A 50,959-nucleotide genomic window follows, 5' to 3' on the forward strand; every position below is an offset into this window, starting at 1 on the left:
ATAGCTTCATATACCCAACAGGATAAAGACTATTTACTTAGAAGAATCACAGCCTTTAAGGAATACCTTTCAGAAATTCCCGCCATTAAGGTGATAGATTTTTTAAACGGGCAAGAGGGCGATCCGTTAAAGGTTATTATTCAGTCTAAAAGTCAATTAAACGGGTTTGAACTGCAAAGGGAATTAGAATTATATTCTATTTTTACAGAGATGGCAGATCCTCATAATGTGCTGCTTATTTTTCCACTATTAAAAAATGGACAAGATTACTCGTTGGAGAGGGCAGCAGAAGTGATGAAAGGGGTTACCGCCGGCCTTCCAACCATGGTTAGAAAAGAAGAGTATGTAAATGACGGCGAGCGGATTACCCGCCTTGCGCTTGATTATCAGCAGCTGTCAGAGCTTAAGATAGAGGAAATCACAATGGAACAATCGGCGGGAAGAATATGTGCGGAGCAAATTATCCCTTACCCGCCAGGAATTCCATTGCTTTTGCAGGGTGAAGAGATTACCGAGAGGAAGCTTATTCAACTTCGCCGCTTGCTGGAAACGGGGGCAAGATTTCAAGGCGGGGCTTTATTGAAAGAGGGGCATATAAAGGTTTTCACAGCTTAAGAATGACTAGTTTGGAGGTTTAGAAAATATGAGGCGTGGTATATTTATTACATTTGAAGGCCCTGATGGTGCTGGAAAGTCTACAATTATCAGCATGGTAGCTCGTCAGCTTAAAAACGCATTATTGACCAGAGAACCCGGAGGCATTGAAATAGCAGAGCAAATTCGTCGTGTAATTTTAGACAGGGAGAATACGGCGATGGACCCTCGGACAGAGGCATTGCTTTATGCGGCAGCAAGAAGACAGCACCTGGTGGAGCGGGTAAAGCCAGCGCTTGAGGAAGGAAAAATTGTTTTATGTGACCGCTTTGTTGACAGCTCGCTTGCCTATCAAGGCTATGCCCGCGGCTTGGGGATTGAGGAGGTTTGGACGATTAATCAATTTGCTATCGAGCAGATGATGCCGGATATAACCATTTATTTTGATATTGAGCCAGAAATAGGATTAAAAAGGATTAATCAAAATAAGGGCAGGGAGATTAATCGGTTGGACTTAGAGGATCTTGAATTTCATCAGAAGGTAAGGGAGGGATACCATATTCTGCTGGAGCGCTTTTCAAATAGGATGGTGAAAATCAATGCATCCGAATCGATTGAAGAAGTATTCCAGAAAACTCTTCAAATGATTGAAAAAAGATTAGCTGAAAAATAGCCTTTCTCATAAGGCTTTTTTTTTCATTCAAAGCAGTTGGTGAAACTGATATAATATAAGGAAAGGGAAAAACTAGAATCGGGAAATTAAAGGAGAGGGTGTTACGATGAAATTAATTATTGCTGTTGTTCAGGATCAGGATAGTAATCGTTTATCTAAGGCGCTGGTGGAAAACAATTTCCGTGCAACAAAGCTTGCCTCAACAGGCGGGTTCCTGAAATCTGGAAATACAACATTCATGATTGGTACAGAAGATATCCGGGTAGATCGTGCCTTGCAAATCATTAAAGAAAATTGCCGGGCAAGAGAACAGCTTGTTTCACCTGTTTCACCAATGGGAGGAAATGCCGACTCCTATGTTCCATATCCAGTAGAGGTTGAAGTAGGCGGAGCCACAGTATTCGTCCTCCCAATCGAGCAATTTTTACATTTCTAAAGTTAAGTGAGTGATTAGTTTGGGAAAAACATGGGAGCAATTAGAGGAGCTGCAGCCCACTGGTTTAAGAATGCTAAAAAACAGCCTTAAAAAACAACGGGTTGCCCATGCATACCTTTTTGAGGGACTTAGAGGAACAGGAAAAAAGGAAGTAGGGCTCTTGCTTACTAAGGCCCTTTTTTGTGAGGGATTAATCGAAGGCTACAAACCTTGTGAAGCCTGCCATAATTGCCGGCGCATCAACAGCGGGAACCATCCAGATGTTCATTTAGTAGAACCGGATGGGGCATCTATTAAGGTAGATCAAATTCGAAACCTGCAGGCGGAATTTGCCAAAAAGGGCGTTGAATCCTTAAGAAAAGTCTACTTGATTGCCCACGCCGATAAAATGAGCAACAGCGCATCCAACAGTCTGCTAAAGTTTTTAGAGGAACCTAATGCGCAAACTGTCGCCTTATTATTAACAGAACAGCCCCAGCGAATACTGCCAACGATTCTTTCAAGATGTCAAATTCTAACCTTCCAGCCGCTTTCACCCAATGTTATGGTTAAACAACTAATGGAGAAAGGCGTTACATCACAGAATGCCTGCATTTTAGCCCAGCTTACGAATAACTTGGAAGAAGCGCTAGAATTAAATGTCGATGAATGGTTTGCACAAGCCCAAAAAATAGTGGTAAAATTATATGAGGTCTTGAAAAAAAGTCCTCTTGAAGCGATGGTCACGCTTCAAGGTGATTGGTTTCAACACTTCAAAGAAAAAGAACAGATTCACCGTGGTCTAGATTTATTACTTCTTATTTTTAAGGATTTACTATATATACAATTAGATAAAGAAGAGCAGATTGTGTTTAAAGAAGAAAGTGAGCGGTTAAAGCAATTTGCTTTAAATACATCAGGGCGGCGTCTTGCGGATCAAATGTCGGCTATTCTTGAAGCGAAAAGAAAGCTCGATGCGAATATGAATCCTCAGTTGATGATGGAGCAGCTTGTGTTAAAAATTCAGGAGGGATCTACCTTTGTATGATGTTGTAGGAGTACGCTTTAAAAAGGCAGGGAAAATCTATTATTTTGATCCTGGAGACCTCCCAATTCAAAAAGATGATTTTGTCATCGTTGAAACTGTCCGCGGGGTTGAATATGGCAAGGCGGTCATTCCTCGTAAACAAGTAGAGGAGCACGATGTTGTTCTTCCATTGAAAAAGGTAGTCAGAATTGCGGATCAAAAGGATCGAATGATTGTTGATGAAAATAAGCAGGCTGCCGAAGAAGCTTATCAATTATGTAATGAGAAAGTGCAGGAGCATCAGCTGGATATGAAGCTAGTTGATGTAGAATATACATTTGATCGAAATAAAATAATTTTTTACTTTACTGCCGATGGAAGAGTGGATTTCCGCGAGCTTGTAAAAGATTTAGCCGCTATTTTTCGGACGAGAATTGAACTCAGACAAATAGGGGTTCGAGATGAGGCAAAGATGCTTGGCGGAATTGGCCCGTGCGGAAGAATGTTATGCTGCTCTACCTTTTTAGGTGACTTTGACCCCGTGTCGATTAAAATGGCCAAGGATCAAAATTTATCGTTAAATCCTACGAAAATCTCCGGTTTATGCGGCAGGCTGATGTGCTGTTTAAAATATGAAAATGATGAATACGAATCCGCTAAAGAAGCATTACCGGATATTGGAGAGCTTATCGAAACACCGAATGGTGCAGGGAAAGTAGTAGGTTTAAATATTTTAGAACGGGTGCTTCAAGTTGAATTAGTAGAACAAGAGCGGGTTCTTGAGTATACGTTAGATGAAATTATTAAAGAAGGTGCCTTTTCTATACAATCCACAGATTAATGAGGTGGAAGACGTGGATAAGAAGGAAATATTCGAATCGGTTAGTAATATGGAAATACAAATTGGCCATCTATATCAGCAGCTGGGGGAACTAAAACAGCATTTAGCTGAAATTCTAGAAGAGAATCATTATTTAAAGCTGGAAAATGAACATTTAAGACGCCGTTTAGATGTGATCACGGAAGAAGAAGGGGAACCAGCAGAAACGCTAAAAAATGGTGAGGAGTCTCCTCGTGAAGGCGGACCGCAAGCTGTATCCGCCGCCCCTAAACCGTATGATGTAGGGGAGGGCTATGATAATTTGGCCAGGCTTTATCATGAGGGGTTTCATATTTGCAACCTTCACTTTGGAAGCCTTCGCAAGGACGGAGACTGCCTATTTTGTCTTTCCTTTCTCAATAAGAAATAAAGTGAAAAGAGGCTGGGGTGAAACAGCCTCTATTTTTATATTAAAAAAGGATGGTTGAAGTGGTCGAATTAAAGGAAGATGAGCGCTTAGACTATTTGTTAGCAGAAAACTTACGAATCATCCAAAGCCCGTCTGTGTTTGCCTTTTCATTGGACGCTGTCCTGCTGGCAAGGTTTGTTTATGTCCCAATTCAGAAGGGGAATTTACTCGATCTCTGCAGCGGGAATGGGGTCATTCCATTATTTTTAAGCGCAAGGACGAAGGGGAATATCACAGGTGTAGAAATACAAGAACGGCTTTATGATATGGCTGTTCGCAGTATTCAATACAATGGACTCGAGGACAGACTGCACATGGTCCATGGTGATTTAAAGGAGATGCCGAAGCAGTTAGGATATGGCAAATATGATGTAGTGACATGTAATCCGCCTTATTTCACAACCCCGCCTAAGAGTGAAATCAATTTTAATGAGCACCTGGCAATCGCCCGTCATGAAATCCTCTGTACACTGGAGGATGCTATTAAGTCCGCAAGTGATTTAGTAAGACAGGGCGGGAAAGTGGCATTTGTTCACCGCCCTGGCCGCCTAATCGATATCATAACTTTAATGCGCCAATACAGACTTGAGCCAAAGCGAATCCGCTTTGTTTATCCAAAGGCCGGTAAGGATGCCAACACATTATTAATTGAAGCGATTAAAGATGGCAGTCCAGATTTGAAAATTGAACAGCCTCTGATTGTCTATAATGAAAAGGATGAATACACCAAGGAAGTTAGAGAGATTTTATATGGAGAATCATGAGCATTATTTTTATGTCCTAACCTGTGCGGATGGCAGTTTATATGGCGGTTATACAAATAATCTGGAACGCAGAATCAAGCTTCATAACGAAGGAAGAGGAGCAAAGTATACACGCGGCAGAGGTCCTGTAACACTAACCTTTTCAAAAAGCTTCGAAAGTAAAAGTGAAGCAATGAGGGCGGAATATCAATTTAAGCAATTGTCACGAAAGCAAAAGCTGGATTTTATTGTAAGAGAGACAGGTGAAGATGATGTGGCAGCAAAAGAGCTTTGAAAATGAGGAGCAAAAAGGGATCCTTTACCTTGTTCCCACTCCGATTGGAAATTTAGAAGATATGAGCTACCGGGCGATTAGAATTTTAAAAGAGGCGGATTTGATCGCGGCAGAGGATACAAGAAATACGAAGAAGCTGCTGCATTACTTTGAAATAGAGACGCAGGTTGTCAGTTATCACGAGCACAATAAAGAAACAAGCGGCGATAAATTAATTCATAAGCTTAAGGAAGGGTTAAAGGTAGCCCTGGTCAGTGATGCTGGAATGCCAGCTATATCAGACCCTGGATATGAACTAGTCAGCGGGGCAATTAAAGAAAAAATTGCTGTCGTACCGCTTCCAGGCGCCAATGCAGCACTCACATCATTAATTGCCTCAGGACTATCATGCCAGCCGTTTTATTTCTATGGCTTTCTTCATCGTCATAAACGTGAGAAGCTGGAACAATTAGAGGGATTAAAGCAGCAGCAGGCAACGCTTATTTTTTATGAATCACCACATCGGCTGAAGGAGACCCTTACCCTTATGGAACAGGTTTTTGGCAATAGAGAAATAGCTTTATGCCGAGAGCTAACGAAAAGGTTTGAGGAATTTATTAGAGGAAGTCTTCAGGAAATCATCCAATGGGCAAATGAGGATGAGATCCGCGGAGAATTTTGTATCATCGTTGAAGGATCTAAAGAGCAGGCGCCGAGTACAGAGAGCTGGTGGGATGAGCTGTCAATTGAAGAACATGTGAACCATTATATATCTTTCAAACAGCAAACGTCCAAGGAAGCCATTAAGCTGACTGCCAAGGACAGGGGATTGCCCAAACGGGAAGTCTATCAGGCATACCATATTAATGAATGAAAAAGGCTCCAGAACCATACTTGGTCTGGAGCTTTTCCTTAAGAACTTATTTTGCTAATTCGAATTGGTTTTGGATTTCCTTGATTAATAGTTCTGCACCTTCACGGCTTAGGATTAATTTTCCACCGGCAAGTGTTAAATTATCATCAGAAACTTCACCAGTGACTTGGCAAGTCATGTTTGGCTTGTATTTTTTCAAGATAATGCGATCGTCATCAACGTAGATTTCAAGAGCATCTTTTTCTGCAATGCCAAGAGTACGTCTTAATTCGATTGGAATAACCACGCGACCTAATTCATCAACTTTACGAACAATACCTGTAGATTTCATTTAAGTAATCTCCCCTCAATTTTCGCTTTTTTTTATCTTTATTAATTCGCCATTATTCGACAAATTTCTTATGAATTCATAATACCAGCGTTTCCCATATTCGTCAATAATTTTATTTTGAAAAATAAGGGAAAAAATTTTCCAATTATAATCGTTGATTTATCAAGGATTCTCTGAATGAAAATTCATTTCAAGGATATTTATATTATTTTGATAATTCATTTTGGATATGATATTCACGATAATAATTCGACAAAATTCAACAAAAACAGCATTATGTTCAACTATACTCTTCGGTTATGGTAAAATTTTTATGGGTGTTAAAGGAAAAATCTTTTAATATTAGGAAAAGGGGCGGAGTGCCCTTAAAAGAAGCGGTTTCTTGCACAAAAGTCTTTTTTTCGGTATATTTTGATGATAAGAAAGAGAAAAATCAGGCAATACTTGTTAGATGGGCTTAAAATTTTAGGGAGGCATTTAATGATGGAGGAAAAGTTAAAAACCTTTTATTTAACCACACCGATTTATTATCCGAGCGGAAATTTACATATAGGACATGCATACACGACAGTTGCCGGTGATGCCATGGCCCGTTATAAGCGGATGCGGGGCTATGATGTCATGTATTTAACAGGTACAGATGAGCACGGACAGAAAATTCAGCGCAAGGCTGAAGAGGCGGGAATTACACCGCAGCAATATGTGGATGGGATTGTCAGCGGAATTAAAGAGCTTTGGCAAAAGCTTGATATTTCCTACGATGATTTTATCAGAACAACAGAGAACCGGCATAAGCAGGTTGTCGAAAAGATTTTTGCGAGACTCTTAGAGCAGGGAGATATTTATCTTGATCAATATGAAGGCTGGTATTGTACGCCTTGTGAGTCATTTTATACCGACCGCCAGCTTGTAGACGGCAATTGTCCTGACTGCGGCCGTCCAGTTGAAAAGGTAAGAGAAGAGTCATATTTTTTCAAAATGAGTAAATACGTCGACAAACTGTTGGCATATTACGAGGAAAATCCAGAATTCATTCAGCCGGAATCCCGAAAGAATGAAATGATTAATAATTTTATCAAACCAGGGCTTGAAGATCTTGCCGTTTCCAGAACGACATTTGATTGGGGAATAAAGGTGCCTGGTGATCCAAAACATGTTATTTATGTATGGATTGACGCACTTTCCAATTATATTACTGCACTTGGTTATGGAACAGAGGATGATTCCAAATATTTACGATATTGGCCAGCCGATGTTCATTTGGTTGGAAAGGAAATTGTCCGGTTCCACACGATTTACTGGCCGATCATGCTCATGGCGCTGGATCTTCCGCTGCCTAAGAAGGTTTTTGCCCATGGCTGGCTTTTAATGAAGGATGGTAAAATGTCAAAGTCCAAAGGAAATGTCGTCGATCCTGTGACATTAATTGACCGATATGGACTTGATGCTCTTCGTTATTATTTGTTAAGGGAAGTTCCATTTGGGGCAGACGGCGTGTTTACCCCTGAAGGCTTTGTCGAAAGAATTAATTTTGATTTGGCAAACGACCTTGGCAACCTGCTCAATCGAACAGTGGCGATGATTGATAAATATTTTGCCGGGGTGATTCCGGATTACGCCGGCTCTGTCGGCAAATTTGATGAGTCATTATTAAAGATGAATCAAGAAACTCTGGCAAAATATGAGGAAGCAATGGAGAAAATGGAGTTTTCTGTAGCCTTAACATCCATTTGGCAATTGGTCAGCAGAACCAATAAATATATTGATGAAACACAGCCGTGGACCTTGGCAAAGGATGAGGTCAACAAAGGTGAGCTGGCTAGTGTAATGGTTCATTTAGCAGAATCTTTACGAAGAACTGCTGTTCTTTTAAAACCATTCCTGACACAGACGCCTGGCAGAATCTTCAAGCAGCTGGGGATCAGTGATGAATCACTTCAGACATGGGAAAGCCTTGAAACGTTTGGAATGATTCCGAGTGGTACAAAGGTGGCTAAAGATGCTCCATTATTTCCTAGACTGGAAATTGCGGAAGAAGTCGAATTTATTAAGACGAAAATGCAAGGTGGAACAGCGGCAGCCCCGGCTGTTGAAGAAAAGAAAGAAGAAAAGCCGGAAGATCTTGATGAAATCTCAATTGATGATTTTATGAAGATTGATTTGAGAGTGGCAGAGGTAATCGAAGCTGAGCCTGTTAAAAAGGCTGATAAGCTGTTAAAGCTGCAGCTTGATCTGGGCTATGAGAAGCGTCAGGTAGTATCAGGAATTGCCCAATATTATAAACCTGAAGAGTTAGTAGGACGCAAAGTAATTTGCATTACTAACTTAAAACCAGTTAAGCTTCGCGGTGAACTTTCACAGGGAATGATTTTAGCCGGATCTAAAGACGGCCAGTTGTCACTGGCAACTGTTGATCAATCGTTACCGAATGGAGCAAAAGTGAAGTAATAAAGCAACGAAAAGCTGCAGCGCTCGGTAAGGTGCTGCAGCTTTTACATTGTCATGTTTCACGTGGAACATAATTCTTGTTATTTCTGTTTTATTATTCACGATTTGACAGGTTATACAACCAAAAACAGATAAAAAAGGAGCTTTCGTATGTTATTTGATACACATGCTCACTTAAATGATGAGCAGTATAAAGATGATTTACAAGAGGTAATCGAGAGGGCGCAAAAAGAGGGTGTTTCTAACATGGTCGTTGTCGGTTTTGACCGCCCAACAATTGAAAAGGCTATGGAGCTTGCAAAAAACTATGAGTTTATTTATGCCTGTATCGGCTGGCACCCGGTTGATGCCATTGATATGACCCCGGAGGATTTATTGTGGATTGAGGAGCTGTCTGCCCATCCTAAGGTGGTAGCCCTTGGTGAAATGGGGCTGGATTATCATTGGGACAAATCTCCAAAGGATATCCAAAAAGAAGTGTTCCGCAAGCAAATCCGCCTGGCAAAAAAAGTGAAGCTGCCCATTGTCATACATAATCGTGAAGCAACAGGGGATATTGTTGAAATTCTAAAAGAGGAGGGGGCTGAAGAAGTAGGGGGAATTATGCATTGCTTTAGCGGCAGTCCAGAAATCGCGAAGGAATGTATGAATATGAATTTTTACATTTCACTTGGAGGACCGGTTACATTTAAAAATGCCAAAAAGCCAAAGGAAGTAGCCGCTGAGGTTCCATTGGATAAGCTGCTTATTGAAACAGACTGCCCGTATTTAGCCCCTCATCCGTTCAGAGGGAAACGGAATGAACCAGCGTATGTAAAGCTGGTTGCTGAGCAAATTGCCGAAATAAAAGGAGTGTCTGTCGAAGAAATAGCTGAAGCGACAACACGAAATGCAAAAAAATTATTCGCCATAAAATGATAAAGGAATTTGTCGAAAGGGTAAGAAGCTTGTCCTAATTTTTTCTAAAAACAAAAAGTTCTACACGCCTTCTTTTCCACATAGGATAACCATGTCGATAAGTTTAACTTTGCAATATTTCCAATATTGTGCATAATTAGAAATACGTTCACAGGGCATGCAAAGGTAAACAGTCGACCGTCTGATTCTAAATATTTCTCCAGGGAAAAGGAGGCGTTTTTCATCGTATTCAGTAGCATGAAAAGCCTGTTTTCCAAGTCTTTGAGCGGAAAGAATGCGGCCATTGCGTTTACTAGTTTCGTAGTATTATTGACTGCACTAGGGGTTTTCTTTTTTGAGGGATCAAAGAAAACAGTTGCCATCACCTTGAATGGTGAAGAAAAGGTTGTAAAAACACATGCGGGGACAGTAAAAGAATTGCTGGATGAACTGGATGTAGCCGCACACTCAAAAGACTACTTGCACCCAAAGGCTCATAATAAGGTGACAAATAACCTTAAAGTCGTATGGAAGCAAGCAAAGCAGGTAACCATTGTCAAGGACAACGAGGGTAAAACGATTTGGACTACAGCCGGGTCTGTGGCTGAACTCCTAAATGAACAGAAGATTGAATTGAATGAACATGACAAAATCACACCTGGACCACAAGCAGCCATCGAAAGTAAGATGAATATCGGCATACATACAGCCTTTCGTCTTAGCCTTGTTGACGGCGGTAAAAAGCAAAAAGTATGGTCCACTTCGACTACGGTCGCTGACTTTTTAACACAACAGGGAGTTGAGCTATCTGAACTAGACCGAGTTGAACCGTCGTTAACTGATTCTATTAAAGAAAATGGCACGGTTAACGTCATCCGCGTCGAAAAAGTCACCGATGTAGTGGAAGAGCCTGTTGACTTTGCTGTGATTACGAAAAAAGACGACCGCATGCCAAAGGGGAAAGAAAAGGTCATCACCCCTGGTAAGCAGGGACTTGTTTCAAAGCAATACCAAGTTGTTTTAGAAAACGGCAAAGAGGTATCAAGAAAATTAATCAGTGAGCAGACACTGGCAATGAAAAAGGATCAGGTAGTAGCTGTAGGAACAAAAGAAACGGCCCTCCAAGTCTCCCGCGGCAGTGAAACGGGTACGGAGTATTATGTAACGGCCACAGCCTATACGGCGTATTGTAACGGCTGTTCGGGGCGTACTGCCACCGGTTTTAATCTTCGTGCCAATCCAAATGCCAAAATTATTGCGGTCGACCCTAGAGTGATTCCGCTTGGAACAAAGGTGTATGTTGAAGGGTATGGTTATGCAGTCGCAGCCGATACCGGAGGGGCAATAAAAGGAAACAAGATTGATTTATTCATGTCTTCTAAGTCTGATGCATACCGTTGGGGACGCAAGCAAGTAAAAATAAAAATTTTAAAGTAGATAATTATATTCGTGCAGAGGGCCTCTAGTCCTCTGCATTTTGCTTTTTTGCTAATCTTAATTATACTTTATTGTATGTACCGTTTCACTAATATAGACGATGGACATTACAAAAATGTTTCAGTATTTTTTCATTTTTTAAATTTATTTGTTTTTTTGGAGGAATAATGCGGATTCAAGAAATAATTGTTGTGGAAGGCAAGGATGACACAACGGCAATCAAACGAGCGGTTGATGCCGATACCATTGAAACAAATGGTTCAGCTGTGAATCAAATGACAATTGAAAAGGTAAAACGCGCCCAGGAAACAAGAGGGGTGATCATTTTTACCGACCCTGATTTTCCAGGTGAGAAAATCAGAAAAACGATTGCTGGGAAGGTCCCCGGCTGTAAGCATGCTTTTTTACCGAAAGAGGCGGCCATTGCCAAAGGGGGACGGGGTGTTGGGGTAGAACACGCCAGTCCGGAAGCAATAAGAGCAGCTTTAAAAGATGCCCAGCCTATGCGAGAGGAAATTGTCGAGGAAATTACCCAGGATGATTTAATTACGGCCGGCTTGATTGGCGGTCCAGGGGCGAAGGAGCGGCGAATTCATCTAGGCAAACTATTGAAAATTGGCTATACAAATGGGAAACAGCTTCATAAACGACTAATGATGTTTCAAATAAGTAGACAAGAATTTGCCGAAGCATTGGTGGTTGTTCGTCAGGAGGAAGAAAATAATGGATAAAGATATTGCCACCCCCGTAAGGACACGGGCAATCTTAGAAAAATACGGTTTTTCTTTTAAGAAAAGTCTTGGTCAAAACTTCTTAATAGATACAAATATATTAAAGAAAATTGTCAGCTTTGCTGAGCTGACGGACAGGTCAGGTGCGATTGAAATTGGCCCGGGAATTGGTGCCCTTACAGAACAACTGGCACGCTCCAGTAAAAAGGTGACAGCTTTCGAAATTGATCAGCGGCTGTTACCGATTTTAGCGGACACGCTGGCACCTTATGATAATGTAAAGGTTATACATAACGATGTATTGAAGGCCGATGTCAAGCGTGTGATCAAGGAAGAATTTCCGGATATTGAGGATATTATGGTGGTTGCCAATCTGCCTTATTATGTAACAACACCCATCATTATGAAACTGCTGGAAGATCACCTGCCTATCAGGGGGATTGTCTGTATGCTGCAAAAGGAGGTGGCGGATCGGATTTCCGCCAAGCCGGGAACAAAGGATTACGGGTCGCTTTCAATTGCTATACAGTACTATACAGAGGCGGAAACGGTCATGATTGTTCCGAAAACCGTATTTGTGCCTCAGCCTAATGTTGATTCGGCGGTAATCAGGCTGACAAAAAGAGAAAAGCCTGCTGTTAATGTAAAGGATGAACACTTCTTTTTCCAAGTGACAAAGGCAAGTTTTGCCCAAAGGAGAAAAACACTGCTGAATAATTTAACGAGCCAGCTGCCGGACGGAAAGCAAAAAAAGGAAGAGATTATCAAAGCTTTACAGGAAAGCGAGATTGAGCCATCTAGAAGAGGGGAGACGCTTTCATTAGCGGAATTTGCCCTGCTGAGCGATAAATTATATCCGTATTTTCACTAGACCCTTAGCGGAAAAGGGGCGGAGCGGTGCAAGTAGAGTGATTGCTAAAAACTTATCTAGGGTAATCAATAAATTGATAACTTTAGATAACTAAAGGCAAAGCTCTGCTCGCACCGCCTTTTTTTTTCACATGGACATCCAGTCCGTCATAGCCTATGAGAAGAAACCTTATTCAAGGCCTTATTTGCTGGTCTAATTTGGAGTGACGGCAGTGGACATAAAAATAAATGATATTGTCGGCAGACGTTCATACAATTGCGATCTTCTCTTTCGCGTGATTGATATACAGGTGATAAACGGTCAGAAGGTGGCGTTTCTATACGGGGAAGACTTTCGCCTATGTGCAGATGCGCCTTACGACGACTTAATGGCGATTAACTCAAATATGAGACAAAAGCTGTCTAAGGAGTATCGGACCCTTGAAGAACAGTCGTTACAGCTTTTTACGCAGGATGTCACCCTGCTGCGGGAGAGACAGGAATATGAGGCGACAGGCGGGTATGTTAAACCAAGCAGTTATTTTCAAATCCCCGGAAAGGTGCTTCATTTAGACGGTGACCCTGCTTATTTAAAAAAATGCATGACTTTGTATGAAAAAGTGGGCGTCCCTGTATTAGGAATTCATTGTAACGAAAAAGAAATGCCGACAAAAATCAGCAGCTTAATTGATTATTATCGCCCTGACATATTGGTCATTACGGGCCATGATGCGTATTCAAAAGCAAAAGGCAAGATTACCGATATTAATGCCTATCGCCATTCAAAGCATTTTGTACAAACGGTCAAGGAGGCGCGGAAAAAGGTCCCGCATTTAGATCAGTTGGTTATATTCGCCGGTGCCTGTCAATCTCATTTCGAATCACTTATACATGCAGGCGCAAACTTCGCCAGTTCCCCCTCAAGAATTAACATACACGCACTGGACCCGGTTTATATCGTCGCCAAAATAAGCTTTACCCCATTTATGGAGAGGATAAATGTCTGGGACGTCCTGCGCAACACCCTCACAGGCGAAAAAGGATTGGGAGGAATCGAAACAAGAGGAGTCCTAAGAACCGGAATGCCCTACAACCCAGTCCAAGAAGAATAATAAAAGGAGTGAGCAGAATATAGGTTTACAAAAAATGTCTATTTCTGCTCACATTTTTTTATTTTTTCAACCATACATAAACCACGTAATTAAGGCAATCATAAGAAATGTTGAAATTTAGAAATAAAAGTAGAATAAAATATATTGACAAACTTTTTGTCGGACTGATATAATTTATATTTTTGTTTGACAGGATTGTGTCAGTGTGTTATACTTTACATTAGTGAGGTGGACCGAATGACTAAAACCTTAGCGGATATCAAAAAGGCCCTTGACTCAAATCTAGGGAAGAGATTGTTGCTAAAGGCAAACGGAGGACGTCGGAAAACAATCGAACGTTCAGGTGTACTTGCCGAAACCTACCCTTCTGTTTTTGTGATTGAATTAGATCAGGAGGAAAATGCTTTTGAACGAGTTTCCTACAGCTATGCTGATGTGCTGACGGAAACAGTCCAAATTACCTTCTATGAAGATGCAGCAGGACATGCAGCGTTAAGCTAGAATATAAGCAATGGACAGCAGTAAACGGGGCGTTTACTGCTTTTTGCTTTGCTTTTTTTTGAAGGGGATATTTTGGCTCTAATGAATCCCCTAATAATCCCCATACTAAGGATACTGTGGTAAGAAAGGGGTTGTTTAAATGGGCAGAAGAAGAGGCATTATGTCCAATCAGTTCAAGGAAGAATTGGCGAAAGATCTTGGCTTCTACGATGTTGTTCAAAAGGAAGGCTGGGGCGGTATTCGCGCCAGAGATGCAGGGAATATGGTAAAACGTGCAATAGAACTTGCAGAGCAGCAGATAGCGGGTCGGGGACCTCAATAATCTTAGTCCTAATTGAAGGCATTTAACGCTTTTCAATAAACAAACAAATTACCACAGCTTTTGCCGGGAGTCTTCTCCCGGCTTTCTTGGTTTGATCAAAAGTTTCCTAGAAGGCTTTTTTTGAGAAAAAACGGATGGTAAAATAATTATTTTAACAGATATGAATAAACATACGTCTTACTTTGTACATTTTGTGGTAAAATAGGACAAAAAATGAAGCGGAAACAGAAAAAGCACCACTGTCGGTTTAGCGTCGGCATTGCCTCTCTTAGGTGCTTAAGCTGGAACATTATTAAAGTAGGTGGACAAGCGTGAAGCTTTTAGTCAAAGCACCAGCTAAAATAAATTTAGCATTGGATGTATTACATAAACGACCTGATGGTTATCATGAGGTTGAAATGATTATGACCACAATCGATTTAGCCGATCGAGTGGAGCTGTCATTGTTAGAAGAGGATAAAATACATATACTTTCCCACAATCGTTACGTTCCGGATGATCAGCGCAATTTGGCCTTTCAAGCAGCCCAGCTGTTAAAGGATCGGTTTCAAGTGAAAAAGGGTGTCGTCATCACCATTGAAAAGACAATTCCGGTAGCTGCGGGGCTTGCAGGCGGCAGCAGTGACGCGGCAGCAACATTGAGAGGCCTCAATAAGCTATGGAATCTTGGACTCACACTGGATGAATTAGCTGAGCTTGGCAGTGAAATCGGTTCGGACGTATCCTTTTGTGTATATGGCGGGACAGCCTTGGCAAAAGGAAGAGGCGAATTTATAACCGAACTGCCGGCGCCCCCGACTTGCTGGGTGATTCTTGCTAAGCCGTTTATCGGTGTTTCAACAGCAGAAGTCTACCGCCGTTTAAATATAAGCGGGACGAAGCATCCGGATATCAGTGCCATGATTGATGCCATCCAGGATCATGATTACCAAAAGGTATGCCAAAATGTTGGCAATGTGTTAGAGGATGTCACATTAAACCTCCATCCCGAAGTAGCGCAAATAAAGGATCAGATGAAACGATTTGGTGCCGATGCTGTTCTGATGAGCGGAAGCGGACCGACAGTTTTCGGTTTGGTTCAGCATGATTCCAGGATGCACCGAATTTATAACGGATTAAGAGGGTTTTGCGATCAGGTTTTCGCTGTAAGAATGCTGGGAGAAAGACATACACTTGATTAAAGACGCACAATAATAGTATTCTTTATATAGAATATACGGTTTTGATGGGGGATTGTTATGAAATTTCGCCGCAGTGAACGTTTGATTGATATGACAAATTATTTATTAGATCATCCGCGTCAGTTAGTGCCGCTTACTTTTTTTGCCGAGCGCTATTCATCTGCCAAGTCATCTATCAGCGAGGATTTGGCCATTGTGAAGGAGACCTTTGAGCAAAGAGGAATCGGTACACTGCAAACCGTTCCTGGCGCTGCTGGCGGGGTTAAGTTTTTTGTAAAGGTTAGTATGGATGAAGCCAAGCCATTTGTGGAAGATTTATGTGATCTGATTGCCGATCCCGAAAGGCTGCTGCCTGGCGGGTATCTATATATGACGGATATATTAGGCGACCCTCGAATTGTGCAAAATGCAGGACGGATTATTGCCTCTGCCTATGCTGACACCAAGATTGACGTTGTCATGACAATTGCCACCAAAGGAATACCGCTCGCTTATGCTGTTGCAAGCCAGTTAAATGTCCCGGTTGTCATGGTTAGAAGAGACAGCAAAGTAACGGAGGGTCCGACGGTAAGTATAAATTATGTGTCGGGTTCAGCGAAGCGGATTCAAACGATGGTTCTATCAAAGCGCAGCATTAAGCAGGATGCCAACGTCTTAATTGTTGATGACTTTATGAAGGCCGGGGGTACAGTCATAGGAATGATCAGCATGCTGGAGGAGTTTAATGCCCATTTAGCCGGTATTGCCGTTTTGGTTGAAGCAGAAAAGACGGAGGATCGGCTAGTTGATGATTATTTATCGCTCGTCAAATTATCGGATGTCGATGTAAAAGATAAAAAGATTAATGTCCATGAAGGAAACTATTTTATAAAATAGAGTGGGGGAAGCAAAATGAATTATGTTCAAACAAATCAAGCACCAGCTGCCATTGGTCCATATTCACAAGGAATTATTGCTGGAAATATGTTTTACAGTTCAGGCCAAATTCCGCTGACTAAAGAAGGCACTCTTGCCTCAGGCGGGATTAAAGAACAGACACACCAAGTATTTCAAAATTTAAAGGCGGTACTTGAAGCTGCCGGCGCATCACTGGAAACAGTGGTAAAGGCTACTGTGTTTATTAAAAACATGGATGAATTCGCAGACCTTAATGAAGTGTATGGTGAGTACTTCTCAGCGCACAAACCTGCACGTTCCTGTGTGGAAGTTGCACGGCTGCCAAAAGATGTGCTAGTTGAGATTGAAGTTATTGCCTTAATCAAATAAAAGAACGAAAATATAGCCCTTTTCCGATGGTTTTTTCCTCTTTTTGTTAAAAACAAGCCATTTTTTACAAATCTTCACTATTTCGGCTTTATTTTTCAAAAAAATTTAAAAATAAAGAAGGAATCCTCCGGGTTTTGTTGAATTAATAAACAAGCTTGTTATCATTAGGAAAAGGGTGTGAACACATGGAAGTAACTGACGTTAGATTACGCCGCGTGAATACGGATGGCCGTATGCGGGCAATTGCTTCAATCACTTTAGATAATGAATTCGTTGTCCATGATATCCGTGTAATTGATGGCAATAATGGTTTATTTGTTGCAATGCCAAGTAAGCGTACTCCTGATGGAGAGTTCCGCGATATCGCGCATCCAATTAATTCAGGAACACGCGGAAAAATTCAAGAAGCTGTGTTGGCTGAGTACCACCGTTTAGGTGAATTAGAAGTAGAATTTGAAGAAGCCGGAGCTTCCTGAGGATGAAAACAACTAGGGCCTTTCTTCTCCGAAGGCTCTTTTTATTGTGGAAAAATACATCTAAAGTTCAAGGCTCGAAAAAAACCCCATTTTTTGTCTCCAATAATTAATTGACAAAATTGCCCTTCAGCAGTTCATTCCTTGAAATGAGGTCCCATTTACGATAATATTTTATAATGGATAAAATGGATTAAAAGGATAATTGGAGGACTGTCCATGTCTAATCGTTATGCTGTGATTTTAGCCGCCGGACAAGGAACGCGGATGAAATCAAAGCTTTATAAAGTTCTACACCCTGTTTGCGGCAAGCCGATGGTTCAACATGTAGTGGACCAGGTCAGAGAGCTTAATATAGAGGAAATAGTCACAATCATTGGCCACGGTGCAGAAAAAGTAAAGGCACAATTAGGCGAAGGTTCGCACTATGCCTTACAGGGGGAGCAGCTAGGAACTGCTCATGCCGTCATGCAGGCAGAAAGCAGCTTAGCTGGTAAAGCGGGAGTGACCATTGTCGTCTGCGGTGACACTCCATTAATCAAGTCAGAAACAATGGAAGCGCTCTTTAAGCAACATGAGGAAACAGGTGCGAAAGCAACCATCCTCACTGCTAGAATCACAGACCCGACCGGTTACGGTCGTATTGTTCGAAATGAGAATGACCATGTTGAAAAAATTGTCGAGCATAAAGATGCTTCAGACAGTGAACGGGAAATTAATGAAATTAATACCGGAACCTATTGCTTTGACAATATCGCTTTATTTGAAGCATTAAAAAATGTTTCAAATGACAATGTTCAAGGGGAATACTATTTACCGGATGTTATCGAGATTTTGAAAAAACAAGGCGAAATCGTTTCTGCCTTCCAGACTGATGATTTGGAAGAAACTTTAGGGGTGAATGATCGTGTTGCTTTGGCGGAGGCCGAGCGGATTATGCGTTCACGAATTAACAAAGGCCATATGCGAAACGGCGTCACTATCATAGACCCAGGGAGCACCTATATTGAATCAGAGGTGACAATTGGCCAGGATACGGTGATTTATCCTGGAACCATTCTAAAAGGAAACACAACGATTGGTGCAGACTGCCAGATTGGCCCTCATTCCGAAATAGATTCCTGCAAGGTTGGCGACGGCACAGTCATCCGGCAATCAGCTGCATTTAAAAGCTCAATTGGCTGCCGGGTTAGTATTGGACCATTTGCTCATATTCGCCCTGAATCAGATATTCATGATGATGTTAAGGTTGGCAACTTTGTTGAAATTAAGAAGGCTGTTTTCGGAAATGGCAGCAAAGCCTCACACCTAAGCTATATTGGTGACGCCGAAGTTGGAAGCGGCGTAAATATTGGCTGCGGTTCTATTACGGTTAATTACGATGGGAAAAATAAATTCTTAACTAAGATTGAAGATGATGTGTTTATTGGCTGTAATTCGAATTTAGTAGCGCCTGTGACAATCGGCAAAGGTGCCTATGTTGCTGCAGGCTCAACGATTACCAAAGATGTTCCGGGAAAGGCGTTATCGATTGCCCGAGCGCATCAAGTGAATAAAGAAAATTATGTGGACAAATTAAATCTTAAGAAATAGACCATTATGGAGGGCCACCATGTCAAATCAATATTTAGATCCAAAAATAAAGCTGTTTAGTTTAAACTCGAATCAGCCGTTGGCACAGGAAATTGCTAAAGAAATCGGTGTCGAACTAGGGAAATGTGCCGTACACAGATTCAGTGATGGAGAAATTCAGATTAACATTGAAGAAAGCGTCCGCGGCTGCAATGTGTACGTGATTCAATCCACCAGTCAGCCGGTAAACGAAAATTTAATGGAATTATTAATCATGATTGATGCCCTAAAACGCGCATCAGCAAAAACGATTAATATTGTCATGCCATATTACGGCTATGCTCGTCAGGATCGTAAAGCGCGTGCCCGTGAACCAATTACTGCGAAATTAGTAGCAAACCTGCTTGAAACTGCCGGTGCGACACGAGTGCTGACACTTGATTTACATGCACCGCAAATTCAGGGATTCTTTGATATTCCAATTGATCATTTAATGGGCGTGCCGATTTTATCTGATTACTTTAAAAACCGTGAGTTAAATGGCGATATTGTCGTTGTTTCTCCAGACCATGGCGGGGTAACCCGTGCAAGAAAAATGGCCGAGCGTCTAAAAGCGCCTATTGCCATTATTGATAAGCGCCGTCCAAGACCGAATGTAGCGGAAGTAATGAATATCGTTGGTAATATTGAAGGTAAAATTGCCATTTTAATTGATGACATTATTGATACTGCTGGAACAATCACACTTGCGGCTAATGCACTCGTTGAAAACGGGGCGAAAGAAGTGTACGCCAGCTGTACCCACCCGGTATTGTCAGGACCGGCGATTGAACGGATCCAAAATTCCAAAATTAAAGAATTGGTTGTAACAAATTCAATTGCGCTGCCGGAAGAGAAGAAGATTGAAAAAATTAAAAGCCTGTCAGTGGCGCCGTTAATTGCTGAGGCAATTATTCGGATTCATGAAGAGCAGTCTGTAAGCACCTTATTTGACTAAGTTTTATTTCGGATTACATGTGATTAGGTCTTCACTCACATGGTGCTGCAGCCCTGCCCGTTCACAAAAAAATGTTTAGACCTTCCTGTTTTAGGGTATTTTTATAAAGATGACTGTTTTAAAAAAATAGGAAGGTGACAAACTCATGAGTACTGTTTTACAAGCAAAGGAGCGGAAGGAACTGCGGCGGTCAGAACTTAGAAAAATTCGTGATAATGGTAATATCCCGGCTGTCGTATACGGAGCAAAAGTTGAAAGCAAGCCGGTGTTTGTCAGCTCGGCAGATTTAACAAAAACGATTCGAATGGCAGGCAGAAATGGCATCATTTCGCTGGATATTGACGGCAATAAAGTAGATGTCATCTTATCGGACTACCAAGAGGATTGTATTAAACGAGATATCATACATGTGGACTTTTTAGCGGTCGATAAATCATCGAAAATCACGGTGGGGGTGCGGCTCGTTTTAACTGGCGAGGCAGCCGGTGTAAAGGACGGCGGTGTCCTCCAGCAGCCGCTTCATGAAATATCGATTACGACCACACCAGATCAAATTCCACCGGAAATTGAATTGGATGTATCGAACCTTCAGGTTGGCGAAACGGCAACAATTGCTGATATCCTCTATCAAGGTGATTTTACGATTAACCATGAAGAGGATGAAGTAATTGCCTCGATCCTTCCTCCTAAGCAGGAAGAGGAAATTAACGCTGGTGAACAGCAAGAAGGCGGCCATCCTGATAATGAAGAAGGACGAGAAACGGAACCAGTAGGGAAATAGAAAAGCGGAAGCGCCTTGGTCAGGGGCGACAGGCATAAGACGAGCCGGCGAGAAGGCTGCTTTTTAGCCTTCTTGACGGATTGGCTTATGACCCCGAGCCCCTAGGTGCTGGAGCTAGACAAGAATAGGGACAAAGGGCGTAACCAGTTTAAGGTTACGTCTTTTATCCATTTTGAATACGGGAGAATAAAATGTTTCGGAAAATTTTTAAAAGACAGGCGAAAGTGGAAGAGGGAGAGGGCCCAGGTAAAATGAAGTTAATTGTCGGTTTAGGGAATCCTGGAAAGCAATATGAGAATACCAGGCATAATGTAGGCTTTGAAGTGGTTGAGGAATTATCCAGCCGTTTGAATATCCCGTTGACTCAATCCAAACATAAGGGGTTATATGGCATTGGGCAGGTTTCTGGAGAGAAGGTGCTGCTGTTAAAGCCGCTTACATATATGAATTTATCCGGGGAATCGATTAGGGCTGTGGCAGATTACTATCAAATCGATTTAGAAGATATATTGATTATTTATGATGACCTTGATTTACCGGTGGGGAAAATCCGCCTCAGACAAAAAGGCAGCCCCGGCGGCCATAATGGGATTAAATCAACTGTCGCCCATCTAGGGACACAGGTCTTTAACCGCATTCGTATCGGCATCGACCGTCCTGATACGGGAATGAGTGTTCCAGATTATGTACTGGGCCGCTTTCGCCCAGATGAGCAGCCCGAGATTGAAAGCGCTGTGAAAAAAAGTGCAGATGCTTGCGAGGCGTGGCTGAATAAGCCCTTTTTGCAAGTAATGAATGAATATAATCAGTAACCTTTCATACAGCCGAAGCACCATGTAAAGCCACTTTCGCTTTTTAATCATGATACAAACTATTGATTCATACAATAAAGCAATATAGCGGCAAAATAAATACAAGGCAACAGCTGATTATGAATAACTTCCTCCTATAAAGCTCATACTAATAAAGTAAATATGAGACTAGAAGGAGGGACAGGCGTGGCCATTCATTACCATTGTCGTCATTGCGGCACAAAACTTGGCAGACTTGAGCAGGCATCGGTCCATTCAGAGGCACTCGGCCTCCATAAATTAACAGAGCAAGAGAGGCAAGATATGGTCGCGTACGACTCAGCCGGCGATATTCATATAGCTGCGATTTGCGAAGACTGTCAGGAAGCGTTAGAGCGTAACCCAGATTACCATCAATACGATTTCCTAATTCATTAATTTCAGGCTTTGGACGAAACTCCAAAGCGTTTTTCTATTTGCAATTATTGATCATAATTTTTTTCAATCTTAATAAAAACAAGAAAATTAATTACAACGAAGAAAGCGGAACTAAAATACCGCTTATTCTGCTTAGGGAGGTGGAACCTTTGAATGGATTAAAATCATTATTTCTTCATCAAGAGGATATCCGCGCTTGTATAGCGGGTGTGGATGGGGGATTAAAAGAACAATTAATTGCCGGGCTATCAGGTTCTGCTCGGACAGTGTTAACATCTGCTCTTTATGAACAAATGAAACGGCCAATTCTGCTCGTTACCCATAATCTATTACAGGCTCAAAAACTCTATGATGACCTTGTAAATCTAGTAAGTGAAAAGGAAGTATATTTGTTTCCGGCAAACGAATTAATTGCTGCTGAGATGAGCATTGCCAGTCCGGAGCTTAAGGCGCAAAGAATAGAAGCCTTAAATTACTGGAGCAAGCAAAAACAGGGGATTCTAATTGTGCCGATTGCCGGGTTAAAAAAAATCCTGCCGCCTAAACCATTATGGCAAAAATACCAGCTATCCTTTAAAGTCGGCGAAGATATCGATCCGGATGAAATTTTAAATACGTTTATAACAATGGGCTATACGCGCCAAGAGATGGTGTCAACACCGGGGGAATTCAGTGTAAGAGGGGGAATTATTGACATATACCCGCTTACTGAAGCAAATCCGCTAAGAATGGAGTTATTTGATACCGAAATTGAATCCATCCGTTATTTTTCCTTAGAGGATCAGCGTTCAAAGGAAAAGGTTTCAGAGGTATTGATTGGACCGGCAACAGAACTGCTCATAGAGCCGGATAATTACAGCCGGATGACAGAGCAGCTCGAATCCGCGCTAGCTGCAAGCTTAAGAAAAGTGAAGGATGAAAAAGCTAAATTGCAGCTCTCGCAGAATATCAGCTTTGAACTAGAGCAATTGAGACATAATCAAAAGCCTGATCAAGTTTTTAAGTATTTGTCGCTCGCCTATGAAAGCCCTAATAGTTTACTAGATTATTTACCGCAAAACGGTTTGGTTATCATTGATGAAATAAGCCGTGTGCAGGAAATGAATGATTCGCTTGTAAAAGAGGAAGCGGAGTGGTACACATCTCTCTTAAGTGAAGGCCAGATTATTCATGACCTTCATATATCACATAATTTGCAGACGCTTATGCATAAAGGGCAATTTCCACTCCTGTATTTTTCATTGTTTTTGCGGCATGTTGCCAATACCAGCCCGCAAAATATCATTAATGTATCCTGTAAGCAAATGCAGAATTTCCACGGACAGATGCATTTGTTAAAATCGGAAATTGAGCGCTGGACAAAAGGAAATTATGCGGTTGTTTTCTTAGGGCCTGATGAAGAAAGGGTCAAAAAGTTAGAAAGAGTTCTTGAAGACTATGAAATCTCTGCAAGTATTGTAGATGGCAATCAGCAAATGCTTCCCGGCAAGGTTCAAATTATCAGGGGAAATCTGCATACAGGGTTTGAAATGGCGCTTCAAAGAATTGCTGTCATTACAGAAGAGGAGCTATTTCATAAACGGGTTAAAAAATCAGCGAGCCGTCAAAAGCTATCAAATGCCGAAAGAATTAAAAGCTACTCTGAACTCAAAATTGGCGATTATGTCGTCCATGTCAATCATGGAATCGGTAAATATTTAGGGATTGAGACGCTTGTCATTAACGGCATTCATAAGGATTACCTCCATATCCGCTATCAAGGAACCGACAAGCTGTATGTTCCTGTGGAGCAAATTGATCTTGTCCAAAAATATGTCGGCTCGGAAGGCAAGGAACCAAAGGTCTATAAGCTTGGCGGCAGTGATTGGAAGAAGGTAAAGAAGAAGGTCCAATCCTCCGTTGAAGATATTGCTGATGATCTAATCAAGCTATACGCTGAACGAGAAGCAGCAGTAGGCTTTGGTTTTTCTCCAGATGGCGATTTGCAGCGGGAATTTGAGGCGAGCTTTGCCTATCAGGAAACAGATGATCAATTGCGTTCGATACACGAGATTAAGAAGGATATGGAGCGGCCGCGTCCAATGGACCGCTTATTATGCGGGGATGTCGGTTATGGAAAAACAGAGGTAGCCATACGTGCTGCCTTCAAAGCCATTGCAGACGGGAAACAGGTAGCCTTTTTGGTGCCAACGACAATCCTGGCTCAGCAGCATTATGAGACACTGCGAGAACGTTTCCAAGACTATCCAATCAATATTGGGTTATTAAGCCGTTTCCGTTCGAAAAAGCAGCAAACGGAAACATTAAAAGGGTTAAAGGCCGGGTCGGTTGATATCGTGATTGGAACCCACCGCCTGCTGTCAAAGGATATTGTTTACCGTGATCTAGGATTGTTAATTATTGATGAAGAGCAGCGTTTTGGCGTTACCCATAAGGAAAAAATTAAGAAGCTGAAAACAAATGTCGATGTCTTAACGTTAACCGCCACACCAATTCCAAGAACACTTCATATGTCGATGCTTGGAGTTCGTGATTTATCAGTCATTGAAACACCGCCGGAAAATCGCTTCCCGGTGCAAACATATGTAATGGAATATAACGGCGCGCTTGTCAGAGAAGCTATTGAACGGGAGCTTGCCCGCGACGGACAAGTTTACTTTTTATATAACAGGGTTGAGGATATTGAACGCAAAGCAGAAGAAATTTCGATGCTTGTGCCCGATGCCCGCGTAACATGTGCCCACGGGCAAATGTCGGAAAATGAATTAGAGTCGGTAATGATCAGCTTCCTGGCCGGGGAGTTTGATGTGCTTGTCAGCACAACCATTATCGAAACAGGAGTCGATATTCCGAATGTCAATACACTAATTGTCTTTGATGCGGATCGGATGGGGCTGTCAACACTTTACCAGTTGCGCGGCCGTGTGGGCAGATCCAATCGTGTGGCTTATGCTTATTTTACCTACCGAAAAGACAAAGTATTGACGGAGGTTGCAGAGAAGAGGCTGCAGGCGATTAAAGAATTCACTGAACTCGGTTCCGGGTTTAAAATTGCCATGCGCGATTTATCCATCAGGGGCGCCGGCAACTTACTAGGAGCGCAGCAGCATGGCTTTATTGACTCTGTCGGCTTTGATTTATACTCACAAATGCTGAAAGAGGCGATTGAGGAGCGTAAAGCGGAACTCGGTGACCCGCATGCAGAAGTCAAAACAACAGTTGAAATTGATCTGGAAATTGACGCTTATATTCCAGATTCTTATATTAAGGATGGGCACCAAAAAATTGAAATGTATAAGCGCTTTAGAGGGATCGAAGCATTAGAGGATGTGGAAGAACTTCAAGCGGAAATGTTAGACCGCTTTGGCGAGTATCCTGATGAGGTCTCCTATCTATTCCATATTGCCGAAATGAAGGTGCTGGCGATTCAAAATGGTGTTGAATCCATCAAACAGTTAAAGCAGGACGTAACCATTCTCCTGACAGAAGAGGTTACCAATACAATGGACGGGAGCAAGCTGTTCCATATTGGCAGCCAATTTGGCAGATCGGTGACTCCTGGAATGGAGGGCAAAAAGCTGAAAATAGTCGTGAATACAAAAGGCTATCAGACAGCGCAGTGGCTTCATATCGTATTTGAAATGGTCAAAGGCATTATTTTAGCCAAAAAGGGACAGGAAAATCCGGTTTAAACGATATTTCGGAAAATTGCTAAACATCTATCAGTACTTTTCACTTAAGAGGCAGGAAAGGGAATATTTCCTGTATATGTGAAAAAATTGTGAATAGAACTTTCCAGATGAAAGATACTAAGTTCAAAGTTGGAGATGATTGAAATGTTTGTCATCCCCAAGTTGAAAAATCATCAGATGAAAGTGAGGCAACATTGGATGAAAGCAACTGGAATAGTTCGTCGAATTGATGATTTAGGTCGAGTCGTAATCCCTAAAGAAATACGCAGAACCTTACGTATTCGTGAAGGGGACCCGTTAGAGATTTTTGTTGATCGCGACGGGGAGGTCATTTTAAAGAAGTATTCACCTATAAGCGAATTAGGCGATTTTGCTAAAGAGTATGCAGAAGCCCTATTTGACAGCCTCGGTAACCCTGTATTGATTTGTGATAGAGATGCGTTTATTGCGGTAGCAGGCAGCTCTAAAAAGGATTATTTAAATAAAAACATTGGCAAATTAGTGGAGAAAACAATGGAAGACCGCAGCTCGGTACTGGTTACCCAGCAGAGTGATATTGCGTTAATTGATGGCTCAGAGGAGACAATTTCCTCGTACACTATCGGACCAATCATTGCAAACGGCGACCCAATCGGGGCAGTCGTGATTTTCTCCAAAGAAGGGACACTTGGCGAAGTAGAGCAAAAGGCGGTAGAAACTGCAGCTGGATTCCTAGCGAGACAAATGGAACAGTAAGAAAGATACGCTTAAAGCGCTTATGCGCAGAGGCTAGACTAAAAAAAAAGGCAGCGGCGGCTGCCTTTTTTATTGCTCCAAAGCTTGGGTTTTAATATGCTATAATACTACTTTGGAGTTTATTATTGGCAGGTGAACCAATGAAGCTTGTTCAATCATCACAGACAATTTTTAAAGGGGCATTTATTTTAACGATTGCGGCGTTGATTACAAAGGTTTTAAGCGCTGTTTACCGTATTCCCTTTCAAAACATTGTCGGTGATATCGGTTTTTACATATATCAGCAGGTATATCCGTTTTACGGTATGGCCATTGTACTCGCAACTACCGGCTTTCCGGTGGTAATCTCTAAGCTGTTAACAGAGCAGCAGGAAAAGGGAAACGGTGAAAAGTCCCGCTTTCTCCTGCTCATATCCTTTTTAACATTACAGATTTTTGGCTTTCTTTGCTTCTTCGTACTATATTTTGGGGCAGGGCAAATCGCCGCATGGATGAATGATGACAAGCTTGTCCCGTTAATTCGGGTAGTTTCGATTACATATTTAACTTTCCCCATAACTGCGGTCCTAAGGGGTTATTTTCAAGGGATTGGCGATATGGTCCCTACCGCTATTTCACAGGTGGGGGAACAAGCAGTCAGAATCATAACAATTCTTTTACTATCGTATTTATTAATTAACAGCGGCCATACATTGTACAATATAGGTGCCGGAGCTATGTTTGGCTCGATAACCGGAAGTATTGTTTCTGCAAGTCTTTTGTTTATGTTTTTATGGATTCGTAAAGAATGGAATTTAATCAGTCCCAAAAAAGGAATGTTCGAAAATATTTTGTTAGAAGCGAAGCTGGTTGTAAAAGCCCTTTCCATGCAAGGACTGATGGTCTGTCTTAGCGGGATGCTGTTAATATTGCTGCAATTAGCCGATTCATTAAATCTTTATTCCTTGCTGACGGCAGGCGGAATCGAACAGAGCCTTGCCAAAAGCTTAAAAGGAGTGTTTGACCGCGGCCAGCCGCTGATCCAATTAGGGACCGTAGCGGCAACCTCGATGTCACTTGCGATTGTTCCGCTTATAACAAGGGAAAGACTTGCTGCTAATACTGCCAGCTTACATGGGAAAATTCAACTGGCGATCAAGGTGAGTCTCGTAGTTGGTGGAGGTGCTTCGTTCGGCTTATGGGCCATTATCAGGCCCGCCAACATAATGCTGTTCGAAAACGAATATGGTTCGGATGTTCTAGGTGTTCTTGGTTTTGTGATTTTATTTACATCAATTATTTTAACGGTGATTGCCGTTATGCAGGGATTAGGCAGTCTGCTGTTCCCGGCAATAACAGTTGTCTCTGTGTTCCCAATCAAATATATGCTGAATATCCTCTTTGTGCCGCTGCTTGGGACAATGGGGGCGGCGATTTCTTCTTTGATTGCGCTAGCTTTGGTTTCTGCTGTGTTCTTACTAAGACTGCAAAAAATGACAGCGGCACCGCTATTGCCGCTTCGTCTATTCATGAAGGTGACTGTAGCAGCCATTGTAATGGTCATCTTTTTAAAAGCGTTTATGTATGTTACCGGACCAATAGGCGGAGGCCGTACGGGGGCTGCAATTCAAGCATTAAGCGCTGTTTTTGGGGGCGGGATTATTTATTTATTGATGATTATTAGAGGGAAAGTATTTGCTCCGGGTGAGCTCGTTCTATTCCCGTTCGGAAGTAAGCTAATGCACCTGATGCGAAAGGAAAAGGATAAACAATGGTAAAAACAATTGAAATTATCGGCCTGGGGGCAGGCGATATTAATCAGCTGCCGCTGGGTATTTATCGAAAAATAGTATCGGCCGGCCATTTATATTTGCGGACAAAGGAACATCCTGTTGTCCCGGAATTAGAGAAGGAAGGGATGAGCTATACCTCCTTCGATGCGATTTATGAAAGGCATCAGCGGTTTGAAGAGGTGTATCAGGAAATCACCCGGGTTTTACTGCAAAAAGCGGAAACAGAAGAAGTCATCTATGCCGTCCCGGGCCATCCGCTCGTTGCCGAGCAGACTGTTCAGCTGCTCTTGGCGGAAGGTCTAAAGCGTGGAATTGAGATTGTGATTGGCGGCGGGCAAAGCTTTATCGATGCTTTATTTGCTTCTTTAAAGATTGACCCAATTGAAGGTTTTCAGCTGCTTGACGCAACATCCCTCCATTCGCAGCAGCTACAAATGGATCAGCATATCATCATCAGTCAGGTATACGATCAATTTACGGCCTCAAATGTCAAGTTAACACTCATGGAGAAGCTGCCAGATGATTATGAAGTAGTGATTGTGACGGCGGCCGGCAGCCGGGATGAAGTTCTTACTAAGGTACCGTTGTACGAGCTGGACCGTAATATGTCTATTAATAACCTTACATCGGTCTATGTTCCGCCAGTAATGGAGGACCAGATTCTTTGGAAGAATTTCACCAAGCTGCGTGAGATTATTGCTGATTTGAGGGGTCCAGAAGGCTGTCCATGGGATAAGGAACAAACCCATGAATCATTGAAAAAATATTTAATTGAAGAAACGTACGAAGTAATTGAAGCCATTAATGAGGGCGATATTGACCATTTAATTGAGGAGCTTGGTGATGTCCTGCTGCAGGTGATGCTTCATGCTCAAATCGGCACTGATGAAGGATATTTCACGATCGATGATGTGATCGAAGGCTTGTCGGCCAAAATGGTCCGCAGGCATCCACATGTATTTGGGACTGCCTCTGCATCTAATGCGGAGGAAGTTGTTGCAAATTGGCAGCAGATCAAGGAGCAGGAAAAGGGAGAAGGTAAGCCTGAATCTTTGCTCGCGGGTATCTCAACGGCCCTGCCTAATTTACTGCGGGCCGCAGAATTACAGAAAAAAGCCGCAAAAGTTGGTTTCGACTGGGAGGAAATTACCCCGGCTTTGGAGAAAGTGAAAGAAGAGCTAGAGGAATTTACGGCCGAGCTTGACGGAACTGCTGACAGCTTCATACGGGCGAAAAAGGAATTCGGTGATCTATTGTTTGCCTTTGTGAATGTAGCCAGATTTTTAAAAATAAATCCTGAAGAAGCGTTATTTGAAACAAATGAAAAGTTTATCCGCCGGTTTAGCTATATTGAGAGTCGGGTAAAGGAAAGTGGCAGAGTTTTTGAGGAGTATACGCTTGAAGAGCTTGACCGCTATTGGGATGAAGCAAAAGTAAAAGGATTGTAGATGAAGGGGTTGTGCTTTAGATGAGATTGGATAAGTTTTTAAAAGTATCAAGATTAATCAAGCGCAGAACGTTGGCAAAGGAAGTATCGGATCAAGGGAGAATTGAAATCAACGGTAGTGTTGCCAAGGCCAGTTCAACAGTTAAGGCAGGCGATGAATTGACATTAAGACTTGGACAGCGAAAAGTAACGGTGAGAATCGAGCGGATTCAGGAAACGACCCGGAAAGAAGAAGCGGCTGAGATGTATACGATTTTAAAGGAAGAAAGGCTTAGTCCGGCAGAAAACCCAATGGACTAATCGAGTTCTAATTTTTCATTTTTCACATAAAAATGTACAAGATGATTGTACAAATGATTGTGAGGGATGAAAAATGAGCCAATATTATGAGCCGGGTACATCTAAAGGCAGTATTCAAGACCATGATGTGATCATGAGGGGAAGAAAGCTTCTTGATATTACGGGTGTTAAACAAGTAGAAAGCTTTGATAATGAAGAGTTCTTATTAGAAACCGTAATGGGTTTTTTAGCAATTAAAGGGCAAAATCTGCAAATGAAGAATTTAGATGTCGAAAAAGGGATTGTCTCGATAAAAGGGAAGATTTATGACTTGGTTTATCTAGACGAGCAGCATGGGGAGAAAGCTAAGGGATTCTTTAGCAAGTTGTTCCGATGACCCTCACCACACAATTTGTAACTATGCTTTCAATGATCGGCATGGGGTCGTTATTTGGCGCCATGTTTGATACGTATCAGCGCTTTTTAAAGCGGCCGAAGCGGAAGCAATGGATTGTTTTTTTTAATGACTTGTTATTTTGGGTAATACAAGCTTTAATCATCTTTTATACCTTATTTCTTGTAAATAAGGGAGAGATCAGGTTTTATATTTTCCTAGCCCTTATCTGTGGATTTGCCACCTATCAAAGTTTATTTAAAGGTATTTACCTTCGCCTGCTGGAATGGCTGATTCAAACAGTTATAGTCATTTACCGCTTTATCAAGAAAGCCCTCCGCCTCCTTATTTTTAAACCAATTGTCGGATTGGTTCAGCTTCTGACAGTTATTATTGTGGCACTTGGCAGGGGGCTTTGGGCCCTTGTACAATTCGTGTTAAGAGTTTTAAAATTTATCGTAAACATCGTTTTGACCATATTGAAGAAGATATTGTGGATATTTTGGAGACTTTTGCCGAAAGGTCTTAAAAAATCAGTCGAGAAGTTATATAATAGAATAGCAGGAAATTTCAAGAAAATAACGAATTTCTTTACTAAGTGGATAAATAAGTGGAAAAAGCGAAAAGAGTAAGAAAGGGTAAGGGTACGGAAAATGGGAGAGGAAAGACAAAGAAATGTATCAAAAATACAGACAACCTATGTGAAGCAGCAGGAGTATGCGGAAATTGCCTCGGCTAGGAATAGGAAGCTGTTGGTTAGACGGCTTTCATTGTTTTTTGTTCTCGCGTGTATTATTTCGTATTGTATGATCTCCAGTCTTATGAGCCAATCCACAAAGTTAGAAGCAAGTATGGTACAAAAAAAGAAGCTCGATCAGGAATATTCTGAGTTAAAGAAGCAGGAAAAGGTTCTGAAGGAAGATATCGTGAAACTAAACGATAAGGAGTACATTGCTAAGCTGGCAAGGAAAGAATACTTTTTCTCAAAGAAGAATGAAATTATCTTTAATATTCCTGATGAGGATAAGGAAAAATGAACCAATCTATAGTCATATTGACACTTAATTTTCCCTTTCTGTATAATATAATGTAAGTATGATTTTTTAATTTTTTAAGGAGGAACATTTTTTTTATGTCAATCGAAGTAGGCAGCAAGTTACAGGGAAAGGTAACAGGGATTACAAATTTCGGAGCGTTTGTGGAGCTGCCGGATGGATCAACAGGACTTGTACACATCAGTGAGGTTGCTGACAATTATGTAAAGGACATCAACGACCATTTAAAAGTTGGTGATCAAGTTGAGGTGAAAGTCCTTAATGTTGAAAAGGATGGAAAAATCGGGTTATCCATTAAAAAGGCAAAGGATAGACCAGAGCAGCCTGAAAGAAGACATTCCCACTCGCAACGTCCTCGTCAAGGCAAGGCAAACGATCGCGGTGGCAACAGAACAGAAACATTTGAATCAAAAATGGCGCGCTTTTTAAAGGACAGTGAAGACCGCCTATCTTCACTAAAGCGAAATACAGAGTCTAAGCGCGGCGGAAGAGGGGCTAGACGAGGCTAACTTGCTGCTAACTTTTAACAAATATAGCAGGATCAAAAGACAGGTCAAAAATTTGACTTGTCTTTTTTTTGTTTAAAAAAATGCCTTATATATTAATAATTTTCGAAATAACGACATCTATTCGGGATTATACTAACTATTTGGGTGAATGTGGTAGAAACAGTCGAACGATTTATGGAATCTAATTCACTATTTTGACAAACTTTTAAATCTAGCAAACTTATAATAGAGGACAACCAGAAAATAGCAAGGGAGTGGTTCCATGGAAAAGCTTGAACAAGGAATGGTAGAACCAGTTGGAGAAGTAAACCTTCATCCAGGGAAACTGGACTTTCAGAACGTCATGAGGAAGTTTCAATTAATGCTAGAATCCTTTTTTATAAGAAAAGGCGCCCTTTTGTTAATTGTCGGATTTTTGCTTGGACGAGCGTTAATTCTGGCGAAACTGACCCCATTTAGTCTGCCTTTTTTTGCCTCTGTCTACTTAATTAAAAAGGACCGGGCACCGCTTGCCCTGATCGGACTAATTGCAGGTGCGGCAACCCTTTCACTGGCTAATGCTGCATTTACCTTTATGATCACCGTTTGCTTTTTAATAGTATATCGTATCAGCCAAAAATGGCTAAGAAATGAAATGAAGGCACTCCCTTTTTATGTTGCCTCCATTCTCGGACTCGGAAAAGTAGCGGAATCATTTATCCTTTCCCATCAATTAACGATTTATGATGGCATGATGATAGGTGTACAGTCCTGCCTGGCATTCATCTTAACGTTGATCTTTTTACAAAGCATTCCATTATTGACGTTGTATAAACGCAGGCAATTATTAAAAACTGAAGAAATTGTCTGTTTAATTATTATGCTTGCGTCTATCATGACTGGAACAATTGGCTGGAAGATATACGATATGTCGATTGAACATATTATGGCCCGCTATCTTGTGATGGTCTTCTCCTTTATTGCCGGGGCTACCGTAGGGTCAACGGTTGGGGTTGTGACTGGATTGATTTTTACGCTCGCCAGCGTATCCAGTTTCTATCATATGAGTTTATTAGCCTTTTCGGGTGTATTAGGAGGTTTGTTAAAGGAAGGAAGAAAAATAGGTGTCTCATTTGGATTGTTGATTGCTACTCTCTTAATCGGAATGTATGGGGAAGGCGGCGGATCTTTACAGCTAATGCTGATGGAAACCGGTGCGGCCATCGTGCTATTTCTATTAACCCCGCAAGGATTAACCTCGAGATTAGCCAAATATATTCCCGGTACACCGGAATATACGGCCGAACAGCAAAAATATATGAGAAAAATGCGTGATGTGACCGCACAGCGGGTTTCGCAATTTTCTAATGTGTTCGATGCTTTATCAAAAAGCTTCTCCCAAATGGACCAAATTTCTAAGGAGGAGGAGAGCGAACGGGAATTAGATTATTTCATGAGCACTGTAACGGCAAGGACATGTCAAACATGCTTTAAAAAAGATCAATGCTGGGCAAAGAACTTTGGTACAACCTATGCAGCAATGGAAGAGGTTATTCACCAAATGGACCAAAATGACGGGAATATATCGCTTAGGGTGTCAAGGGAATGGGAAAAGCTGTGTTCACGCCCGAAAAAGGTATATGAAACAGTAGCCCAGGAGCTAACATTCTTCCAAGCAAGTCAAAAATTAAAGAAAAAGGTCCAAGAGAGCCGACAGCTGGTTGCTGACCAATTATTAGGTGTCTCCGAAGTAATGGATAATTTTGCAAAGGAAATTCAGCGGGAACGAGAAAATTATTATAAACAGGAAGAACAAATTATAGAGGCCATTCAAGGCTTCGGCATTCACATTGAACAGGTGGAAATCTATAGTCTTGAGCCGGGAAATATTGATATTGAGATGGCGATTCCATTTTGCCATGGCCATGGAGAATGTGAAAAGTTAATTGCCCCGATGCTGACCGATATTCTTGGTGAAACGATTGTTGTAAAAAAGGAAGACTGCGCGAGCCATTCAGGCGGATTCTGCCATAGCACCTTTAGGTCATCGAAGGCATATACCGTGGAAACAGGCTTTGCCCATGCGGCGAAGGATGGAGGGCTAATTTCCGGTGACAGTTATTCCACCATTGAATTAGGTCTTGGTAAGGTGGCACTGGCCATTAGTGATGGTATGGGGAACGGCGAACGGGCCCATTATGAGAGTAAGGAAACCTTACAGCTGCTGCAAAAAATTCTGCAATCAGGAATTGAAGAAAAAGTGGCAATTAAATCGGTTAACTCCATCCTCTCCTTAAGAACGACAGATGAAATATTTTCAACACTGGACTTGGCGATGATTGATTTAAAGGATGCTGCCGCAAAATTCCTGAAAATTGGCTCAACTCCAAGCTTCATCAAACGGGGCCAAAAGATTATTAAAATCCAGGCTAGTAATTTACCGATGGGTATTCTCCAAGAGTTCGAAGTAGATGTTGTCGATGAGCAGCTGAAGGCTGGGGACCTATTAATCATGATGAGTGATGGGGTGTTTGAGGGACCGAAACATGTGGAAAATTATGATCTATGGATGAAACGTAAGCTTCACGAATTGGAAACCGATGACCCTCAGGAAGTGGCTGATTTAATTCTAGAAGAGGTTATTCGCTCCAGGTCAGACATGATTGATGATGATATGACGGTAGCAGTGGCAAAAATTAAACATAATACACCGAAATGGGCATCGATTCCTGTTCCGAAACTGAAGCGTCGTGCATAACAAGTTAGTTTAACCAGTACTTCCTATAGTATGTATAAAACTTCTCTACAACGTCGAAAATGGTACCAATACACGTTGTGGAGGTCGAAATGCTATGTATACAGGTAAGATCCGGCAAATTTTATTAATTACGGATGGCTGCTCAAACCAGGGAGAAGACCCGATCGCTATGGCTGCTTTAGCAAAAGAGCAGGGGATAACGGTAAACGTCATCGGTGTTATGGAACATGATGTTATTGACGAGAAAGGCATGACTGAAATTGAAGGCATTGCTGCATCAGGCGGCGGTGTCAGCCAAATTGTCTATGCCAAACAGCTTTCGCAAACAGTGCAGATGGTGACAAGAAAAGCAATGAATCAAACAATCCAGGGTGTCGTGAACCGTGAATTGCAGCAGATTCTAGGCCGTTCACAAACAATGGAGGACCTTCCACCGGAGAAGCGAGGCGAGGTGATGGAGGTTGTCGATGAATTAGGTGAAACTGTCGATTTAGAGGTGTTGATTCTTGTCGATACAAGCGCCAGCATGAAACATAAGCTTGAAACGGTGAAAGAAGCGCTGTTAGACCTTTCCCTAAGCCTTACAGCAAGAACTGGAAATAATCATTTCTCTGTTTTTGTATTTCCCGGGAAAAAGAATAATGTCGAAAAATTGCTCGATTGGACGCCAAAGCTGCAAAGTTTGACAAGTATTTTTTCCCAGCTGTCAACCGGGGGAATTACTCCTACTGGGCCGGCATTACGAGCTGCATTATCTTCGTTTGACGAAAAACGTTCATTAAGGAGCCTGCTTTCAAATGATGATGAATCATTCTTTGAAGAGTCGGTGTAAGATAAGCCCTGGGACAGTCATTACGGGAAAATGGCATGGCAATAAATACACGATTATTAAGGAGCTCGGATTTGGGGCGAACGGCATAGTCTATCTTGCAAGGCATAATGGAAACAAGGTAGCATTGAAAATGAGTGACAATGGTATGTCGATTACCTCTGAGGTTAATGTGTTGAAATCCTTTGCAAAGGTCCAGGGGCCGGGGGCCCTTGGGCCTTCTTTGCTTGATGTTGATGATTGGAAATCGAGCGCCGGAATTATTTCCTTTTATGTGATGGAATATATTCATGGCCCTGATTTACTTGCTTTTTTGCAGCAAAAGGGAAAAGGCTGGATGCCGGTTTTGTTTCTCCAGCTGTTAAATGACCTGGCCAGACTTCACGAGAATGGCTGGGTGTTTGGTGATTTAAAGCCGGAAAATTTAATCATCTCTGGTCCCCCGCCAAAAATCAGGTGCATAGATGTTGGAGGTACGACGATTCAAGGGAGGGCGATTAAAGAGTTTACTGAGTTTTATGACCGCGGCTATTGGGGGCTTGGCTCAAGGAGAGCGGAAGCGGGCTATGATTTATTTTCGGCAGCGATGATGATGATCAACACCGCTTATCCCAAACGATTTAATAAAGCAGCCGGTGGGATTACCCAGCTTCGGGAAGCAATAAGGGGAAAGAGCGAGCTGCTGCCGTATGAGTCTGTTATCGTTAAGGCACTTCAGGGCAGATATATAAGCGCCAAGGAAATGAGAGCAGAGCTGCTGGATTGCATGAACGATTACCCGGCTTCAAAACATACTAATTCAAGTGCTTCCGCCGTTGTAAAGCGAAAGAGGGCGCCGGTAAATCAAGCCGCTGTGCAAATGACAAGACAGCACTATCGCAAGCATAAGAAAAAACGCGGCTGGCTGGAGTTTTTTACAATTTCAGTAGTTGTTACTTGCTTGTATGCTTTATATATTTTTTTAAAACTTCAATGATCCATGAAACTTCTTATAGTTCTAACCGTATAAACAACTGTAGATTTTTTTAGAGAATTTTGCTCCATGTTGGGAATCCTATATTTTGATGCAAGCGGAATACAAGTAGTACACTAGAAGGTATCTTATATTAAGAAAGAGTGCATTTCGATGTTAGAAACAAAGGTCGAGCGTTTTCTCCGGCATCACTCGTTCGTGCTTGATCACAAAAGGATGGTCGTCGGTGTTTCAGGGGGGCCAGATTCATTGGCGCTGCTTCACTTCTTGCTGCGTGAAAGGGAGAAGAGGAATCTTTTCATTGTCACCGCCCATATTGATCATATGTTCAGAGGGCAGGAGTCTTATGAGGATGCGATGTTTGTCAAAAGCTTCTGTGAAGATAACAAGATTCCCTTTGAAATGCTGCGTGTGGACGTACCGGAAATCATGGAAGCGTCAGGGAAAAGCTCGCAGGTTGCAGCGCGGGAAGTCCGGTATGATTTTTATTCAAAAATAATGGATATATATGATTGCTCGTATGTCGCCTTGGCACATCATGGAGATGATCAAACCGAGACTATTCTGATGAGGCTGACGAGGGGAAGTACGGGAATGGCAAGAGCAGGGATTCGTTTTACACGCCCCTTTCATACCGGTGTCATTTTTCGCCCCTTCTTATGTCTGACGAAAGCCGAAATTGAGGAATACTGTACGAGGCATCACCTTACACCAAGGTTTGACCCAAGTAATGAAAAAAATGTGTATAGCAGGAACCGCTTCCGTCTGCAGGTATTGCCATTTTTAAAAACGGAAAATCCGCAGGTCCATGAGCAATTTCAACGCTTTAGCGAGGAATTACAAACGGATGAGTTGTTTCTGCAGGAATTAACCGTCCAAGAATTGAATAAAGTAGTGGAAAAAAGAAAAGAGTGTGAAATGGCGGTTGACATTCAGGCGTTTTCAAAAATGCCTTTACCTTTACAAAGGAGAGGGATTCAACTAATATTAAACTATCTTTACAAAGAAAAACCATTAGCTTTATCAGCATTACATATTGATCAAGTTTTGCATTTAATCATCCATGGCAAGCCGTCGGGCAGATTGGATTTTCCTAACGGTTTAAAGGTTCTTAGGTCATATGGTGAATTAGTTTTTACCATATGTGAAGTAAACACCGAACCCGAAACGTATCATTTTGTCCTGAATGGGCCTGGAACGGTGAATTTGCCAAACGGCAGTATAAAGCTGCAGTTTGCCGGCGGGGGAGAAGGACTCCGGAACGGTCCAAACACGGCTGTATTTGCGGCGGATGACATGAAATGGCCGATTATCATCCGTACAAGGAAAACAGGCGACCGAATGACGGTAAAAGGAATGGACGGTTCGAAGAAGTTAAAGGATATTTTTATTGATCAAAAAATACCGCTTCAAAATCGGCATACATGGCCAGTCGTGACAGACGGCGATGATTGTATTATTTGGCTGCCAGGTTTAAAAAAGTCTTCGTATGAAGGCATTCGCCAAACAACAAAACATTATATCCAACTCATTTTTGAAAAGTAAACAGCTTCTAGGGGGCACATGTAGCATGAAACAGGATATCGAAAAGGTGTTAGTTACAGAAGAAGAAATTCAGGAAAAGGTCAAAGCGTTAGCAGCACAGTTAACTGAAGAGTATCATGACCGATTTCCGCTGGCAATTGGTGTATTAAAAGGCGCCATGCCGTTTATGTCCGATATATTAAAACGGATGGATTGTTATCTTGAAATGGATTTTATGGATGTTTCAAGCTACGGCAATTCGATGGTTTCTTCCGGTGAGGTAAAAATCATCAAGGACTTGGATACATCTGTTGAAGGCCGAGATATTTTAATTATTGAAGACATTATTGACAGCGGCCTGACGTTAAGCTACTTAGTGGATTTATTTAAGTACAGAAAGGCTAAATCGATCAAAATTGTCACCCTGCTGGATAAACCCGCAGGAAGGAAAGCCAATATTAAGGCAGATTATGTCGGCTTTAATGTCCCGGATGAATTCGTTGTTGGTTACGGATTGGATTATCAAGAGAAATACCGAAACCTTCCATATATTGGGGTGTTAAAACCAGAAGTATATAGCAATAATGATTAAATAATGGGATTATTTAAAGGTCTGTAAACATTCCATATTAAACATCCTAAGAACAAGTGTAATTTCTTGAATTTGTAAGATTTTCTATGATACTATTTTATATAGTCTGTTTTAAGCGGGAGGAGGTAAGAGATGAATCGGATTTTCCGTAACACCATCTTTTATTTATTGATATTTTTAGTCATAATCGGTGTCGTTAGTTTCTTCAATGGAAGCAATGAACCAACCGATCATATTTCATATGACAAATTTGTTGACCAATTAGAAAGTGGTAATGTGAAATCATTTTCTATGCAGCCAGAGCGTGGTGTATTTGAAGTTCGCGGTGAACTTCAGGCGGGAGATAAGAAGTTTATCACCTATATACCAAACAGCGAGAAAATCCTTGACCGGATTGATAAGGCCGGTTCTAAGGTAGAAGTAATGCCGGCAAAGGAAACAAGCGGCTGGGTTACGTTCTTTACTTCGATTATTCCGTTTGTGATTATCTTTATTTTATTCTTCTTTTTATTGAACCAAGCTCAAGGCGGCGGCAGCCGTGTTATGAACTTTGGTAAATCAAAGGCGAAGCTGTATAACGATGATAAGAAGAAGGTACGTTTTAGAGACGTCGCTGGTGCTGATGAAGAAAAAGCAGAATTGGTCGAAGTTGTTGAATTTTTAAAAGACCCGCGAAAATTCTCTGAGCTTGGGGCGCGGATACCAAAAGGGGTACTGCTGGTTGGGCCTCCAGGGACTGGTAAAACGTTGCTTGCCCGTGCTGTTGCCGGTGAAGCAGGCGTACCATTCTTCTCGATTTCTGGTTCTGACTTCGTAGAAATGTTTGTTGGGGTCGGTGCATCCCGCGTTCGTGATTTATTTGAAAATGCTAAGAAAAATGCTCCGTGTATTATTTTCATCGATGAAATTGATGCTGTAGGACGTCAGCGTGGCGCTGGTCTTGGCGGCGGTCACGATGAGCGTGAGCAGACATTAAACCAATTGTTAGTTGAAATGGATGGCTTCGGCGCAAATGAAGGAATCATTATTATTGCGGCGACTAACCGTCCTGATATCTTGGACCCTGCATTACTTCGTCCTGGACGTTTTGACCGTCAAATTACAGTCGATCGTCCGGATGTTAATGGCCGTGAGGCGGTACTTCGCGTACATGCCCGAAATAAGCCATTAGACGAGGCTGTCAATTTGAAAAATATTGCAATGCGTACACCAGGCTTTTCTGGTGCGGATTTAGAAAACCTTTTAAACGAAGCAGCCCTTGTGGCCGCAAGGTTGAATAAAAAGAAGATTGAAATGGTCGATATTGATGAAGCAACCGACCGTGTCATTGCCGGTCCAGCGAAAAAGAGCCGTGTCATTTCCGAGAAAGAACGCCGAATTGTGGCTTTCCATGAAGGCGGTCATACGGTTATCGGCTTAATCCTAGATGAAGCCGATATGGTTCATAAGGTAACCATCGTTCCACGTGGTCAGGCTGGCGGTTATGCTGTAATGCTTCCTAGGGAAGACCGTTACTTTATGACGAAGCCGGAATTACTTGATAAAATTGTCGGCCTTCTCGGCGGTCGTGTAGCAGAAGAAATTGTTTTTGGTGAAGTAAGTACAGGTGCGCACAACGACTTCCAGCGTGCAACTGGGATTGCCCGCCGTATGGTGACTGAATTCGGGATGAGCGATAAGCTTGGTCCATTGCAGTTTGGTCAGCAGTCAGGCGGTCAGGTATTCTTAGGACGTGACCTTCATAATGAACAAAACTACTCAGATGCGATTGCTTATGAAATTGACCTTGAAATTCAACGGATTATTAAAGAATCTTATGAAAGATGTAAAAAGATTCTTACCGAAAACCGTGATAAGCTTGATTTAATTGCTAAAACACTTCTTGAAGTAGAAACTCTGAATGCTGAGCAAATTAGGTATTTAGTAGATAACGGTCATTTGCCGGAAAATCCGGAAGAGCTTAGGGAAGTTAAAATTGAACCCAAGAAATTAGATGATGTGAAAGTGAACATCAACAAAAAGAAGGAAGATGAACCTAAAGATGAAAAATCATTTTTAGATACTCCTCCTGATGAAATTGATTATAAATAAGCTGGAAATGAAAAGAGTGCTTCATATGGAGCACTCTTTTTTTTCAAGTAAATTAAAGTATGGTATTATGTTTTCATGTAAAAATAGAAAATTCCTTTAAAAGTGAGTGATAGAGTTGATTTTCGTTTTTGACGTTGGGAATACAAATACAGTACTTGGTGTTTATAAAGGTGATGAACTTAAATATCATTGGCGGATTGAAACAAGCCGGAACCGTACGGAAGATGAGTTTGGTATGAGTATCAAAGCATTATTTGAGCATGCAGGTCTTTCGTTTTCCGACATCGATGGAATTATTATTTCCTCGGTAGTACCGCCGATCATGCTTGCATTAGAACGGATGTGTCAAAAATATTTCCATACCAAGCCCCTTGTCGTTGGGCCGGGAATTAAAACAGGTCTTAATATTAAATACGAAAATCCTAGAGAGGTTGGTGCAGACCGAATTGTGAATGCGGTGGCAGCGATTCATGATTATGGCAGTCCGTTAATTATCGTTGATTTCGGTACCGCCACGACTTACTGCTATGTAAATGAAGACCGTCAATATATGGGCGGCGCGATTGCCCCGGGAATTGGCATTTCGACAGAAGCCCTATACTCTAAAGCCGCTAAACTGCCGCGAATTGAAATTACACGCCCTGAAGGGGTTATTGGCAAAAATACAGTTGCTGCGATGCAGGCCGGCATAGTATATGGATATGTAGGACAAGTTGAGGGAATTGTTAAACGGATGATGGACCAAGGGGAAAAGAAGCCGACGGTTATCGCTACAGGGGGGCTTGCTCCGTTAATTGCCCAAGAGTCAACGATTATTGATGTCGTTGATCCATTTTTAACATTAAAAGGATTGCAGCTTATCTATAAACGCAACATGGGGAACTCTAAGGAGTAGAATCGGCATTGAAGCGGTTGTTTACTGCTGACACAATGGAAAGCAAGAAAGAGGGTTGAATTAAATGAATGATTATTTAGTAAAGGCATTAGCCTATGATGGTGCTATTAGGGCCTATGCTGTTCGGACAACGGAAACCGTCACTGAAGCACAGCGGCGCCACCACACATGGCGAACAGCATCCGCGGCGCTCGGTCGGGCAATGACTGCAGGTGTGATGATGGGGGCAATGCTGAAAGGTGATGAAAAGCTGACGATTAAAATTGATGGCGGCGGGCCGCTTGGACCCATTCTTGTCGATAGTAATGCGAATGGTGAGGTTCGCGGTTATGTAAGCAATCCAGAGGTGGATTTTGAGTCAAATGACTTCGGAAAGCTCGATGTCCGCCGCGCGGTCGGTACAGATGGAATGCTCGCCGTTGTAAAGGATATTGGGCTCCGTGATTTCTTTTCCGGCCAGGTTCCGCTTGTTTCTGGGGAACTGGGCGAGGATTTTACCTACTATTTCGCTACCTCAGAACAGACACCATCATCTGTTGGCGTCGGGGTATTGGTAAATCCCGATGATACCATTTTGGCAGCAGGAGGTTTTATCCTGCAAATTATGCCGGGTGCAGAAGATACTGTGATTACGAAACTAGAAGAACGTCTAAAAACAATTTCGCCAATTTCGACGTTAATTGAACAAGGCTTAACACCAGAAGAAATTCTATATGAGCTTCTTGGCGAGGATCATGTTAAAATCATTGAAACAATGCCAATCAAATTCCAATGTACCTGCTCGAAGCAGCGCTTTGCCGATGCCATTGTCGGGTTAGGCAAAGCCGAAATTCGGTCCATGATCGATGAGGATGGACAGGCAGAAGCACACTGCCACTTCTGTAACGAAAAATACCAATTTTCCAAAGCTGAACTAGAGCAGCTTGAACAGGAAGCGAAATAAGATGTTTAAAGCACAGGGGGGAAAACTTCTGTGTTTTCTTTATAAAACTGATAAAAATACCAATTTAAATTGATTGACAAAGTCAGTATAAAATTGGTAAATTATAAGTATATAAAACCAATAAAAATACTCGGAATAGGGGTGCCTACGATATGGTACGTGTTGCAAATTCAGTTGCCGAGTTAATCGGTCAAACGCCTATTGTTAAACTAAACAGATTAGCAGATGAGAATAGTGCAGAAGTTTATCTGAAGCTTGAATATTTTAACCCGGGCAGCAGCGTAAAGGACCGTATTGCCTTAGCAATGATCGAAGCTGCAGAGGAAAAAGGCCTAATTAAACCAGGCGTCGATACGATTGTCGAACCAACTAGCGGAAATACAGGAATCGGGCTTGCTATGGTTGCAGCGGCAAAAGGCTATAAAGCGGTATTCGTTATGCCTGAAACAATGAGCTTAGAAAGACGAAACCTGCTTCGCGCTTATGGTGCCGAGCTGGTGTTAACACCTGGCCCGGAAGGAATGAAAGGCGCCATTGCAAAAGCGGAAGCGTTGGTAGAAGAAAACGGCTACTTTATGCCGCAGCAATTTAAAAACGAAGCCAATCCAGAAGTTCACAAAAGAACAACGGGGGCAGAAATTGCTGAACAAATGGATCAGCTCGATGCCTTTATTTCCGGAATCGGTACAGGAGGAACCATTTCTGGTGCTGGAAGCGTTCTTCGCGAAAAATTCCCAGATGTAAAAATTATTGCAGTTGAACCGCAGGATTCCCCTGTTTTATCAGGAGGAAAACCAGGGCCGCATAAGCTGCAGGGTCTTGGTGCAGGGTTTGTGCCTGACACCTTAAACACTGAAATCTATGATGAAATTATTCAAGTGAGCACTGATGAGGCATTCGCTGCTTCCCGGCGCGCTGCGAGAGAGGAAGGAATTTTAGGCGGAATTTCTTCAGGTGCTGCCATTCATGCGGCAATAGAAACAGCTAAAAAACTTGGTAAAGGTAAAAAAGTACTGGCGATTATTCCGGATAACGGAGAACGCTATTTGAGTACAGCTCTATACCAATACGATGCAGAATAATCATAACCAGAGGCGCCGGCGCACTGCCGGCTTCTTTTTTTATAGAAAAAATGATTCCACAATAAATTTCATGTATTATAAAAGAAGTGAAATTTAATACAAGACATGGGGGGAATTAGGTTGAAGACAGCTGCGGGAAAGATTCAATGCGGCCCATATACGTTAGATTTCACCAAAAAAACTTACGTAATGGGAATCTTGAATGTGACACCGGATTCCTTTTCGGATGGCGGTAAATTTAATGAAATTGAGCGTGCAGTAGAACACGCAAAAGAAATGGTAGAGAATGGAGCTGACGTTATTGATGTCGGCGGAGAATCGACGCGTCCTGGGCATACAGTTATTTCAGTGGAAGATGAGATAAAGCGCGTCGTTCCAGTGATTGAAGCACTGGTCAAACATGTTGAAGTTCCAATTTCCATTGATACCTATAAAGCAGAGGTTGCAAAGCAGGCGATTAAGGCCGGTGCCCATATAATCAATGATATTTGGGGTGCAAAGGCAGATGACCAAATGGCTTCTGTGGCAGCGGAGTATGATGTCCCAATCATTCTTATGCATAATCGCCATGAACGGGATTATCAAAACTTTGTCAGGGATGTCATCAACGATATATTTGAAAGCGTCATGATGGTCAAAAAAGCAGGCGTCAAAGATGATAAGATTATACTCGATCCAGGAATCGGCTTTGCCAAAGACTATCACGAGAATATTCTGATGATGCAAAATTTGGACAAGCTGGTGATGCTCGGTTACCCTGTTTTATTAGCAGCATCGCGAAAGAGAATGATTGGAGAGGCGCTGGGTCTCCCTGTAGATGAGAGAATGGAAGGTACAGGGGCGGTCCATTGCTACGGAATTCAAAAAGGCTGCCAAATGATTCGGGTTCACGATGTCAAAGAAATAAGCAGAATGGCAAAAATGATGGATGCGATGATGGGGAAGGGGGAAGTCCGTGGATAAAATATATGTGAACGGGATGGAGTTTTACGGCTATCACGGGGTGTTTCCAGAAGAAAAGGTGCTTGGGCAGCGTTTTAAGGTGGATTTAGCTGTGGCTGTGGATCTGAAAAAAGCAGGGGAAACCGATGAACTAGAGTACTCTGTTAACTACGCTGAGTTATACCAAATATGCAAAGAAATCGTGGAAGGAACACCATATAAACTCGTCGAATCCGTTGCTGAAAAAATTTCTGCGGCTGTTCTGGCCGATCTTCCGCTTGTTCAACAGGTGGAGGTTAAGTTAATCAAGCCAGATCCGCCTATTCCAGGCCATTATAAGTCTGTTGCGGTAGAAATTATAAGGAGTAGATAAAATGGAGAATACAGCCATTATTGCTCTTGGTTCAAATATCGGCGACCGTTACCAAACAATGATGCAGGCGATAGAAAAACTGACAGCCGTTGCAGACGTAAAATTGGTAAATACATCCTCCGTTTATGAAACAGACCCCGTTGGCTATGAAGACCAGGATGTATTTTTAAATATGGTTATTGAGGTAAAAACGGATTTAGACGCTTTTGCGTTATTAGACCGATGTTTAAATATAGAATTAGAGCTTGGAAGGAAAAGGGAAATTAAATGGGGACCGAGGACAATTGACCTTGACATTCTAACGTATAATCAAGAAAATATTAATCATGCGAAACTAGTTGTCCCGCATCCTCGGATGTTGGAACGTGCATTCGTGTTGGTCCCGCTTATAGAAATGAAACCTGAGATAAAAGTTCTTGGGACGGATAAGCCTATTTCAGCATCTTTAGATGAATTACCTGATAGAGAAGGAGTCCGATTATGGAAGCGGAAAAATGGGGAAGACGGATACGAGCATATCGAAAGCTAAAGGGTTATACACAAGAAGGCTTTTCAAAAGAGCTAGGTGTTTCGGTCTCTATTTTAGGAGAAATAGAACGCGGCAATCGTCTGCCAGCAGAAGAACTGCTTGAAAAAATAGCTCACAGCTTAAAAATAAGTATAGATGATTTAACACCAAAGGATTTATAAAGGAGGTAAAGTGTGTTAAAAATCGGCAATATTGAAATGAAGAACCCTGTGGTTTTAGCGCCAATGGCAGGTGTCTGTAACTCAGCGTTTCGGTTGACGGTTAAAGAGTTTGGCGCCGGTTTAGTATGCGCTGAAATGGTCAGCGATAAAGGGATCGTTTTAAAAAATAAAAAGACGATGAATATGCTGTATATTGATGAGCGGGAAAAACCATTAAGCCTGCAAATCTTTGGCGGTGAAAAAGAAACGCTGGTTGAAGCTGCTAGATTTGTCGATCAACATACAAATGCTGATATTATTGATATTAATATGGGCTGCCCGGTACCAAAGATCACAAAATGTGATGCCGGTGCTAAATGGCTGTTGGACCCGAACAAAATCTATGAAATGGTTTCTGCTGTTGTTGAAGCGGTAGAAAAGCCTGTTACTGTGAAAATGCGGATGGGCTGGGACGAGGACCATATCTACGCTGTTAAAAATGCTCAAGCGGTTGAGCGAGCAGGCGGTAAAGCCGTTGCGCTTCACGGCAGAACACGCATACAGATGTATGAAGGAAAGGCCAACTGGGACATTATTCGTGAAGTAAAACAATCAGTTAACATTCCGGTAATCGGGAATGGTGATGTGCAGACACCACAGGATGCTAAGAGAATGCTAGATGAAACTGGTGTTGATGGTGTCATGATCGGGCGTGCCGCACTTGGAAACCCATGGATGATTTACCGTACGGTTCAGTATTTAGAGACCGGAAAATTAATGGGCGAGCCTTCTGTACGCGAGAAAATCGATGTCTGCCTGCTCCATTTAGACCGCTTAATTGCTTTGAAAAACGAAAACATAGCTGTCCGGGAAATGCGCAAGCATGCTGCCTGGTATTTAAAAGGTATCCGCGGCAATGCAAAGGTGCGTAATGGTATTAACGAGTGTAATACCCGCGATCAATTAGCAGATCTATTAAACGAGTTAGTTTTAGAGGCAGAAGCCAAGGAACAAAATCAGGCAATTGTTGGCTAAGTTGACACTGATAGGCTCTTTTTCTATAATTAATATGTTTACTTTATAGGCTGCCAGTGGAATAACTGGCAGTTTTTATTTGTGTGAAACATTTTTGATGTCTGAAAACCAAAGTTTGTGTAAAATAATAGAAGTGTAAAGCAAAAAGCGGAAACGCCAGTTTAGCGACGTATGGACTCCTCGAAAAAGCTAATGCTTTTTCTTCGTGCGATGTCTATGCTGTTGAAGACCGAAGTGGACTAGTCGCTTGGCGCTGTAGCCGGATTCAGATAACTATGTTAAAGTTTTAGTTAAAATGATAGTACGCGTTTTTACTAGCGTTTTACATAATTATAGTAATGGAGTGGATAGTAGTGAGTCAGGAAGAATTAAATGACCAATTAATCGTCAGACGTGAAAAAATGGCTGAAATGCGTAAAAGCGGGATCGATCCATTCGGCAAGCGATTCGAGCGGACCCATAACAGCCAGGAATTGATTGAACAATATGGACAAATGGAAAAGGAAGAGCTGGAAGCGAAGAATACAGCTGTAACTCTTGCCGGCAGAATTATGACAAAACGCGGCAAAGGAAAAGCAGGGTTTGCCCATATTCAGGATTTGACTGGTCAAATTCAAATATATGTAAGACAGGATGCTGTTGGTGAAGAACAATATAAAACCTTTGATTCGGCCGATTTAGGAGATATTGTCGGGGTTCACGGCTCCTTATTTAAAACAAAAGTGGGCGAATTATCGGTTAAGGTAGAAAACTTTGTGTTTTTAACAAAAGCACTTAGACCGCTGCCGGATAAATTCCATGGTCTAAAAGATGTTGAACAGCGATATCGTCAGCGTTATTTAGATTTAATTGTCAGCCAGGAAAGCAAAGAAACATTTATTACCCGAAGTAAAATTATTCAATCGATGCGCCGTTATTTGGACAACCATGGTTATTTAGAAGTAGAAACGCCAATGATGCATGCGATTGCCGGCGGGGCAGCAGCGCGTCCGTTTATCACGCATCATAATGCGCTTGATATGGAATTATATATGCGGATTGCAATTGAATTGCATTTAAAACGATTAATTGTTGGCGGTCTTGAAAAGGTATATGAAATTGGCCGTGTATTCAGGAATGAGGGTGTTTCTACCCGACATAATCCAGAATTTACGATGATTGAGCTTTATGAGGCATATGCAGATTTCCGCGATATTATGAGTCTTACTGAAAACCTGATTGCTCATATTGCCCAAGAGGTTCTGGGGGCTACCACCATTCAGTACGGTGATTACGAAGTAAATCTTAAGCCGGAATGGAAAAGACTCCATATGGTAGATGCGATTAAGGAATATACGGGAGCTGATTTCTGGAAAGAGATGAGTGTCGAAGAAGCCCGTGCACTTGCAAACGAACATGGAGTAGAAATCAATGAAAATATGCTCTATGGACATATTGTTAATGAATTCTTTGAACAAAAGGTAGAGGAAAAACTCATCCAGCCTACATTTATTTACGGCCATCCGGTAGAAATTTCACCTCTTGCAAAGAAAAATGAAGAGGACTCACGTTTCACGGATCGTTTTGAATTGTTTATTGTCGGGCGTGAGCATGCCAATGCCTTTACTGAGCTTAATGACCCAATTGATCAGCGCGAGCGTTTTGAAGCCCAGATAAAAGAACGTGAGCAAGGAAATGATGAAGCTCATGAAATGGATGAAGACTTTGTGGAAGCGTTAGAATATGGAATGCCGCCAACAGGCGGACTGGGAATCGGTGTAGACCGCCTGGTTATGCTTTTAACAAACTCACCGTCTATTCGCGATGTGTTATTATTCCCATTAATGCGCCACCGTTAATAAAAATAAAAAGCGCCCATTTGGGGGCTGTAGACAAAATGGGGAAGGAGCTTTGCTCCTTCCCCATTTTGTCTATTTAATCGATATTCATTAGTTATCCCACATTTCTTTTCATCTCTTTGGTGCTAATTCATCACCTTAATCATCCTTTTTAGATTTAATGCCAACGCTGAAAAGAGACATTGTTCATGAATTTTTTCAATGCCCCTTTTATAGATTTTATAAAGGTTGTGTTTAATTTTCATGGTTCCGAAGGAACCTTCGCACCAAACTCTTCTTAATTTTTGAACCAATTTATATTTTTCTGTTTTTGTTCTTCGAAAATTTTCTTCTAATAGCTCATGAGCTATTGGCCTAGAGATGGTTCTTCTAGTAGCGGTTTTTCCAAAGCATTGTTCTCTAAAAGGGCAGACTTTACAGTCTTTCATTTTTGCAGAATATGTTTTGTAATATTGTCCATTTGTGCTACTAAGATGAGTAAAACACAACTCCTTATGATTTTGACAAGTATATGTATCAGTATCTTTGTTATAGGTGAATTCTTTATGGGAAGTTGTTTTATAAGCTGTGTCATACTGAATGGGGCTTATATAACCTGTGATTTCTAATGTTTTTAACCCATGATGAATTGGAGCTGTATCATACCCTCGGTCAGCCCCCACACAATTAATATCTAGGTTAAACTTATCCTGTATTACTTTTAATCTCTCTATAAAGGGCTCACAATCATTAATGTTGCCAGCACTTGGATGAATATCGACTATGATTCCATTTTCTGTATCAATACTTGTGTGTGCTAAATAATGAGGTCCAGATGGCTTACCTGGCCGACTTAATAACCCTGAATCAGGATCAGTTTTTACAACAGATCGTGTTTCAGTATTTGAAACCTTCGGTTTCCTGCCTCGTTTCTTATTGCCAGATTCTATTCTTTTCTCTTCAAATTCTTTCTCGATCCTTTTGGCTTCTTCTTCAAGGGTATTTATATATTGAGAAGGAGTCTTTTCGACAACTACCTTCTCAATTTTACCTTTTGCAGCACTAGCTTTTATATGGGTAGAATCTGAAACAATCACTTCTCCAGTAACTAAGCCTTTCTCTATGCAGAGCTTAACAATGTAATCAAAAATTTCTTGGGTAACGTTACTATCCTTAAATCTTCTACGACGATTCTGACTAAATATTGAATGATCCGGTACTTTATCAGTTAAATCCAGTCCTAAGAACCAACGATAAGCAATATTTAAATTAACTTCTTGTTCAAGCTCCCGCTCTGAATCAACATTAAAAAGGTACCCAATTAATAGCATCTTAAATAAAAGAACAGGATCAAGAGATTTTCTGCCAAGCTTCGAATAATACTTTTCCATTTTGTTGTATATAAAAGTAAAATCTATCTTTTCGTTGATTTGACGGAGAATATGATTTGATGGAACAAAGGTATTTAAATCAATAAACTCCATTTTACTTTGATAATCATCTTTACGACCCATCATAAGAAATTCCTCCCATAAAAAAACCTGTATAGAATAAAATTCTACACAGGTTTCTGAAATTCCTATTAGATTGTCAACAGCCCCATTTGAGGCGCTTTTTTTTACTTGTATTTTAGGCTTGATATTAGAAAATTACAATTTTAACATTATCCTAAAAAAACTATTGCAGATTGATATTAATGGTGGTATATTTATATTCGTTGTTGCGAGACAACATCTCTTCTTAAAAAATAAGAAGAAAAAAAGTTATTGACTTTTGGTTGATAACTTGATATGATTATAAAGTCGCTTTCGAGCGATGTGATAGTAATTGTTCTTTGAAAACTAAACAAACAAAAACGTCAACAAACAATAATTATTCATCTCTTTATGAGATGAAGCCAACGTAACATTTATGAGCTAATCAACTTTCTTGGAGAGTTTGATCCTGGCTCAGGACGAACGCTGGCGGCGTGCCTAATACATGCAAGTCGAGCGAACTTGCGGGAGCTTGCTCCCAAAAGTTAGCGGCGGACGGGTGAGTAACACGTGGGCAACCTGCCTGTAAGACTGGGATAACTTCGGGAAACCGGAGCTAATACCGGATAATTCTTATCAACACATGTTGGTAAGCTGAAAGTCGGTTTCGGCTGACACTTACAGATGGGCCCGCGGCGCATTAGCTAGTTGGTGAGGTAACGGCTCACCAAGGCAACGATGCGTAGCCGACCTGAGAGGGTGATCGGCCACACTGGGACTGAGACACGGCCCAGACTCCTACGGGAGGCAGCAGTAGGGAATCTTCCACAATGGACGAAAGTCTGATGGAGCAACGCCGCGTGAGCGATGAAGGCCTTCGGGTCGTAAAGCTCTGTTGTTAGGGAAGAACAAGTATCGGAGTAACTGCCGGTACCTTGACGGTACCTAACCAGAAAGCCACGGCTAACTACGTGCCAGCAGCCGCGGTAATACGTAGGTGGCAAGCGTTGTCCGGAATTATTGGGCGTAAAGCGCGCGCAGGCGGTCCTTTAAGTCTGATGTGAAAGCCCACGGCTCAACCGT

The 50,959-nt window shown here is 41.8% G+C and carries 52 protein-coding genes and 1 rRNA gene (2 of these 53 cut by a window edge); 51 read left to right on the forward strand and 2 right to left on the reverse strand.

Translation table 11 applies throughout. The features are described 5' to 3' along the window. The 9 genes from A6749_RS12600 to rsmI form a co-directional block, all read left to right on the forward strand. Positions 1-615, forward strand: partial view of an aminotransferase class I/II-fold pyridoxal phosphate-dependent enzyme gene (locus tag A6749_RS12600; RefSeq protein WP_066389938.1) — the 3' end only. It extends 822 nt beyond the left edge of the window; the window shows 615 of its 1,437 coding nt (coding positions 823-1,437); its start codon lies off the left edge, out of view; it ends in the stop codon at positions 613-615. 28 nt (positions 616-643) lie between these two features. Further along, a complete protein-coding gene (gene tmk / locus A6749_RS12605) occupies positions 644-1,267 on the forward strand; it encodes a dTMP kinase (RefSeq protein ID WP_066389939.1) in 624 nt (207 codons plus the stop codon). A 106-nt stretch (positions 1,268-1,373) separates the two neighbouring features. Beyond that, positions 1,374-1,703, forward strand: a complete 330-nt coding sequence (locus tag A6749_RS12610) for a cyclic-di-AMP receptor (protein ID WP_066389940.1) — start codon at positions 1,374-1,376, stop codon at positions 1,701-1,703. A gap of 19 nt (positions 1,704-1,722) precedes the next feature. After that, positions 1,723-2,730, forward strand: coding sequence for a DNA polymerase III subunit delta' (gene holB, locus A6749_RS12615; protein ID WP_066389941.1), 1,008 nt, complete (start codon positions 1,723-1,725; stop codon positions 2,728-2,730). After that, a complete protein-coding gene (locus A6749_RS12620) occupies positions 2,723-3,550 on the forward strand; it encodes a PSP1 domain-containing protein (protein WP_066389942.1) in 828 nt (275 codons plus the stop codon). Before holB ends, A6749_RS12620 begins: the two co-directional genes overlap by 8 nt. Before the next feature lie 13 nt (positions 3,551-3,563). Then, positions 3,564-3,959: a DNA replication initiation control protein YabA gene (yabA, locus tag A6749_RS12625; protein WP_066389943.1), complete on the forward strand. Its 396-nt coding sequence runs from the start codon at positions 3,564-3,566 to the stop codon at positions 3,957-3,959. A 59-nt stretch (positions 3,960-4,018) separates the two neighbouring features. Further along, entirely contained in the window at positions 4,019-4,762 is a 744-nt protein-coding gene (locus tag A6749_RS12630; RefSeq protein ID WP_127484348.1) for a tRNA1(Val) (adenine(37)-N6)-methyltransferase, read from the forward strand. Beyond that, entirely contained in the window at positions 4,749-5,036 is a 288-nt protein-coding gene (locus A6749_RS12635; protein ID WP_066389945.1) for a GIY-YIG nuclease family protein, read from the forward strand. The genes A6749_RS12630 and A6749_RS12635 overlap by 14 nt, the downstream gene beginning before the upstream one ends. Continuing rightward, a complete protein-coding gene (gene rsmI, locus A6749_RS12640; protein ID WP_066389946.1) occupies positions 5,014-5,889 on the forward strand; it encodes a 16S rRNA (cytidine(1402)-2'-O)-methyltransferase in 876 nt (291 codons plus the stop codon). The genes A6749_RS12635 and rsmI overlap by 23 nt, the downstream gene beginning before the upstream one ends. A 46-nt stretch (positions 5,890-5,935) precedes the next feature. Here the strand turns inward: rsmI and A6749_RS12645 are convergent, their stop codons facing one another. After that, entirely contained in the window at positions 5,936-6,220 is a 285-nt protein-coding gene (locus A6749_RS12645; RefSeq protein ID WP_066389947.1) for an AbrB/MazE/SpoVT family DNA-binding domain-containing protein, read from the reverse strand. Positions 6,221-6,703: 483 nt separating this feature from the next. Between A6749_RS12645 and metG the strand changes: the two genes are divergently transcribed. The 41 genes from metG to lysS all read left to right on the forward strand — a co-directional run bounded on the left by metG (position 6,704) and on the right by lysS (position 48,422). Beyond that, entirely contained in the window at positions 6,704-8,668 is a 1,965-nt protein-coding gene (gene metG / locus A6749_RS12650) for a methionine--tRNA ligase (protein WP_066400951.1), read from the forward strand. Between the two features lie 150 nt (positions 8,669-8,818). Beyond that, complete coding sequence (locus A6749_RS12655; RefSeq protein WP_066389948.1) at positions 8,819-9,586, forward strand: TatD family hydrolase; 768 nt, start codon at positions 8,819-8,821, stop codon at positions 9,584-9,586. Positions 9,587-9,823: 237 nt separating this feature from the next. Next, complete coding sequence (locus tag A6749_RS12660) at positions 9,824-11,002, forward strand: G5 and 3D domain-containing protein (protein WP_066389949.1); 1,179 nt, start codon at positions 9,824-9,826, stop codon at positions 11,000-11,002. 167 nt (positions 11,003-11,169) lie between these two features. Continuing rightward, entirely contained in the window at positions 11,170-11,733 is a 564-nt protein-coding gene (rnmV, locus tag A6749_RS12665) for a ribonuclease M5 (RefSeq protein ID WP_066389950.1), read from the forward strand. Then, positions 11,726-12,604: a 16S rRNA (adenine(1518)-N(6)/adenine(1519)-N(6))-dimethyltransferase RsmA gene (rsmA, locus tag A6749_RS12670; protein ID WP_066389951.1), complete on the forward strand. Its 879-nt coding sequence runs from the start codon at positions 11,726-11,728 to the stop codon at positions 12,602-12,604. The genes rnmV and rsmA overlap by 8 nt, the downstream gene beginning before the upstream one ends. Positions 12,605-12,815: 211 nt before the next feature. After that, a complete protein-coding gene (gene yabG, locus A6749_RS12675) occupies positions 12,816-13,694 on the forward strand; it encodes a sporulation peptidase YabG (protein ID WP_066389952.1) in 879 nt (292 codons plus the stop codon). Between the two features lie 237 nt (positions 13,695-13,931). After that, positions 13,932-14,195 carry a biofilm formation stimulator Veg gene (veg, locus tag A6749_RS12680; RefSeq protein WP_066389953.1) on the forward strand — a complete coding sequence of 88 codons (264 nt, stop codon included), beginning with the start codon at positions 13,932-13,934 and terminating at the stop codon, positions 14,193-14,195. 139 nt (positions 14,196-14,334) lie between these two features. Next, a complete protein-coding gene (locus tag A6749_RS12685) occupies positions 14,335-14,517 on the forward strand; it encodes a small, acid-soluble spore protein, alpha/beta type (RefSeq protein ID WP_066389954.1) in 183 nt (60 codons plus the stop codon). A gap of 311 nt (positions 14,518-14,828) precedes the next feature. Further along, entirely contained in the window at positions 14,829-15,698 is an 870-nt protein-coding gene (gene ispE, locus A6749_RS12690) for a 4-(cytidine 5'-diphospho)-2-C-methyl-D-erythritol kinase (protein WP_066389955.1), read from the forward strand. A 57-nt stretch (positions 15,699-15,755) separates the two neighbouring features. Beyond that, positions 15,756-16,574: a pur operon repressor gene (purR, locus tag A6749_RS12695; RefSeq protein ID WP_066389956.1), complete on the forward strand. Its 819-nt coding sequence runs from the start codon at positions 15,756-15,758 to the stop codon at positions 16,572-16,574. A gap of 15 nt (positions 16,575-16,589) precedes the next feature. Further along, complete coding sequence (locus tag A6749_RS12700) at positions 16,590-16,964, forward strand: RidA family protein (RefSeq protein ID WP_066389957.1); 375 nt, start codon at positions 16,590-16,592, stop codon at positions 16,962-16,964. Positions 16,965-17,149: 185 nt separating this feature from the next. Further along, complete coding sequence (spoVG, locus tag A6749_RS12705) at positions 17,150-17,440, forward strand: septation regulator SpoVG (RefSeq protein ID WP_003347151.1); 291 nt, start codon at positions 17,150-17,152, stop codon at positions 17,438-17,440. Between the two features lie 216 nt (positions 17,441-17,656). Further along, positions 17,657-19,030, forward strand: a complete 1,374-nt coding sequence (gene glmU / locus A6749_RS12710) for a bifunctional UDP-N-acetylglucosamine diphosphorylase/glucosamine-1-phosphate N-acetyltransferase GlmU (protein WP_066389960.1) — start codon at positions 17,657-17,659, stop codon at positions 19,028-19,030. A 19-nt stretch (positions 19,031-19,049) separates the two neighbouring features. Then, positions 19,050-20,006: a ribose-phosphate diphosphokinase gene (locus A6749_RS12715; RefSeq protein WP_066389961.1), complete on the forward strand. Its 957-nt coding sequence runs from the start codon at positions 19,050-19,052 to the stop codon at positions 20,004-20,006. Positions 20,007-20,151: 145 nt separating this feature from the next. Beyond that, positions 20,152-20,787 carry a 50S ribosomal protein L25/general stress protein Ctc gene (locus A6749_RS12720; protein WP_066389962.1) on the forward strand — a complete coding sequence of 212 codons (636 nt, stop codon included), beginning with the start codon at positions 20,152-20,154 and terminating at the stop codon, positions 20,785-20,787. A 251-nt stretch (positions 20,788-21,038) separates the two neighbouring features. Continuing rightward, positions 21,039-21,599 carry an aminoacyl-tRNA hydrolase gene (pth, locus tag A6749_RS12725; RefSeq protein WP_066400952.1) on the forward strand — a complete coding sequence of 187 codons (561 nt, stop codon included), beginning with the start codon at positions 21,039-21,041 and terminating at the stop codon, positions 21,597-21,599. 186 nt (positions 21,600-21,785) lie between these two features. Further along, positions 21,786-22,016: an anti-sigma-F factor Fin family protein gene (locus tag A6749_RS12730; RefSeq protein WP_066389969.1), complete on the forward strand. Its 231-nt coding sequence runs from the start codon at positions 21,786-21,788 to the stop codon at positions 22,014-22,016. Between the two features lie 149 nt (positions 22,017-22,165). Next, positions 22,166-25,708 (forward strand): transcription-repair coupling factor, encoded by a 3,543-nt coding sequence (gene mfd, locus A6749_RS12735; RefSeq protein WP_066389974.1) that lies wholly within the window; start codon positions 22,166-22,168, stop codon positions 25,706-25,708. Between the two features lie 198 nt (positions 25,709-25,906). After that, positions 25,907-26,443 carry a stage V sporulation protein T gene (spoVT, locus tag A6749_RS12740; protein WP_066400953.1) on the forward strand — a complete coding sequence of 179 codons (537 nt, stop codon included), beginning with the start codon at positions 25,907-25,909 and terminating at the stop codon, positions 26,441-26,443. A gap of 125 nt (positions 26,444-26,568) precedes the next feature. Further along, complete coding sequence (locus A6749_RS12745; RefSeq protein WP_330220443.1) at positions 26,569-28,200, forward strand: putative polysaccharide biosynthesis protein; 1,632 nt, start codon at positions 26,569-26,571, stop codon at positions 28,198-28,200. Beyond that, complete coding sequence (gene yabN / locus A6749_RS12750; protein WP_066389976.1) at positions 28,194-29,663, forward strand: bifunctional methyltransferase/pyrophosphohydrolase YabN; 1,470 nt, start codon at positions 28,194-28,196, stop codon at positions 29,661-29,663. The genes A6749_RS12745 and yabN overlap by 7 nt, the downstream gene beginning before the upstream one ends. Positions 29,664-29,683: 20 nt before the next feature. Continuing rightward, the gene (locus A6749_RS12755; protein ID WP_066389977.1) at positions 29,684-29,962 is read left to right on the forward strand and encodes an RNA-binding S4 domain-containing protein; all 279 of its coding nucleotides are present in this window, start codon (positions 29,684-29,686) and stop codon (positions 29,960-29,962) included. 73 nt (positions 29,963-30,035) lie between these two features. Next, positions 30,036-30,338 carry a sporulation protein YabP gene (gene yabP / locus A6749_RS12760; protein ID WP_066389979.1) on the forward strand — a complete coding sequence of 101 codons (303 nt, stop codon included), beginning with the start codon at positions 30,036-30,038 and terminating at the stop codon, positions 30,336-30,338. Continuing rightward, a complete protein-coding gene (gene yabQ / locus A6749_RS12765) occupies positions 30,335-30,967 on the forward strand; it encodes a spore cortex biosynthesis protein YabQ (protein WP_066389982.1) in 633 nt (210 codons plus the stop codon). Before yabP ends, yabQ begins: the two co-directional genes overlap by 4 nt. A 21-nt stretch (positions 30,968-30,988) precedes the next feature. Next, positions 30,989-31,372 (forward strand): FtsB family cell division protein, encoded by a 384-nt coding sequence (locus A6749_RS12770; protein WP_066389984.1) that lies wholly within the window; start codon positions 30,989-30,991, stop codon positions 31,370-31,372. Positions 31,373-31,467: 95 nt separating this feature from the next. Further along, positions 31,468-31,899 (forward strand): S1 domain-containing RNA-binding protein, encoded by a 432-nt coding sequence (locus A6749_RS12775; protein ID WP_066389986.1) that lies wholly within the window; start codon positions 31,468-31,470, stop codon positions 31,897-31,899. 262 nt (positions 31,900-32,161) lie between these two features. After that, a complete protein-coding gene (spoIIE, locus tag A6749_RS12780) occupies positions 32,162-34,636 on the forward strand; it encodes a stage II sporulation protein E (RefSeq protein WP_066389987.1) in 2,475 nt (824 codons plus the stop codon). Positions 34,637-34,730: 94 nt separating this feature from the next. After that, entirely contained in the window at positions 34,731-35,468 is a 738-nt protein-coding gene (locus A6749_RS12785) for a vWA domain-containing protein (RefSeq protein ID WP_066389989.1), read from the forward strand. After that, the gene (locus A6749_RS12790) at positions 35,437-36,441 is read left to right on the forward strand and encodes a serine/threonine protein kinase (protein ID WP_066400955.1); all 1,005 of its coding nucleotides are present in this window, start codon (positions 35,437-35,439) and stop codon (positions 36,439-36,441) included. The genes A6749_RS12785 and A6749_RS12790 overlap by 32 nt, the downstream gene beginning before the upstream one ends. 150 nt (positions 36,442-36,591) lie before the next feature. Beyond that, positions 36,592-37,983, forward strand: coding sequence for a tRNA lysidine(34) synthetase TilS (tilS, locus tag A6749_RS12795; RefSeq protein ID WP_066389994.1), 1,392 nt, complete (start codon positions 36,592-36,594; stop codon positions 37,981-37,983). Positions 37,984-38,008: 25 nt separating this feature from the next. After that, the gene (hpt, locus tag A6749_RS12800) at positions 38,009-38,554 is read left to right on the forward strand and encodes a hypoxanthine phosphoribosyltransferase (RefSeq protein WP_066390000.1); all 546 of its coding nucleotides are present in this window, start codon (positions 38,009-38,011) and stop codon (positions 38,552-38,554) included. Between the two features lie 132 nt (positions 38,555-38,686). Beyond that, positions 38,687-40,645 carry an ATP-dependent zinc metalloprotease FtsH gene (gene ftsH / locus A6749_RS12805; protein WP_066390002.1) on the forward strand — a complete coding sequence of 653 codons (1,959 nt, stop codon included), beginning with the start codon at positions 38,687-38,689 and terminating at the stop codon, positions 40,643-40,645. Between the two features lie 115 nt (positions 40,646-40,760). Next, positions 40,761-41,540: a type III pantothenate kinase gene (locus A6749_RS12810; protein WP_066390006.1), complete on the forward strand. Its 780-nt coding sequence runs from the start codon at positions 40,761-40,763 to the stop codon at positions 41,538-41,540. A 64-nt stretch (positions 41,541-41,604) separates the two neighbouring features. Next, complete coding sequence (gene hslO, locus A6749_RS12815) at positions 41,605-42,483, forward strand: Hsp33 family molecular chaperone HslO (protein WP_066390010.1); 879 nt, start codon at positions 41,605-41,607, stop codon at positions 42,481-42,483. A gap of 152 nt (positions 42,484-42,635) precedes the next feature. Then, positions 42,636-43,565, forward strand: a complete 930-nt coding sequence (cysK, locus tag A6749_RS12820) for a cysteine synthase A (protein WP_066390013.1) — start codon at positions 42,636-42,638, stop codon at positions 43,563-43,565. 105 nt (positions 43,566-43,670) lie between these two features. After that, positions 43,671-44,528, forward strand: a complete 858-nt coding sequence (gene folP, locus A6749_RS12825) for a dihydropteroate synthase (RefSeq protein WP_066390015.1) — start codon at positions 43,671-43,673, stop codon at positions 44,526-44,528. Further along, complete coding sequence (gene folB / locus A6749_RS12830; RefSeq protein ID WP_066390017.1) at positions 44,521-44,880, forward strand: dihydroneopterin aldolase; 360 nt, start codon at positions 44,521-44,523, stop codon at positions 44,878-44,880. The genes folP and folB overlap by 8 nt, the downstream gene beginning before the upstream one ends. 1 nt (position 44,881) lies before the next feature. Continuing rightward, positions 44,882-45,409: a 2-amino-4-hydroxy-6-hydroxymethyldihydropteridine diphosphokinase gene (gene folK, locus A6749_RS12835; protein WP_066390019.1), complete on the forward strand. Its 528-nt coding sequence runs from the start codon at positions 44,882-44,884 to the stop codon at positions 45,407-45,409. Continuing rightward, complete coding sequence (locus tag A6749_RS12840; protein ID WP_066390021.1) at positions 45,361-45,570, forward strand: helix-turn-helix domain-containing protein; 210 nt, start codon at positions 45,361-45,363, stop codon at positions 45,568-45,570. The genes folK and A6749_RS12840 overlap by 49 nt, the downstream gene beginning before the upstream one ends. Positions 45,571-45,582: 12 nt before the next feature. Next, a complete protein-coding gene (dusB, locus tag A6749_RS12845; RefSeq protein WP_066390023.1) occupies positions 45,583-46,584 on the forward strand; it encodes a tRNA dihydrouridine synthase DusB in 1,002 nt (333 codons plus the stop codon). Between the two features lie 353 nt (positions 46,585-46,937). Next, positions 46,938-48,422, forward strand: coding sequence for a lysine--tRNA ligase (lysS, locus tag A6749_RS12850; protein ID WP_066390025.1), 1,485 nt, complete (start codon positions 46,938-46,940; stop codon positions 48,420-48,422). 125 nt (positions 48,423-48,547) lie between these two features. Here the strand turns inward: lysS and A6749_RS12855 are convergent, their stop codons facing one another. After that, entirely contained in the window at positions 48,548-49,918 is a 1,371-nt protein-coding gene (locus tag A6749_RS12855; protein WP_066390027.1) for an IS1182 family transposase, read from the reverse strand. Positions 49,919-50,327: 409 nt separating this feature from the next. On the opposite strand from A6749_RS12855, the gene A6749_RS12860 reads away from it, so the two are divergent. After that, positions 50,328-50,959, forward strand: a 16S ribosomal RNA gene (locus A6749_RS12860) (it continues 918 nt past the right edge of the window).

This window comes from Neobacillus mesonae, from assembly GCF_001636315.1.
GTDB classification, from domain to species: Bacteria; Bacillota; Bacilli; order Bacillales; family Cytobacillaceae; genus Neobacillus; species Neobacillus mesonae.

What these genes read in the sequence shown, in the direction of transcription:
- tilS (WP_066389994.1), top strand. Translation starts at nt 36,592, where the DNA reads ATGTTAGAAACAAAGGTCGAGCGTTTTCTCCGGCATCACTCGTTCGTG.
- cysK (WP_066390013.1), top strand. Translation starts at nt 42,636, where the DNA reads ATGGTACGTGTTGCAAATTCAGTTGCCGAGTTAATCGGTCAAACGCCT.
- folK (WP_066390019.1), top strand. Translation starts at nt 44,882, where the DNA reads ATGGAGAATACAGCCATTATTGCTCTTGGTTCAAATATCGGCGACCGT.
- A6749_RS12635 (WP_066389945.1), top strand. Translation starts at nt 4,749, where the DNA reads ATGGAGAATCATGAGCATTATTTTTATGTCCTAACCTGTGCGGATGGC.
- rnmV (WP_066389950.1), top strand. Translation starts at nt 11,170, where the DNA reads ATGCGGATTCAAGAAATAATTGTTGTGGAAGGCAAGGATGACACAACG.
- veg (WP_066389953.1), top strand. Translation starts at nt 13,932, where the DNA reads ATGACTAAAACCTTAGCGGATATCAAAAAGGCCCTTGACTCAAATCTA.
- spoIIE (WP_066389987.1), top strand. Translation starts at nt 32,162, where the DNA reads ATGGAAAAGCTTGAACAAGGAATGGTAGAACCAGTTGGAGAAGTAAAC.
- spoVT (WP_066400953.1), top strand. Translation starts at nt 25,907, where the DNA reads ATGAAAGCAACTGGAATAGTTCGTCGAATTGATGATTTAGGTCGAGTC.
- yabQ (WP_066389982.1), top strand. Translation starts at nt 30,335, where the DNA reads ATGACCCTCACCACACAATTTGTAACTATGCTTTCAATGATCGGCATG.
- tmk (WP_066389939.1), top strand. Translation starts at nt 644, where the DNA reads ATGAGGCGTGGTATATTTATTACATTTGAAGGCCCTGATGGTGCTGGA.
- A6749_RS12655 (WP_066389948.1), top strand. Translation starts at nt 8,819, where the DNA reads ATGTTATTTGATACACATGCTCACTTAAATGATGAGCAGTATAAAGAT.
- A6749_RS12660 (WP_066389949.1), top strand. Translation starts at nt 9,824, where the DNA reads ATGAAAAGCCTGTTTTCCAAGTCTTTGAGCGGAAAGAATGCGGCCATT.
- A6749_RS12685 (WP_066389954.1), top strand. Translation starts at nt 14,335, where the DNA reads ATGGGCAGAAGAAGAGGCATTATGTCCAATCAGTTCAAGGAAGAATTG.
- hslO (WP_066390010.1), top strand. Translation starts at nt 41,605, where the DNA reads ATGAATGATTATTTAGTAAAGGCATTAGCCTATGATGGTGCTATTAGG.
- spoVG (WP_003347151.1), top strand. Translation starts at nt 17,150, where the DNA reads ATGGAAGTAACTGACGTTAGATTACGCCGCGTGAATACGGATGGCCGT.
- folP (WP_066390015.1), top strand. Translation starts at nt 43,671, where the DNA reads ATGGGGGGAATTAGGTTGAAGACAGCTGCGGGAAAGATTCAATGCGGC.
- A6749_RS12790 (WP_066400955.1), top strand. Translation starts at nt 35,437, where the DNA reads ATGATGAATCATTCTTTGAAGAGTCGGTGTAAGATAAGCCCTGGGACA.
- A6749_RS12715 (WP_066389961.1), top strand. Translation starts at nt 19,050, where the DNA reads ATGTCAAATCAATATTTAGATCCAAAAATAAAGCTGTTTAGTTTAAAC.
- purR (WP_066389956.1), top strand. Translation starts at nt 15,756, where the DNA reads ATGAAATTTCGCCGCAGTGAACGTTTGATTGATATGACAAATTATTTA.
- hpt (WP_066390000.1), top strand. Translation starts at nt 38,009, where the DNA reads ATGAAACAGGATATCGAAAAGGTGTTAGTTACAGAAGAAGAAATTCAG.
- A6749_RS12770 (WP_066389984.1), top strand. Translation starts at nt 30,989, where the DNA reads ATGGGAGAGGAAAGACAAAGAAATGTATCAAAAATACAGACAACCTAT.
- A6749_RS12720 (WP_066389962.1), top strand. Translation starts at nt 20,152, where the DNA reads ATGAGTACTGTTTTACAAGCAAAGGAGCGGAAGGAACTGCGGCGGTCA.
- A6749_RS12700 (WP_066389957.1), top strand. Translation starts at nt 16,590, where the DNA reads ATGAATTATGTTCAAACAAATCAAGCACCAGCTGCCATTGGTCCATAT.
- A6749_RS12785 (WP_066389989.1), top strand. Translation starts at nt 34,731, where the DNA reads ATGTATACAGGTAAGATCCGGCAAATTTTATTAATTACGGATGGCTGC.
- A6749_RS12775 (WP_066389986.1), top strand. Translation starts at nt 31,468, where the DNA reads ATGTCAATCGAAGTAGGCAGCAAGTTACAGGGAAAGGTAACAGGGATT.
- pth (WP_066400952.1), top strand. Translation starts at nt 21,039, where the DNA reads ATGAAGTTAATTGTCGGTTTAGGGAATCCTGGAAAGCAATATGAGAAT.
- metG (WP_066400951.1), top strand. Translation starts at nt 6,704, where the DNA reads ATGGAGGAAAAGTTAAAAACCTTTTATTTAACCACACCGATTTATTAT.
- A6749_RS12645 (WP_066389947.1), bottom strand. Translation starts at nt 6,220, where the DNA reads ATGAAATCTACAGGTATTGTTCGTAAAGTTGATGAATTAGGTCGCGTG.
- A6749_RS12840 (WP_066390021.1), top strand. Translation starts at nt 45,361, where the DNA reads ATGGAAGCGGAAAAATGGGGAAGACGGATACGAGCATATCGAAAGCTA.
- rsmI (WP_066389946.1), top strand. Translation starts at nt 5,014, where the DNA reads ATGTGGCAGCAAAAGAGCTTTGAAAATGAGGAGCAAAAAGGGATCCTT.
- A6749_RS12755 (WP_066389977.1), top strand. Translation starts at nt 29,684, where the DNA reads ATGAGATTGGATAAGTTTTTAAAAGTATCAAGATTAATCAAGCGCAGA.
- glmU (WP_066389960.1), top strand. Translation starts at nt 17,657, where the DNA reads ATGTCTAATCGTTATGCTGTGATTTTAGCCGCCGGACAAGGAACGCGG.
- rsmA (WP_066389951.1), top strand. Translation starts at nt 11,726, where the DNA reads ATGGATAAAGATATTGCCACCCCCGTAAGGACACGGGCAATCTTAGAA.
- yabN (WP_066389976.1), top strand. Translation starts at nt 28,194, where the DNA reads ATGGTAAAAACAATTGAAATTATCGGCCTGGGGGCAGGCGATATTAAT.
- yabP (WP_066389979.1), top strand. Translation starts at nt 30,036, where the DNA reads ATGAGCCAATATTATGAGCCGGGTACATCTAAAGGCAGTATTCAAGAC.
- ftsH (WP_066390002.1), top strand. Translation starts at nt 38,687, where the DNA reads ATGAATCGGATTTTCCGTAACACCATCTTTTATTTATTGATATTTTTA.
- A6749_RS12855 (WP_066390027.1), bottom strand. Translation starts at nt 49,918, where the DNA reads ATGATGGGTCGTAAAGATGATTATCAAAGTAAAATGGAGTTTATTGAT.
- A6749_RS12610 (WP_066389940.1), top strand. Translation starts at nt 1,374, where the DNA reads ATGAAATTAATTATTGCTGTTGTTCAGGATCAGGATAGTAATCGTTTA.